Consider the following 53,790-nt stretch of genomic DNA (forward strand, 5'->3'; position numbering starts at 1 on the left):
GCCATTTCGAAAAAGCGAGTCTTTCCAACAAATGCGAAGGCACCGGATACTGACCGTTTCTCCTAAGGTAGGGCAGATAAGTTATTGGAATCATTGAAGTCAAAAAGATGTGTGAATCCGATAGCCCGTCAAGGGGGAGGGGAATGATATTTTCGTCGTTGCCGGGTCGAGCCCGCGGGTGACGATGGGGATGATTTGCGGCCTCGCCCCGCAGCGGCAATCGAGAAGGCCGCTACTCCTCCTCTTCCTCGGGCATTTCGGCGGCGAGGATGTCGACGATGGCGGCCGTCTTGCCGGCGAGCGGATGGCCGGAGCGGTCGACCACGGCGCCCTCGCCGGAAATCCACATGAAGGCCTGCTCGACCTCGGCCACCGTCGGGCCGAGCGCCAAGATCGCGGCCGCGGTGCCGTTGTCGATCTCGCCGATGATGTGGATGAGGTCGTCATGCGTCGCGGCGGCGCGCCGGTCTGCATCAGTGCGCGTGTCGGCCATGTCTCTTCCTCCCGTGCCCCGGCCCATAACAGCATGTGGCGGTTGCCTTTCGCGTTGACCTTGCTCAATTTCCCGGGGGCGGCGCCGGCGCGGCACAACCCCCCGCGCGGTCAGAAGGGCTTTTCGCCGAGAATGGTGACCCGCCGCATCAGCCGCCGCTCGGTGGGGCTGAAATCCGTGCGGGCGTGAAGCGCGCAGCGATTGTCCCACATCAAAAGGTCGCCGGGCCGCCACTTATGGGCGTAGACGAACTCCGGGCGCTCCTGATGCGCGAACAGCTCCTCCAACAGCGCGTCGCTTTCCGCCTCCGGCAGGCCCTCGATCCGGCGCGTCATCAATCGATTGATGTAAAGCGCCTTGCGCCCGGTCGCGGGATGGATGCGGACGACGGGATGGGCGTAAGCCGGCGCATCGGCGGAGAGGACGGCTCCGCGCTTGGTCGGGGCGGAGCCATAGTCGTAGACGTTGAGCGCCTTGCGCCCGGCGATGCGCGTCTTGACCGTTTCGCCGAGCGTCTCGTAGGCGAGATAGGCGTTCGCGAACAGCGTGTCGCCGCCCTTGGACGGAACCTCGATGGCGTAGAGCAGCGAGCCCGTCGCCGGCCGCTCCTGGTGGCACTGGTCGGAATGGAACTGCATCTCCCCGTCGGGCAGCGCGCCGATCGGCTTACCGTCCTCGCGGATGTTCGAGATCTGCATTACCGCCGGGTGGGTCTTGACGAATTGCGGCGTATGGATCCGCGACAACGGCCCGAACCGCTCGGCAAAGCGCACCTGGTCCTCCTCGCTCAGCTTCTGGCCGCGGAACAGGAGCACGAGGTGGCGGTGCCAGGCATCGAGGATCTGCTCGAAGACGCCGTCTGGGATCTCGGCGCTCAAGTCGACGCCGACGATTTCGGCCCCGAGCGCCGGCGACAGCGGCCGGGTCTCGACGCCGGCCGTCAGCGCCGCTTCGCTGGATGCGGGCGAGGATGGGCTCATCTCGGTTACTCCTCCGGGGTCCGGTCCTTCCCCCGAGCGGCTCCGGTCCGGATGGTCCCATAGGACCGGGAGGCCGTCCAGTCCCGCCGACGCGGGCCGGATGGACCAGCCCGCGCCGACGGTTCCCTAAGGCCGGAAGCCGGACTAGGCTGCGCCGCGCGGGAGAGGGAAGGGGCAGGACATGGCCATCGATTTTCACTGCAATCTGTTCACGCCGGAAGCGATCGAGAAGCACTGGTACGGCCAGCCGGAAATCGCGCGGCTGATCAAATGGTGGCGGATGGAGGAACGGGTCAAGGGCGTCGCGGTCGACGACTTCATTGCGATGATGGACGAGGCCGGCCTCGACAAGGCGCTGATCCCGGCCATCCGCATGATGTCGTATCAGAACAGGACCATGGTCTGGGACATCACCGAGGAGGAGGTCGCGGCCGCCATCGGCAAGCACCCGGACCGGCTGATCGGCCTTGCCGGCTTCAATCCGCTGAAGAAGCTGGAGGCGGTGCGCCAGGTCGAACGGGCGGTCAAGGAGCTGGGCTTCAAGGGCGTCTATATCCACACCTACGGCTACGGCATCCCCTTGAACCACCGGCTCTATTATCCGCTCTACGCCAAATGCGTGGAGCTTAACGTGCCGGTCTCCATGCAGGTCGGCCACTCGGCCGAGCACATGCCGAACGAGCTCGGCCGGCCGATCCACCTCGACATCGTCGCCCTCGACTTTCCCGAGCTGAAGCTCGTCGGCGCCCACACCGGATGGCCGTGGACCGAAGAGATGATGTCGCTCGCCTGGAAGCACGAGAACGTCTATATCGGCATCGACGCCCATCATCCGAAATATCTCGAGCCGGGCCTGGTGCAGTTCATGAAGACGCGGGGGCAGAACAAGGTGCTTTACGGAACCAATTACCCAGCGGTGCTGCACGCGGAATCGATCGCCTGCATCCGCAACGAATTGGGGCTGACGGAAAAGGTCGCCGAAAAGATCCTCCATTCGAACGCCGCCCGCGTCTATGGCCTCTGAGCGGAGCGGGAGGGGAAACAAATGGACGGTGACATTGTCGCGATCGCCGCCGCGCGCACGGCCTTGGGCAGCTTCGGCGGCTCGTTCCGGCAGACGCCGGTCTACGACCTCGGCGCCGCCGTCATCGAGGCGGTGCTTGAGCGGGCGGGCGTGCCGGGAGAAGAGATCGACCGGGTCATCCTCGGCCATTGCCGGCAAGCGGGCAACGGCCCCAACCCGGCGCGCACCGCCTCGGTCAAGGGCGGTATTCCGACCGCGGTGCCGGCGGTGACCGTCAACATGGCCTGCCCGTCGGCGATGAAGGCGGTGATGCTGGCCGGCCAGGAGATCGCGTCCGGCAACGTCCGCATCGTCCTTGCCGGCGGCATGGAATCGATGAGCACCATGCCGTATCTGCTCAAGGATGTGCGCTGGGAGGGCTTCAAGCTCGGCGACAAGACGCTGTCCGACGCGTGGAGCGACACCATCGATCCCTTGTGCGGCTTCGGCATGGGCATGACGGCCGAGAACCAGGTGCAGAAATACGGCATCTCGCGCGCCGCGCAGGACGAATTCGCGCTCGCCTCGCAGCAAAAGGCGGCGAAAGCCCAAGGCGAGGGACTGACCGAGGCCGAGATCGTTCCGGTCAAGCTACCGCCGACGCGGCGCAACCCCGGCGGCGCGACCGTGGCGCGGGACGAGACGATCAGGCCGGACACCAATCTCGAGCGTCTCAGCAAGCTGAAACCGGTGTTTCTTGCCGACGGCAGCGTGACGGCGGGCAATTCCTGCGCCATGGGCGACGGCGCCTGCGCCATCCTGTTGACGAGCCGCGGCAACGCCAAGGCGATGGGGCTTGCGCCCCTGTTTTCCATCGTCTCGGCGGCCGAGGCCGCGGTCGAGCCGGCGACCATGGGCGACGGGCCTGCGCGCTCGGTTCCCCTGGCGCTGGAGAAGGCCGGCATGAGCCTCGACGACATGGATTTCATCGAGATCAACGAGGCCTTCGCGGCCCAGATCATCGCCAACGAGCGGGCGCTCAAATGGGACCGCGGCAAGCTCAACCTTTATGGCGGCGCCATCGCCCTCGGCCATCCGACCGGCATTTCCGGCGCCCGCATCCTGATCACCCTCGACAATATATTGCGCCGGAACGACAAGGAACTCGGGGTCGCGGGGATCTGCGGCGGCGGCGGTGTCACCACCGCCATGGTTATCCGGCGCGAAGGGTGAAGGACGGCGAGGGCGCGATGGCGGGCGAGGTGCTGCTCGACAAGAGGGACGACCGGATCGCGGTCCTCTCCCTCAACCGGCCGCAGGCGCTCAACGCCATCGACATGGCCCTGATCCGGGCGCTGCGCGAGGCAGTGCGCGACGTCGAGGCCGACGATGCGATCGACCTTCTGATCATGACCGGCGCCGGCGCCAAGGCCTTCTCGGTCGGCGTCGATCTGAAGGAACGGCAGAAGCTCAGCGACAGGCAAGCGCACGCCTTCCGCATGGGCGAACTGTTTCCGATGTATCGCGAGCTCGAACAGAAGACGAAGCCCGCGATCGCGCTCGTCAGGGGCCATTGCCTCGGCGGCGGCTTCGAGATCGCCCTGTGCTGCGACATGATCCTGGCGACGCCGGATGCGACGTTCGCCCTGCCGGAGGTGAAATGGGGGCTGATACCGGCGGCCGGCGGCTGCCGCAAGCTGCCCAAGCTCATCGGCATGGCGCGCGCCAAGGAACTCATTCTCACCGCAAGGACCGTCACGGCGGCAGACGCCGAACGGCTCGGCATCGTCAACCGCGTCGTCGCGGCCAAGAATGGTATGCATGAGGCGCTAGAGCTTGCCCGCGCGGTCCTCGCCAACACGCAGGCCGCGGTGCGCGGCGCCAAGCGCTGCCTCGACCATGACTCAGACTGGGACGGCGAGAAGACCGCCCCATTCGACATTAAGATCGCCAATCTCTGCTTTGCCGCAACGGACCGCAATCAGGGCGTATCGAACTTCACCGCGCGCAAGCGGCCGCGGTCCCAGATCACATCAAATCGATCCAAAATCATAAAACGTGATCGATTCTAATAAGATAGAGCAGGATGCGGGCGGAAAACCGGTTCCCGCTTTTCCTCATCCCGGTCCAGAAGCGGATTCCGGGCACGGGCAGCCGGCAGGCCGGTAACCGACCTGACGCCGCGATCCTGGAAAACCGACCGGGGTTAGGATAGCTTCCCTCCCTTGGCGGATGGATGCGGAGGGATACGGGCTGGACTTGGTCCGGATGGCCGAGGGGAAGAGTTGCATGCATGTCGGGATAGCGGGCAAACCCAGCCATTCGACGCTCGAACGCATCCTATTGGCGGTCTTCGTCGTCCTGTTCGTCGCAAACTTCGCCCTCCACGACTCCCGCGGGCTGGCCGGTCACAGCGACACGTTCCACTATCTCATTCCGGCCGCCAATCTGGCCGAGGGGCACGGCTACACCTATTTCGGCACGCCGGAGCTGATCTTTCCGCCCGGCTACGGCCTTGCCGCCTTGCCGCTTCACCTGGCCGGGTTCGAACTGGTGCAGGCCGGCGTCATCGCCAATGTGGCCTTCCTGCTGCTCACCTGTCTCTTCGCCTACCTCATGTGCCGCTTTTACGTGTCCCGCACATTCGCCCTTCTGGCCCCACTGTTCCTGGTCTCGAACGCGTTCATCATGGGCGTCACGGCGGTCGGCGCGTCGACGGTCGCCTACATGGCCGCGATCAGCGGCGCCGGATATTTCGTTCTCAGATTCATCCGCCAGCCGAGACGCAATCCGCATAACCTCATCGTCGCCAGCGCCTTCGGCGGATGGGCCATGCTGACGCGCCCCGAAGGCATGGGGATCGCGGCGGCCCTGCTCGGTTTCCTGATTCTCGACCTCGCCATCAGGCAGCCCTCGCCGCGCCTTTCGCTCAAGTTCGCGGGCCAACTGGCACTATACGTCTTCGTGTACGTCGCGCCGCTGGCCGCCGTCTACGCGCCCTATGCGGGGTTTCTCTCGCGCCATGTCGGCGAATTCACCCTGACGACCAAGGCCGCCTCGAACGTCGTGGACGGCCAGGTGACGATGCAGGAAGGCGAGGACAATGAATTCCTGCGGCGGGACCTCTACCTCCTGAGCATTCAGACCGAGGCAGAGGCGCCGACCTTGGGATACGACCTCAGGGTGGCCGAGGTCGAGACCAGTCTGCGGGAAGACATTCCCAGGTTTTTGAAGAACCTGGCCGCTTACGCCAAATATCTGATCGGGGAAAACATCGCCGTGCTCGCCGCGGTGGTCCTGTTCGTTGCCGCCTGTGCGTGGCGCGACGGGTTCCGGAAACCGCCGATCAGGCTCGATCGGGTTTCCGACTTATGGGAGCCCATCGGATTTTGCCTGTTCATGCTGTCCCCTGTCATTCCGATGGCCTACTTCGTCTCCGGATCAAGGTTTTTCACGCCGCACAGCGCATTCGTGATCATCGGCGCCGTCGTGCTGCTCGGATGGACCTTCGCCGGCCGACCGGCCGCGGCGCAGAAGGCGGATTGGCGCGTCCTGACCTTCAGTGTCGCCCTGCCGCTGATCCTGCTCGACGGCTATTGGAACATTTCCATCTGGCGCCGCGCATCGGAGATTTACCCGCTGCAAAGGGCCTCGATCGCGCTCTCCGCGCTTGCCGCCGAGCGCCCGGTGAACGTGATCTCGCTCAGACGGCCGGCGGTGGCCATGTATTACGCGAACGGCCGTCGCGCCCCGTTCGCCGCCAAATCGGCTTGCGCTGCGCCGAGAAGCTCTCCTGACGATATCATCGACTACATGCAGACGAAGGGCCTCAGATACCTGCTGCTCGATCGGACCTATATGCCGACGCGGCCCGGGGTCTCGCCTCTTTGGACGTGCCCGCCGGACTCATGTCCGCCGGCTCTACGTCTCGTCTTGGAAGAGCGAGGCGTTTACAGGATCTTCGAGCTTTCTCCGATGGTTGCATCGTTGCCGGCGTCATCCGCAACGCTGTCCCCCGCGGCGGCGAGCCGTGGAAACATATTCACCGTGCCGTTCGAGGGAAAAGACTGCAGGTAGCTTTTCGCGGGTCTTGCTGCGGCATCGCGCAATACCGCCAAGAAGAAACCTGGCTTCGGGAAATCAAGGCCAACGGGCCGCCCGCCCGCAAGTCGGCGATGGGCGATGACGGCAAACCGGACTTGGGCAATGTCATATGAGTCACGGCCCTTATCGAAGCGAATTGACACCCGAAATCAGCCGGCGCACCCTAGGCGCCGGATCGATCCGTCGCATCCCGGACAAACAGGGGCCCATGCCCGAGCTGCCGGATTAAGGATAATCCAGCTTCTCGGTTTACTCCGCATAGCGGGGCAGCAATGTTGCCCCTTGTCTAAGTTGAGCTTGTGCCATATCTGGCTGCGCACCAACGTCTTTTGGCGCCTGGCCGCGATTGTTCCCGGACCGGCGCTTTAGGTGGAGGTAGTCTTGTGACCGTGCATAAACACGATCTCACTCGAACGTTCCGGCGTTTGCTTGCCGGCTCGATCGTCGCTTTTTCCGCCACCATGCTCGCAGCCGGGGTTTCGGCGCAAAGCCCCGCCGAGACGGCCGCGCCCGACCCCGTTGCGGGGGCGGCTCCTGCCGAGGCTTCTGCGGAGACTTCCGGAGAAACTGCCGGGGAGGCCGCTGGAGAGGCGGCGTGCTGGGCCGGGTCCGAGGCGGACGGAAACCCGAGCGCGAATGCGAACGGATACGTGCTGGGCATCGGCGATCTCCTCAGAATATCGCTCTACCAACGGCCCGATTTGTCCGGCGAGTTCCGGGTCCGGGAAGACGGCCGCATTTCCCTGCCGCTACTCGGGCTGATCCCGGTCGCGGGCAAGGATCTCGTCGAGACCGAGAAGGCCATTCACGCCAGCTTTCAAGCGATTGCCGGTCTCACCACGAGCCTCGGCCTGGAGGTCGTCGAACGGCGTCCTTTCTACGTCATCGGATTGGTCAACGCGCAGGGGCCCCACCCCTATACGCGGGGTTTGACCGTGCTGCGCGCCGTTGCGCTGAGCGGCGGGCTTTTCCGTCCCGGCCTGAATTTGGGCCCGTCCATCGATGTGTCGCGTGAGGCCGCGAGGCTTGGCGCCGCCGACGCCGAGCTCAAGAGGAATCTTGCCCGCCACGTCCGACTGCTGGCGGAACGCGAGGGCAAGGAGACGATCGAAGCGCCCGAAAAGCTCGTCGAACTGGAGTCGCCGGACCGGGTCCAGGAGCTCATGGCGGCGGAAAGGCGCCTGATGCGGGAACGCAACATCGCCTATCAAAAGGAGACCGAGGGACGCAAAGCCGGCGTGCGGCTCGCCAAGGAAGTGATCTCCTCACTGGAGGAGCAGCACAAGGCCATGCTGCAGCAGGTCGAGCTGGCGCGAAAAGAGCAGGCGATTTCGGAGGACCTGCTGAAAAAGGGTCTGAGCCGTCGCGGAGACCTGCTCACGCTGCAACGCGTCATGGCGAACCTGGAGGCGGGTGAGCGCGATACCGTCGCGCGCATCGCGCGGGCGAAGTTCGACCTCGTGACGGCCGAACGGGACCTGAGCCTGCTGGAGGTCAACCGTTCGCTGAATCTGGAGCAGGAAATCAACACCGTGGAAGCGCAGATTGCATCGAACGAACTGAGCATCCGCTATTCCAAACGGATCATCGAGAGCCTGACCAGCATTCCCGTAAACAATAGTTCGTCGATTCGATCGTCGACGATGAAATATGACATCGTTCGCAATATGGGCAAAAAGCAGAAGATCCTGGAGGCCACGGAGTCGACCCCGCTGTGCCCGGACGACGTGCTCCGCGTCATGCCTTCTCCGGAAGACTAGAGCGGTTTCCGGTCATAGGGGTCGGAGGATGAACCAAGTTCAGGGGGGACGGCACGGCTATGATGCCCCCGCGGTCGCTCTCTCTCATGCGGCGCCCAACCGATCGCAAGACCGCAAATCCTCTGTCGACAAAGCAGCGCGGCGCGCGGCCGGAGGAAACGGAACGGAATAACGATCGTTGCGCGCAAGCGGCTGTTTCGCGTGGCCGAAGGAAAAGAACGGACAAGGCATCAAGCGGAATGCGCAAGCCTGCCATTCGCGCTCTTTTACGGAGCACCCGATGACTGCACCCTCTCGACTGGATGACGTCCGCATCGGCGTCGTCGGCCTCGGCTATGTCGGATTGCCGATCGCCGTGTATATGGCGCGGCGGTTTCCGGTCATCGGATTCGACGTCAAGGCGAAACGCATCGAGGAGCTGGCACGCGGCTTCGACCGCACGCACGAGGTCACGGCAGAGGAATTCGCCGCCGCCCGGGATCTGAGCTTTACCGCCGACCCCGACGGTCTCAAGCAGTGCAACTTCTATATCGTCTCGGTACCGACGCCGATCGACCAGGCCAAACGGCCCGACCTGACCGCTCTCCAGCGCGCCAGCGAGGCGGTCGGCCGCACGCTCCGCTGCGGCGATATCGTCGTTTACGAGTCAACCGTCTATCCGGGCGCCACGGAGGAGGTGTGCGTCCCGATCCTGGAGAGCGCCTCTGGCCTGAAGTTCAACACCGACTTTTTCGCCGGCTATTCGCCGGAGCGCATCAACCCCGGCGATATGGAGCACCGGCTGCCGGATATCGTCAAGATCACGTCCGGGTCGACGCCGGGAGCGGCCGACCTGGTGGATGCCGTCTATTCCGAGATCATCACCGCCGGCACCTACAGGGCAAGCTCGATCCGGGTCGCAGAAGCGGCCAAGGTGATCGAGAACATTCAGCGCGACGTCAATATCGCGCTCGTCAATGAATTGGCGATGCTGTTCAAGAAGCTGGGCCTGGAGTCGCGGGAGGTGCTGCAGGCCGCAGGCACCAAGTGGAACTTCCACAAATATTCGCCCGGTCTCGTCGGCGGCCACTGCATCGGCGTCGATCCCTACTATCTGACGTTCAAGGCCGAATCGATCAGCTTCCACCCCGACATCATTCTCGCCGGAAGACGCATTAACGACGGCATGGCGTCCTTCGTCGCCGCCGACATCGTGAAGACGATGCTGCAGCGCAAGCTCGACGTCAGCAATGCGCGCGTGCTGGTCATGGGCTTTAGCTTCAAGGAGAATTGCCCCGACCTGCGCAATACCAAAGTCGCCGACCTCGTCTATTGGCTCCAGGACGCCGCCATAGAGACGCAAGTCTACGATCCGCTGGCCGATCCGTCGGAGGCCCGCGAGGAGTACGGGATCCAGGTGCTGAACGAGCTTCCCGCCGGCCCGTTCGACGTTCTCGTGTTCGCCGTCAATCACGACAACATCCGAAACGGCGACCGGGCGGAAATCGCCAAGTTGCTCAAGCCAAACGGCCTTATCTACGATATCAAGGGCGTGCTCCCCTTGAACGAGAGCCATAGAAGGCTGTGACCAGGGCCGTTTCGCATGCATAGTCTCGCAACAGGCGTTGCCGGCTTTATCGGCTGCAAGACGCGCAAGGGGCGGCGGGACCGCGGGCCCGATGTGCCGGGCCCCGGCCATATGAGGCGCTGTTGCGATCGCCGCCCGCGGCGGGCGCGGAACAACGTCCCGCAGACCGATGCGGATGCCGTCGCGGCGGCAGACGGCGGCAAGCGCTCCGCGGCATGGTTCCGCGACGAGTACGGTGTATAGCGATGGCGCCCGAGGACGGTGGAAGCATGAGAGCGCAGGCGCAGTCCCTCGTTAAATACACGCTGTTCAATGCCCCGTGGACGCTGATCGCGTCGCTGTCGTCGGGGCTGTCCAACTACATCATCATTCTCGTGCTGTCCGGCGCCTTCGGTTTGGCCGCCGGAGGCCAGTTCAGGCTGTTTCTTTCGATCATGGGCGTGCTCAGCATCTTCACGCTGACCGACACCGGAAAGATTGTCGTCAAGTATCTGGTGCTGGGCGATGCGGGCGTCGTGCGGCCGCTGCTGTTCAACCGGATGCGCTGGGCGCTGGCGGGGATCGTCGCCGGCGCGGTGTGGGCCGCCATATTCTACGATCGCGGCAACGAGCTGTGGCTGCCGGTGCTGGCCGGCGCCCTGCTGCTGCCGCTGACCTACCCCACCGACATGTACGCGCAGATCAACCAGGCGCGCAAGCAATTCTCCCTCAACGCGCTGTACAGCGTGACCAAATACGGCACCCTGGTGGTGCTCGCGCTCGTCGCGACCCGGGTCGGGATGTCGGTCGCCGTATTCCTGATCGCCTATTCGATCGCCATCGCCAGCTATCACATTTTCTACCTGACGCGGCATCCGGAAACCTTCGAGCAGGCCAACCCGAACGCGCGCACCTATATCCGCGAAGGCATTCAGCTCAGCGGCAGCGGCCTGTTTCCGCTGTTGATGGAGAGCGCCGACAAGTTCCTGATTTCCTACTTCTTCGGCCTCGAGGCGCTCGGCCTTTACGCCATCGGCGTGTCGACCGGGCGGCTGTTTCTGCACCTGGTCAAGCCGACGCTGGCGATCTACTTCCCGATCCTGGTCACGCGGCGGCCCGACGCACGGCTGCTGCTCGTTTCCCTCATCGTGCTGACCGGCATCGGCATCGTCGCCGCGCTGCTCATGGAATGGTACTTCACGTACGTCCTCGCCGCCAAGTATATGGACGCCTATCCGCTCGCCGCCGTTGTCGTCGCCGGCCTCGGCGTCTATGCTGTCGGCGTCATCATTCAATATTCATCGATTTATTATAAGCACTCCACCGTCATCATCCCCGCCATCGTCAATGTCACGACCGCGATCCTCGTTGTCTCCTATCTGTTCGTTTCGGTCCTTCAAGGCGGTGAATATGCCCTCCTGCTTTGTGCCGCGTCGTACCCGCTCCGCGACTTCCTCATTATGACGACCACCACGCTGCTCTCGAAAAGAGTTGGGGTCCATGAGAAGACTGATCTTGTTCATTGATCTCGGAGGTTCGTTTGGACAAGGCGAACGATTTGGTCTTCTTCTGAGGAATATGGTCCAATACGAGAAATTCCTCGAAAGCGGCAGTTTCGACGAAGTCTACTACTTCACCTACGACGACCGCGACCAGGACAAGCTTGCTGAACTCAAGCGCAACAAGGGCGTACCGGAGAACATCCGGGCCTTGACGCCGCCGCGCTTTCTGCGCTCGCGCCGCGGCGCGGTCATCTACTCCATCATCGGTCCCATCCTGCACTATCGCGTGATCTCGCAGGCGACGGCGCTCAGGACGCAGCAGGTGAGCGGTGCCTGGGCCGGGTTGATCGCGAAGCTGATCACCGGAAAACCGCTGCTGTTCAGGCTCGGCTATCCGCTTTCGATCCGGTTCAAGACCGAGGGCCGGAAAGTCAAGTACGTCATGGCGCTGGCCATAGAGAGGCTGCTCGTCCGCTTTGCCGACCATGTGGCGGTGACCTCGCGCGCCATGCAGACCTATTACGCCGGCTCCGGGAAAAGCGAGAAGGTCACCGTGCTGCCGAGCTATGTCGATGTGACCGGATTTACGCCCATCACCGACTACGCCGCCGACAAGCCGCTCCTGTTCGTCGGCCGGCTGAACGAGGTGAAGAACATCGCCAACCTCATTCTCGCTTGCGGCCGTCTCGGCGTACCCCTCGACATCTATGGTTTCGGACCGCTCGAAGAAGAATTGAAGGCGACGGCGCGGGCCTGCCGAGCGACGGTCAGCTTCAAGGGCGTCGTGCCCAACAGCGAGCTGATGCGCGCCCACCACGACCACACGATATTCGTGCTGTGCTCGACCCGCGAAGGCATGCCCAAGGCGCTGATCGAGGCCATGGCGTCGGGCCTGATCTGCGTGGTGACGCGGACGGATGGCGCGCTTGAACTGATCGAGGACGGGGTCACCGGCCATCATATCGACGGCTTCGACGCCGACGCGATCGAGCGCAAGCTGCGCGAGGTGCTGGCCTCCATCGATCCGGAAATCGGCCGCAGAGCCAGCGCCTTCGTGCGCAAGAACAATTCGCTCGAGCACGCGGTCGAGCTCGAACTCAAGATCTTCGACAAGATCATCCGGGACCGCCGGCAGCCCGCACCCGCGACGCTCAAACAGCCCTGATGGCGAGAGTGAATCATGGCTAGGCGCTTCAGCGGGCCCACTCCACGGGTCGGACACCTTAGACCGCTCTATGAAGGCAAGAACGAATGAGCGTCGCTGTGATCCCCTACCGGCAGATTCTCAGTCTCTACCACCGGTCGAAATTCTATCTCGATCTGCCGATGGTTTACCAAATCCTGCAGTTTCGCGAGGTCCGCAAGCGCTTCTATACCGAACTGTGGCAGACGGCGGCGCGCAATGTCGGAGCCGACTTCGAGCATTGGAAGTTCGGCTATTTCCGCCTCCGCCGCGATGGGTTGACGACCGTCGTCCAGCAATCCCGCGTGATGCTGGATGATCAGCTCACCTTGAACATCATGGGCAACAAGATTCTGACCTATGAGCTGATGCGCGAGAAGGGCGCCAAGGTGCCGGACTCCTGCGCCTACACGCTGAGCTCGCTCGAAGATGCGAAGGCCTTCATGGCCCGGCAGAACGGGCCGGTGGTGGTCAAGCCGGCGAGCGGCACCGGCGGCGGACGCGGCGTTTCGACCGGCATCACCAGCCTCGCCGCCCTCAAGAAGGCCTCGCGTCTTGCGGCGCGCTCCAGCGAGCACTTGCTCGTCGAGGAGCAGATCGAGGGCGACTCATACCGCCTGCTTTATCTGGACGGACAATTCATCGACGCGATCCGCCGCGATCCGCCCACCGTCACCGGCGATGGACGGCACACGATCCGGCAGCTCATCAAGGAGGAGAACAAGCGGCGCCTCAAGGGGCAACCGTTCACCGCCATGAACCCGCTGCTGCTCGACCGCGACTGCCGCAACAAGCTCAGGGCGCAAGACTTGCGGCCGGGCAGCCGGCCGGCGGAAGGCGAAGTCATCGTTGTCAAGCAGGCGATCAACGCCAACGCCGCGCGCGAGAACCACACCGTCAAGGATCAGGTCCACCCCGATCTGATCGAAGCCGGCGCCGATCTCGTCAAGGCGCTGGGGGTGCGCTTTGCCGGGCTCGACTGGATGTGCTCGGACATCTCGCTGCCATTGTCTAACAGCGACGGACGATTCAACGAGGTCAATACGACGCCGGGAATTCATCATCATTATTTGGTGGCCGAGCCCGACAATGCGACTCCAGTCGCCGAACGCCTGCTCGAGCACATGTTCACGACGCGCCAGGGCGTCATGGCGCTGTGATCGTGTGATGGGGCTGGATATTTCGACGCCGGTTCTGCTCCTGGGAGGTCGGGAGAACTCGCTCGCCGTGGCGCGGCACCTGGGCGGCCTCGGGATCGCGGTGCGCGTCAGCGGTACGGCCAGCTGCATGGCGATGCGATCGCGCTATTGCCGGCAGAGCTTCCCGGTTCCGCGCGGCCGGCCGACGGGCGAATATTGGCAGGAGCTGTTGCTCTCGCCCGGCCATGGCGGTCTACACGGACATATCGTCTTTGCATGCAATGACGAGGCGATTGAGTTCATGGCGGGCCACCGGCAGGAGCTGGAGCGCCATTACCTTCTCGACGATTTCGTGCCCGACCTTCAGCGCGCCATGCTCGACAAGATGCGCACGCTGGAGCTTGGCCGCGCCGCCGGCGTGCCGGTGCCCAATTTCTGGAAAACCGAGCGCGGCGCGGACATCGAATGGATGCGCGACGAGGTGGCGTTTCCCGTCATGGTGAAGCCCATCCTGTCGCACAAATTCTCGCGCGTCTTCGGCCGCAAGCTGTTCATCATCGAGGACAGTTTCGAGGAGCTTGCCGAAAAGGTGCGCCTCGCCCACGAGCACGGGCTCGACGTCATGGTCGTCGAGATGATCCCCGGTCCCGACGACCTGACGAGCAGCTACTTTTCCTACCTCGACCGGTCCGGCCGGCATCTCTACCATTTCACCAAGCGCGTCCTGCGCCGCCATCCCGTCAATCGGGGCGGCGCCAGCTACCACATCACCGAGTGGCTGCCGGAGACGGCGGAGCTCGGACGCAAGTTCCTGCAAGGCATCCGGTTTCACGGGATCGCCAATGTCGAATTCAAGCGCGACCCGCGCGACGGCCTATTGAAGGTGATCGAGGTCAACGCCCGCTACACCGCCCCGCACAGGCTGATCGTCAATGTCGGCGCGCCGATCGACCTGATCATATACTGCCATCTGACCGGCCAGCGCGGGCCGCAATTCGAGCAGTACGAGCAATTCAGACGGCTTTGGTATCCGCCGCGCGACTTTCGCGCCTTTCTGCAGCTCCGCGCGCGGGGAGAGCTGACCTTCGCGGGATGGCTGCGCAGCGTTCTCCACCGCCGGACGGACCTGCCGTTCTGGAGCGTGAGCGATCCTATGCCGTCGCTTGCGCTCGCGATTTCCACACTGCGCAGAATCAAGGGGATGACCGATGGATAACGATCGCGTCGCCGCAGACGCTCTGAGGTCCTACGTACAGGACATCATGCGCGCGCACGGCGCCGACGAAGAGCAGGTTCTCTGCGTATCGGAAAACATGATCTGGAATAATCTCGTCAACCGCCGCAACTACGGCGTCCGGCGGTTGCCGATCCAAATGAAGCGGTTGCGGCTCGGCCTCCTGCGCGCGCCCTGCCACCCGACATTCGAGCCCGCGTCACCCTCCATGGAGCGGCTCGACGGCGACGCCGGCTTCGGCCAGTACGTCGCCGAACTCGGCATGCGGCGGGCCATCGCCCTGGCGCGCGAAGCAGGCGTCGGCATCGTAGCCGTGCGCAACAGCAACTACTTCGGAACCGGCGCTTATATGGTGCATCTGGCCGCTGCGGCCGGCATGGCCGGCATCGTGATGAGCAATGCCTTCCCCAAGGTCGTCCCGCATGGCGGCATCAAGCCGGTATTCGGCACCAACCCCCTCGCCTTTGGGGTGCCGCGCCGCGATGGCAAGAGCCTGCTCTTCGACATGGCCACCGCCGCGCTTGCGGGCTCCAAGGTACGCGATCATCTGCGCACCGGCAAACCGCTGCCCGAAGGCCTTGCAATCAACACCGAAGGCAAGCCGATCACCGACCCTGCCCGGGTCGGCGAAGGGGCGCTGCTGCCGCTTGGCGGGGCCAAGGGATATGGCCTGGCGCTGATGGTCGAAATCCTGAGCGGCGTCATCACCGGAGCTGGCGTATCGTTCGGCGTCGCCTCGATGTTCGGCGATTTCACCCGCAGCGCCGACATCGGCCATTTCCTGATGGCGCTCGACATATCGCGCTTGATGCCGCTTGCGACCTATTTCGAGCGCCTGGACCAGCTCGAGCAGATCCTGGCGGATTCAGCGCCCGACGGGCAGGTGCGGCTGCCCGGCATGGTGCGCTGGCAATACTACGGCGACTATTTGGCAAACGGCATCCCGTTGGACCGGCAGGCGCGCAGCGATCTTGAGGAGCTTTCCAGCCCCTATGCCATTGCGACGCCCTGGTGAAGTCGCGAAAACGGCTTCAACGGAACAATGCCATGGGACGATCGAAAACGAGGTAGCCGTCAACAATCGAACCGGCACGTGGCGGCGCGCAACGTCAGTAGCAAATGCTCGGAGCGGAAATCCAGCCAGTGTTCGCCTTGCTCACGATAGTTCGACGACGATCATCGGCCTCTTGCCCGGCATGCCGGACGATGCGCTCTTTTGCGCCAGGGTCCGTTCACCTGCTCCCAAGGCGTCACGGCGCCGTGACGACGTGATGGGGCTGGACACGTCGACGCCGGTTCTGCTCCTCGGCGGGCAGGAGAATGCGCTCGCCGTGGCGCGCCACCTGGGCAGCCACGGCATCGCGGTGCGCGTCAGCGGTACGGCAAGCTGCATGGCGATGCGATCGCGCTATTGCCGACAGAGCTTCCCCGTTCCGCCCGGCCGGTCGGCGGACACGTATTGGAATGAGCTGCTGCTGCCGCCCGGCAATGGCAGTCTGCACGGACATATCGTCTTTGCATGCAATGACGAGGCGATCGAGTTCATGGCCGATCATCATCGGGAGCTCGAGGAGCACTATCTGCTCGACGATTCCGTGCCGGAAATCCAGCACGCCATGCTCGACAAGATGCGCACGCTGGAGCTCGCCCGCGCCGCCGGAGTGCCGGTGCCCAATTTCTGGAAGATTCGGAGCATCGCCGATGCCGAGCGGCTGCGCGGCGAGGTGGTCTTCCCGGTCATGGTGAAGCCCATCCTGTCGCACAAGTTCTTCCGCGTCTTCGGCCGCAAGCTTTTCATCATCGAGGACAGCTTCGACGAGCTCGTCCAAAAGGTGCGCCTGGCCCACGAGCACGGCATGGCGGTCATGGTCGTCGAGATGATCCCCGGCCCCGACGACCTGACGAGCAGCTACTACACCTATATCGACGGGTCCGGGCGGACCCTGTTGCATCTCACCAAGCGGGTTGTGCGCCGCCACCCCGTCAATCGGGGCGGCGCCTGCTACCACATCACCGAGTGGCTACCGGAGACGGCGGAGCTCGGGCGCAAGTTCTTCGAGGGCATCCGGTTCCGAGGGCTCGGCATCATCGAATTCAAGCGCGATCCGCGCGACGGACAATTGAAGGTTATCGAGGTCAACCCTCGCTTCACGGCCCCGCACAGGCTGATCGTCAATGTGGGCGCGCCGATCGACCTGATCATATATTGCCATCTGACCGGCCAGCCCCGGCCGCAATTCGACCAGTACGAGCAATTCAGAAGGATGCTGTATCCGCTTCACGATTTTCTCGCCTTCAGGCAGCTCCGCGCGCGGGGCGAGCTGAGCTTCCTGGGTTGGCTGCGCAGCATCCTGCATCGCAGAACGGATTTTCCCGTCTGGAGCCTGAGCGATCCCATGCCGGCGATCGTGCATACGGTCCAGCTCCTGCGGCGCATCAAAGAGGCAACCGACGGCAATTAAATGCCTCGACGCAGGCGCTGCGAAATCCTATGCACGCGGCATGGCGCGCGGACAGGGCGGCGACGCGGGTCCGGTCTCTTGCGGCCGCAAGGCATGACTTGGGGCAGGCGGCATAAGGAGAAGGCCCAATGCCACCGGTAGCCGATGAACGGCCTGAAGGCGAGACGCGCGGCCGGCCGATGCGCGTCGGGCTCCTGCTCGAAGGCGGCCGCGTCGCCGGCTGGCAGCGCGCCTTCGTCGACCGCCTCAAGGACGATCCTGGCGTTTCGCTGGCGCTGGTCATTGCCGCGCCGCAAGGGCCGACTGGCCGGCCCGCGCACGCAATCTGGTCTTCGATCGATGCGGCGGAGCGCGCCCTTGCCCGCCGCCTGTTCGGCCGCAGCCGGGTGCGCGGCGACATCTCGATGGAGATGTTGGACAACAAGCCGGTGGGCGCCCAAAGCCTGGCCGCGCTCGCCGGGCTGCCGACGGTGACGTGGGCGGAAGGGGCGGACCGCGCCGCCGACGAGAAGGCCGCCGCAGCGATCAGGGCGGCCTCACTCGATGTCATTCTCGACCTTGGCTGCGCGCTTTCAAGCGCCGAACCGGGAGACATGGCGCGGCACGGGGTCTGGACCTTGTGCACAGAGCACGGCGGCTATGACGAGGTCACACCCTTCGGGTTCTGGGAGTTCTACCGCAACGAACCGATCTGCACCGTCCGGCTCGTGGCGTCTTCCAACGACGCACCCGACGCCCTTACCGTCGCAAGCGGCAGCTACTGCATCTTCCGCTGGTCGTGGAACCTGAACGCCATGCTGCTCAGCCACAAGGTGGCCTGGCTACTTGCCGATACGCTGAAGCAAGTGAGCAAGACCCGGCCAAGCGCCGGGCGCGGGCCGCGAGTGCCCGAGGCAGGCCGGGGGCGCCCGCAAAAAACCGTTCCTGGCGTCCTCCAGGCGCTGACGGCGCCGATCCTCAACGGCGGCCGCGTCGTCCTTGAGGCCATGCGCAGGATGGTGTTCGAGGACCGATGGCGGGTGTTGCTGGTCGAGGCAACGCCGCAGGGCCCCGCGTCCACTTCTCCCATGGTCATCGATCCGCCCCCGCACAGCTACTGGGCGGACCCGTTTCTCGTCCGGCGCGACGGCAAGTGCTACATCTTCTTCGAAGAGTATCTCTACGCGAAGCGCCGCGGCGTCATTTCCTACATCGAGGTCAGCAATCCCGCCGCCGCGCCGCGGGCGGTGGCGCCGCCCGTGCACAGGGTGCTGGACGAGCCGCACCACCTCTCCTACCCGTTCCTGTTCAGCCTTGACGGCTCGCTTTACATGGTCCCGGAGACGAGCCGGAACCGGACCATCGAGCTTTGGAAATGCGTCGAGTTCCCCGGCGTCTGGCGCAAAGAAAAGAACATCATGGAGAATCTGAGCGCCGTCGATACGAGCCTGCTCAACTGGAACGGCAAATGGTGGCTGTTCACCAACATGGACCGCAGCGGATTTGCCGACCATCGCAACGAATTGCACGTATTCCACAGCGAACATCCGATCGACGGACCCTGGCTGCCGCACGCCCGCAACCCGGTCATCGTCGATGCGCGCCGGGCACGCATGGCGGGCGGCTTCCTGACCGCGCCCGACGGCCGTCCGGTCCGCTGCTGCCAGGTGCAGGGCAAGAAATACGGCGAGTCGGTTGCCTTCAGCATGATCGAGGAGCTGTCGGAAACGGCCTATGCCGAGACGCCCATCGACGACTTCGCCCATGTCTCGAGCGAGCCCTCGGCGCGGCACCACCACATCGCCTATGCCGACGGGCTGATCGTCGCCGACGAATGCCGGGACACGTTCAAGCTCGGCCGCATCCTCAAATTGTCGTAAGCCCGGGTTGCGCTCGACCCGGCATGAATTTTCGTGACCGTCCCTTCTCCGCGGAGCGGCGCAAGCGCCGCATCAGTAATACAAGCAATCCATGCCGATCACGTACTTCGAATGGCGAAGGTATTGCAGATTAAGCTTCTGAACATAAGAAGCCGCTTCCTCCTCCAACTCAACCGGAAACTTCACTTCCAAAACGCCGGCGACGGGTGACCGTATTTTCAAGGCCATATGGGCGGGGTCGGAAAATTGTATATTGGTGTCGATCGTGAAGCGGATATTGCGTGAAGTCGTAAAATATTTGCGATCGTATCTGATATACAACATCGACAACGGCCTTTTATTCAAGGCACCTTTAAATATCCTGTCGACCTCGTCGGAGCACACGCCAAGAGGATTATTCAAAACATCAGCAACATCCCGTCCGTTGTCGATCTTCAGCACATGCTTCCAGGTCACGCGCACGTTTTTCTCTTTTATCTCCAGTGCCGAAACATTGCGATTTTCGCCATACCAGCGCAGGCGCACTTTCTGCCTCGGCGTCGTCCCCGCGACATTGTCAAAATAGTCCTGCTGATTGAGGCTGTCTCTGTAAACGGAATGGATCGTGCGCTGCGGATATGGACGCACCAGGGATGGCACGGCCGCGACCAGATTGCGCTCAACCAGGCTGAGCGCCCCATGGCGTAACGGAAACTTGAACTCAATTCGTTTGATAGCGTTCAAGGAGCATGTCCTCAAGGCTCGGCAGGTGAGATGTGCGCTCCTGATTGGGCGGCATGTCTTTCCCGTCGATCACGACACGGCTGCCTTCTTCGCGCGTGTACAGCGACGCGGCCTCCGCGATTTGCGAGCCCTTCACGGTGATCGTCGCCGGGCCATATTCCGCCTTCTTGATGTAAGCGGAATAAACCTCCTGCCTTATGTCCTCGAAGCTGGCGTTCTCGACGAGAGCGTCGGACTTGTCCTTCGCGACCACTCCCAACTGCGCGTCGGATACGGTGATGTTTCTGATTTCCGCGGATGATTCTTCGCCGACCGAAACGCCCTTATCGCCGATTTTCCGGAAGCTGCCGCCGTCTATTTCCAGCTTGCTTCCGGAAACGTCGACGGCATCGTTGCCGGTTGACTCAAAATCGGTGTCCCGTATCACCACCGTGCTGAAGTCCCCGTCGAAAGCATCAAAGGCGCTGTTCTTGAATGTGCTGCGCTCGATCATCGTCCGCGGGCTGTCGATCACGTTGAGCGCATCCTCGCACTGAAGATCGTCGTAGACGACGTCGCGGATCACCGCCTCGCCCTTGTAGACCGTCACGCAGCCGGTCAGGCCGCGAAAATCCTGCCGGTTGTGCAACGGAACCGATTGATCGCCGGTGACATCCACATGTTCCATGTGCAGCCGCCCCTTGTATACGAGCAGCCCGCCCCAATATTCCCGGCCATATTCATCCTTGTGAGATTCCACCGAGACCCGCACGCGCTCGGCAGCGGTGCCGCGGATATCCAGATCTCCCTCCACCCGAAGCAACCCGCCGCGGCGCATGCGGATTTCGGCGCCGCGGTCGATCACGAGCCTCCAGCTCTCCGGAACGACGATTTCGCTCTCCAGTTCGATCGGCGCACCATTGGTGAACACGACGCGCTTGCCGGCGTCATCAACGCGCACGCCGGGCGCGCCCGCCAGGACGATGTGGGCGTATTGCGGTCGAACATCCTTGCCCGGCGCATAGCTTTTCTCGGCCTCGATCGTTTTGCTCTGCCCGTCAAACATGTAGGCCAGCTCGACGCCGTCCTTCTTGGAATAATATTCCACACCCTGCACCGGCAGAACGACCGTTTCCCCGGGGCCAAGCGTGCGCGGGGCCGGTACGGAAGACCGATTGCTTTTGGTCTGGAAATCCAGCGAAGTCAGCGTCACCTGCCGGTCGGCGATGTTGGTGATCTCTACCGCGCTGCGGCCGTCGGCGAAGGGAATCCAATAAGCCAGCAATTGCTTGAAAGGTTGCCCGAGGTTCAGCTCCACGCTGCCGGCCGCGGTCATGTCTCCGGCGATATACCGACGAACGCTCTGTTCGAAAATGTCCAGGTTCTTTAACAGGCTGTCGAAGGGTATTTGGCAGGGAGATCCCCACCGCATGCAGGCTTTTTCCGCATCGGTTTCGCCGTAAAGTTTGCCGTCGATGCGCGCGTAATCGGCGATCTTTTTGGCATAATCAGACAGTCCCCTTCTGAACGCGGTGTCGGAGTAGCGTTGCCTGAGTTTCTCGATCGACGCAAACACCGCCTCGCGGAATTCGGGAACCTCCATTAGGGACGCATCCATGAACTGGATCTTGAAATAGCCGGGGAGCAAACGGGCGTCGGGATCGAACAAGACGGGGAAGAGCCGGCGTTCCAGAGGGGAATAGTGGAAACGGCGATTGTAGAAATTGAGCCCATGACTGCTGCCCCAGGCAGCCATCAGGACGAGAAAATCCGCCATCTGCGACGTGTCAAATGCCCGCTCCGCAGGAATATTTCCGGCGACGTACCCCCGAAGCAGCGAAACGGCGTTTTCCGCATGCCATTCCTGGGTCACGTTTCGCTCCCTGCCGGAACGGGCAAAGACCTTGATCCCGTAATGGTGGAGATTGAGATCCTTATTGGCGTGACTTACGTACCAACGCTGGTCCCAAAGATAGTCCTCGTTAAACGCGATGATGGGCGCCTCCCGGAGCCTTTGCGCCTCCACCATTTCCTTCAGGAAATGCTCCTCCATCATCATGATGCCGACATCCGCATTGTTGATGCGAACCCTCACGGGCTGCGTGCGCGGCGTCAAAATACCCAGCTCGCGGGCTTCTTTCTGCAACGCAAAGTGATAGATGCCGTTCCTGGTAACGGGGTGCTGAATTGAGAAGACCTCGGCGCCCAGGAAGCGGACGCTGCTTCTTGACTCGATTCTGAAGGACCATTTCAGAGGATCGACGACATGGTCCACCCCGTCTCCCTTCAGGCGCAGCTTTATCTTGCTCCATCCCGTTTCATGGGGGCTACTTAGATACAGTTTCCCGGGCACCCACTTGTCATCAGTGTGGCGGATCTGGCCGGCGGAAACTGCCTGTTGACGCAGACTGGTGATTTTGTCCGCGGCGGCGCCGGAAATCTGTATATCCAGCGCAGGAAGGCCCGTGCTCTCCGCCTCTCTGGAATAGGTCACGGCGTTCATCGAATACGTGGCCTGGACCACAAGGGAGCTGAGCTCGACCCCCAGATTGCCGATCACGAGGTTTGAGAGCCTGTATCCAAGCTGGAAAACGGAATCCGGAACAAGTGAATGGATTTGTGCTTTTATGGCAACGGCCGTCGGGTCTTTGTTCTTGTGCAGATAGGCAAGGAATGTACCCGCCACGCTCCCGCTCAAGACGAAGAAGGCAATTACGACCGCAACCCAGGGCCGCTTTCGAATGTGCTCACGCAACGACATGGCTGTTGTTGAAGAATGTTACGGTTGCATTATGGTCTCTTGAACTTAATGCACTTGTGAATTTTTCCATCGCAGCGGGAGATGCTTCGGAAACCTTGAAAACATAAGTTCCCCCGCCACTGTTGCCGGAGAGGCGCTGAACGTCCGCCCCCATTCCGTTGGCAAACAATGCTTGCTGGACATCCGACAAGGTCACGGCATTCTGATCCGATACCGTGACCTCCAGAAGCATGTTCCGATCCGCGGCCAGCCGCCGGCCCCGAACGCGGCTGTGGACAAACGCGACCAGACAAACGACGACCATGAAAATAATCGTCAGAAAATGCTGCCCCGCTCCAAGCCCCAGACCGACGGCGATCGCCACGAATATGTACATCAGCTCTGACGGATCCTTGATGGGTGTGCGAAACCTCACAATCGACAGGGCTCCGACCAGGCCCAAAGACAGCGCCAAGGATGCTTTGATGATGGAGATGACAAGTACCATGGTCGGGATAAGTATCAGGAATATACCCAAATATTGCCGGACATTAATAAAGCCAGTCGCAGTCTTATATATGGTATAATACCATACCAATGCCAAAACAATTGCGAGCGCAAATGAATATGACACTGATAAGATTGAGGTGTTTATTAAGAACAATTACGCCCCCCCAACATTACGGTTTCCATCCATTACGGAATTTCTGTTGAATTTAGGATGGACACCTTCCAAAACCTCCAGCATGAATTTGGGGCACTGTACAACGGGATATTCGATCCCGATACGTTCATGATCTGGCGTCTAATTGTCCCGCCGTCGATCGAAACCCTTGGATCGCTGTCGATGTCGGCAGATATTCGGATATTCTACTTTTTTAGAAAATTGTCAATCTGCCGACCACGCTCTTCAATCCGTGTTCCTCCATCACTTCCAATCTTGGTAAATCGGGGGCGAGGTGGGGCGGGAACGAAGTCCAGGCGAAATTCGTAACGGGCGGCGGGTGCCGCGGAATGTCTTGGCTCGGGAGGAAAATGATGAGCCGCCCGGCGACCCGACATATCGCGTGTCGAAGCGAGGCGATCCGGTCTCCGGCCTAATGCCGCGCGCGTCGTTCAGCCCTCTGGCCGCCTCGAATGAGCAAATTCCGGCCGGCATCCTCTTCGGAGAGCGCCCGGGCATCGTACCGGTCGACGAAGTCCTCGAACGCATTGCGCAGCTCTTCGACGGTGCGGTAGGTGCGGCCCTGAACGACCGTTTCCTTGAGCGTGCGATCAAATCTCTCGAAGACGTCGTCGGCCGCGGGCTGTTCGATGAAGGCGTAGGACGGGGCGATGCCCCACAGGCCAATCTGTTTCATGAAGTCGTCGGAGAGATACTGGGAGCCGTGACCGATCCGCAGCACCAGCCCCCGGGCGACGCCCGGCGCCGTCGAGCCGCACAGCCTCGTGATCGCCGCAGAAACCGGCTCGAGAGCGGCAAAGCGGTCGCCGCGCTTGCCGACGTACCACCCGATGCATTCGCCGGTCGCATGTTCGACGGCGGTAAAGATCCAGGCCCAGCCCTCTGCCGCCGTGAAGATGCGGATGCCGCCCGTGCTCCACATGACACGGGCAGGATGGGGGGCAATCCCGTTCTGATGCGTAATTCCGTCCACGGGAAGGGGGCGATCCGGAGACAGAAGATCGTTCTCCCGCATCACCCGAAGCACCCGCCGCGGGGAAACGCGGATGCCGCGACAGACCCGCAGCCGGGCCCAGACATCGCGATGTCCGTCGCCCTCGCGGGGAAATTCCTCAAGATCGGCCTTGATCGCCGTCAGCAAGGCTGCGTCCGGGATCGATGGCTTCGGCCATTGCGGCACGGCGGGCGCAACTCCGAGAGCGGCGGGATGCCAGGACGGCCCAAGAGACAGGGCCGGCGCAAGCCCGCCCGTGGCCGGTTGCCGGGGCGGCACGGAGTAGGCCGGAGAACGGCCCCGGGCCGTTTGTTCGGCGTAGACATAGAGAAATACCGCGAAACCGAACCAGAAATAATACTCGCCGACGAACACGCCGGCATTGTGGAAGAAGGCGTTCACGAAATAAGCGGTGAAGGCAAAGAAAGCCGCGACAAATTTCTTGGGCTTGATATAGGCCGCAAATGCAATGATCGTGACTCCGTATATCCCAAAATTCAAAAAGAAATTCAGAAATGCATTGTGAATTGCGAGCCTGAACACGCCTTCCGCTTTGCCGAAATCGGAAAGGTCCTCCCAATAGAGCCAAGCGTAATCGGTCGGATCAAATCCCCAGCCAAAGCCGAACGGGTGGTCCATTGCCAAGTGAGAACCGAAAGTCCACAGCACCCATCGGCCGATCGCCGAGGCATCGTCCAGGTTCGCGACCCGGGAATCCGTCGCGTCCAGATAGAGCAGGCCGACGGTCCCCAACGCGGCAAGCGCGACCAGCCACATGAAGGAACCGAGCCGAAGCCTCGTGACGCTAAAAAGGACTTCATGAACGAATATGGCGAGCAGCAGCGACCGCGTTCCGTTGGCGGCGGACATGCCCATCATGGCCAGGACCAGGACCCCGTACAGGGGCGGCGACATCAGCTTCCGGCGATACAACAGGTTCGTGATGATGTAGGCGGTCGCTATGTGATAGGAGAAGATGATCGGCGTCAGCGACAGGCCCATGGGCCGCGTCCGATCGACCACCGCCTCCTCGATCTGGCTGGGCGACCCCTGAAATCTGCCCAGCCACGCCCGAAGCTGCCATGCCGGCGCGAAATCGACAAATTGCAAAAGCGCCACGGCGCCTGTCGCCACTCCTGCACCGATTATTACCCATGCCGTGAACTTAAGACCGGCCAGACGCAATATTGCGCAAGTACAGATGAAGATCAACAAGGGCTGAAGTATATTGCTTAGAAGGCTTTCCACAATTGTTCCCAGACCGCGTCCATTTGCAATGGTAAGAAAGCTGCCCAGGATCGCGATGCCGGCAAAAACCGTGATTGTAAGAAAATGAGTCCTGATTACATTCATAACTGTTTTATTATACAATACGTACAGCAAAAAAACAAAACACAACAATAACACCGTTCTTATTGGTACACCAATGGACAGTTTTATAAAACCTGTGTACAAAACGATCAATAATACGAACAATAATTGTATATAAACTCGCATAATATTATGTGACCCCGCTTTGATAGGCAGGTTCGCGGCTTAGTTCAGCTGCATTCCTTTGCATGGTCATGCCGCTGACTTTCTTGCGGTCGCTTCGATTCGACCCGTTGCCGTCACCGGGGGGCCGGCTCGGGCAGGCGATCGGTTGCCGCTCCCATTGGCTCCTCCGACAGGGCACAAGTCTTGCCCGCATGCGACCTCCTGGATCGTTCGGCTTGCCTGCACCGCCTCCCGCGCAAGCTTGCTCTTGAGATCGGAATCAAATCGACGGCACTTTGCCATCACGCATTCCTCCGTCAATGGACGGAACACATTACACCCCGCTTGCCGGGCCTTATTAATCCCCTCCGAACAGCGCCTCTTCCAGCTCCGCTGCACTTTCCGAGCATTCCGGTGTCTGACCTCCTCCAACCTGTAAATGACGAAGGCACAGCCACGCCTCGATTCGGGTCTTCTCGGTCGTGCCGGCAATCGCAAATGGTTTGTCGGGAATGACGGCAGGGGCTTGCGCGGTGACCGAGACGCCCAGATAGCCGCCAACCTGGGCGGGGTCGTCGATGATGGCGCCGACGGCGTAGCGGACAAAAGCGACGATGCGGGAGTCGATCGGCTGGCGTTCGGCCGGGCGCGATCCGGCGTGGCGGTCCACCCAGTTCCATACCTCGGATGCCGGCATGACGGTCCAGGTGCGCGACTCAACGGGCGGGGCGGTGGCGAGTTGGGCGGTCTTCGGATATGGGACGGCGTCGTCGCGGGTGCTGCCGCTGCAGCAATGATTGTCGTTTTCGAACACTAGCGCGCCCTGATAGTTTTTGGCGAAATCGCCCTGCCATTGCAGCGCCGTCATCTCACGCCTGGAATTCGGCCCCCGCTTGACGACATTGCCGATGATGGTAGCCCGTGTTCCGCCAGCCCCTTTGTAAATGTGAATAGCCGAGCCGCCTGGATTATAGACATAATTGTTGGCTACGAACGTGCTCGTACGAGCACCCATCACCGGGTTGCGAAAGTTGTTGCTGACGAACAGATTGCCCACCACTTCGACGGACTTGACGTCTTGGCCGATCAGAATGCCCATCGAATGCCCGCCTTTTTCGTGGCCGGCACGGTCGAGAGCCTCGGCGATGATCGAATTGCGTATGGTGATGCCGAACACCGTCTCCCCCCACAGACCGATATTCTCGTCGATCGCCCAGCTGACGCTGATATTCTCGAGGCGGATGTCTCGGGTCTCATAACGACAATCGGTGCAGGGTCCGATGCTGATCCCATCGGCATTGTCCGGTACCGGGTCCTGCCGGCCGGGCCGCACCGAAATATGCTGCACGACCACGTCGTGCGTGGCGATGCGCAGCTTGTCACCGCGCAACAGGATGCCCGGCGAAGGCGCCGTCTGGCCCGCGACCGTCACGAACGGATGGCCGATCCGCAAATAGCTCTCGAGCTCGATCGTGCCGCCGACGTCGAAGACGATGATGCGGGGGCTTGAACCCGCAAGCGCCGCGCGCAACGTGCCTTCCCCGTGATCGGCCAGGCTCGTCACGTGAATTATTTTCGTTCCATTGACAAGTCCGCCACGGGTCATCGTTCCGGCCACACCGGCAATGTCGGCGGCCGGTTGTTCCGCCTGGGCGGCCGCTCCGTCCTCGACGGCAGGCCCTGCGGCCGGTAGTTCCACCTGGGCCGGTTTCTCCTCAACGACAGGCCCTGGGGCCTGTTGCCCGCTGGCGGACGTCTGAAACAGCAAGCCCCCGACCATGCAGATCAATGCAACGGCGCGCATCTCGTTGCCGAACATGCGGCGAGGATATCGAGCCTTGACCCGTTCAAACATGCCGTTTGATCCAGCTGGCGCGAACGCGGTCCGCGCCTGATTTGCCTCGATCCGGCCGTCGATCACAATACCCGCGCGCATGTCGTGGTTCTCCCGCATCAGGCCCTCCCTCGCGCAAGTCCGAACGACGGGAATTTAGGCCACCGCGCGCCAAAACTCCATACGCCGGCCCCGCAGCCCGTGGACGGGCACGCGTTCGCCGGCAATTGCGGGAGATCCACATCGGTTCCAGCAGACGATCGGGTCATATGGAATCCTTTGACCGGCGAATCGACGGGCGAACGCTGTTTCCCGACGCGAAAGACGGGATCACCGAACGGTAAACGTTTTCGGTTTGCCTGAACACCTCTCTCCAATCGACGAATTTCGCCTTGTCGACAATGAAGGCCTCCGGGTCCCGCAACGCGAGATTGATCTTCGAACGAAGCGCGTCGGCGTCGGCGACGGGAAAATAGGAGCCGCCGTTCAACGGCATTTCCCGATTCGCCGGAATGTCGCTCGCGATAACGGGTCTTTCATAGGAGATTGCTTCCAGGATCGCGTTCGACAGCCCCTCATGGTGCGAGCAGTTCACATACACCGCGCAGTTGCTGTAAAGGGCGGACAGCAGCCGCCGGTCGATCCTGCCCAGAAACCGGATGCGGTCATTGCCCATCGCAAACAGATGATCCGCATAGCCGCTCTCGTCGGCGCCGCCCGCGACCACGAGGCCAACCGCCGGGTCGGTCATATCTTCCACCGCCCGGACGAGCGTCTCGTAATCCTTGTCGACCGTAAGGCGCCCGACCGCCAGCACATAGGGCGCATCACCCAGATTGAGACCGGACCAGAAGGCGCGGGCTTCCTCGGACACGGACGCGCTGTCGATGCCATTCGGCACGACCGTGATATGCCGGAGCCCATATCTCTCCTTAAGCATGGTCGCATATTTTCGTGATACGGCGATGACATGGTCGGCATATCTGATTTGCCGCTCGCAGAGCCGGAAACCGAGCCTTCCGAGAAGCCCCCATTTCGCGTATTCGTGATCCGCCGAACCGTAGCGGACCACCACCTTGAGGCCGGCAAGCTTATACAGGACGAGAAAGATTGCCGAATTCAATCCCTGGAGATGAACCAGCTTCGGTCTGGCCCAGGCGGCGTAGCAGAAACAGAGAAAGTGGTAGATCAATTTTTCCGTTTGTGCGAACCGAACCGTATAAATCCCTCTCAGGCGCACGCCCTTATATTCTTTATTTTTTATGAATTTTCTCACCCCAAGCAACGTGACCGAGTAACCGTGCTGCGCAAACTGCGGAAACGTCATTTCCGCATGTTTTTCGGCGCCCCCCTCCACGTCGGGGATTCCTCTCGGTCCTATGACGATGATGTCCGACATTCCCCACACAACCATTTTCTTGCCGCAGGACCAAGATCGGCATTGTCATAAACTTAACAAAGGCGCGTTGCGGTTAGAAGGGCCGCACGGACCGGCTGGCGCGGCGGCATCGGTGGTCCGCCGGCCGGCATGGGCGCGCCAAGACACGCGGCGACGGGCGGGTGGGCCGTGGCCACCCGTGTGGCGCCGACCGGTGCTCGAGGCCTCCGCCGCAGGCGTTGCATCCTTAACTCTGCTGAAGGGAATCGACCGACAACGGTGAACCGGTTGTTGACAGGCCGGTGCCAAGGTCATTATTTACCGGCATTTGTAAATTGATTTGGATATTGTGGTCGCAAATTGCAGGGTGCATTTCCTCGTCCGGCTGACAGAAGGGCGAAGATGCGTGGCGACCTGGGCAGTGAGCCGGCTCTTTGCCGAATTGGGGTAAATCCGACAAGAGCGATAGAGATCGTGCCCTGTTTCCTGCAATCGCGTTGGAGTGGGCTTTACTGGATCCCGGCTGCAGCACAAGGCAAATGCTCCACCCTGTTGTGCAAACGGTGGATGCAGTAGCATGGGCGAACCGCCGGCGCCCGATGGCCGCGGTGAGGCTGTTGAAAAACAGAACATATCATGTGGCAAAAGTCGCAAGAAGAAACAAAAATGGCCAGTGATTCCCAATTGCAGGAAGTCCCTCTTGCCACTCCTGGTGGAGACAATGGCGAATCCCTAGATTTGCAGCGTTTCTATACCTCGATATATCGGGGGAGATACATTATTGGTTCCATCGTGTTTATCTCCCTGTCGGTCCTGGCCTTGTATTACTTGATTTCATCCGAGAAATATCAGGCAACCGCACAAATTCTCATCGACATTCAAAAACCGCAACTTGTAAACCAGGACCTGGCCATGACCGGCCTCGACATGACGCGTCAAATGATTGGGCCGGTGACCGACAGCCAGGTGGAAATTCTTCAATCGACGCGCCTTGCCGAGCTTGTGATCCGCTCGACCGGGCTTCAGAACGATCCGGCTTATTCGGGCGGCAGCTTGAATCCCCTCAGCAGGCTGTTCGGCGGCCGGACCAGCTTTTTCAGCTCTCTGTGGGGAGGCTCCCCAAAGGCCGAGACACCCCCTTCGGACGCGGCGGCAGGCGATGCGCCGAGCGGCGAAGACGGGGCGGCGGAAACGGTCAAGGGCGATCCGCAAAGTGCCGAGGAAATGAAGTCGCCGGCTGAGACGGCCAAGGGCGACACGCAAAGCGGCGAAGAAGGCGCGGCGCCGGCTGAGACGGCCAAGGGCGACACGCAAAGCGGCGAAGAAGGCGCGGCGCCGGCAGAGACGGCCAAGGGCGACACGCAAAGCGGCGAAGAAGGCGCGGCGCCGGAAGGTGCGGTAGAGGATCCGATCCCGACGGCCGTCATCGACAAGTTCCTGTATAACCTCAACGTCAACCGGAAGGGTCTGACGCTCGTCCTGCTGGTGCGCTTTACCGACTCCGACCCGGTGCGTGCGGCAGTGCTGGCGAATGCCGTCGCTGAAGCCTACCTGGAGGATCAACGCGAGGAGCGGGTGCAAGTTACGCGGCAGATGAGCCGGCAAGTGCAAAGGCGCATGACCGACCTGCGCGATCAAGTGCTTGCCGCCCAGCGCCGCGTCGAAGAATTTCGCGAGGCCAACAATCTCCATATCGTCGGCGGTCTGACGGTCAGCGAGCGCGAGATCGCCGAAACGGTGACCCAGCTCATCGTGGCGCGAAACGAAGCGGCCAACAAACGCACCGCCCTGCAGCAGATGGAGATCGTTGCCGCCGACCCGAGCGCCGTCATGAGCATCAGCCCGGTCCTGGAATCTCCCGTCGTCAGGGACCTGCGGCGTCAGGCTGCGGAAGTCTCGCGCAAACTCGCCACCGTGATCACCCAATTCGGCGAGAACGACAATCAGGCCATTACGGCACGCGCCGAATTGCGCGACGTGCGCAACGAGATCGGGCTGGAAATCCAGCGTATTCTGCAGAGCGCCCGCAATGACTACGAAATCGCAAAGAGCCGCGTCGAATTCTTCGAACAGGACTTGAAACGGCTGATGAAGCAGTTCGCCGAGACAAATCGGCTGCTGATCAAGCTTTCCGAGCTCGAACGCGAGGCGAATGTGACCCGGGATGTCTATATCTCTCTGCTTTCGCGCCAGAAGGAAACGAATGTGCGGGCGGGCATTCTCTATCCGGACGCGCGGATTTTCGACTATGCCTCCGTGCCGCGCCATCCCGCCGGCCCCAGAAAGATAATCGTATTGGGTCTGACCCTGTTCGGAAGTCTCGCCATAGGGCTGTCGCTGGTGATTCTGCGGGACCACATTGTCTCGGTGATGCGCAGGACGCCGCAAGTTTCGGCCGACGCGGAGGAGATCGCTCCGTATCCGGGATGGCGAAGACGATCAGCTTAGCGCGGTCCGACTTTCATCGAATATTGCGGCTTGGCCTGTCGCGCGCCTGATATCGCTCGGGCGATCCTCGTTGGAGGGATTCCCGGCCATTTTGGGCCATTTGCCGGGGGAACCGCTCTAGCCCCGCCAAGGCTTGCGAGGAATGATGGCTCACTCGCAAAAGGCGCCGCGCCGGCGGGCTGCGAGGTCGAGGTGAAAATGGTCCCTGTGTGCGTCGTTGGCCTCGGGCCCGAGGACGGTGCCGAACAGGCCGCAGGCATCCTTGTGCACCCGGCGCAAGAATTCCCGTTCCGGCGTGGGACCCGGATCAGGCAGCAGGGGCGGCGTTGCCAGGCTGCGCGCCGCCGTCGCCATCTTGGCCTCTTTCCTTAACGGCGGCAGCGGGACCGGTCCGACCCGGAGCGAGCGTTTTCCTTCGTTGCCGGTATCTCTCGCGGCCTGAGGCGGCGTTTCTTCCGTCTCTTGCGATGTTGCTTGCGCGCGCTCGGCGGCCTCCTGCACCAACTCGGCGACACGCCGAGCGGCCTCGATCTCGCGTTCGGTCAACCCCCAATTCTTCAGCGGTTCCACATGCCTTCCGTCCTCGGTGACGAAGCCGGCGATATCCAGCGCATTGGCGAAGGCGTGCTCGCTCAGCGGTGCCTGGTCGGCGTCGTTGCGATTGCGGCAGGAATAAGAGGTGGCGTTGCGAAGGCGCACAATGGGTGAACCCAGCATGCGGCGGGCCACCGGCTGAACCGCAGTCTTTATCCACTGATCGAGCGCCAGCACCATGTCGCAATTGAGCGTCGCCGCCGGAGCGATCTCAACGCCCGGATCTTTGCCGAGCCGCAGGAGCTTGAGCGGGGCCGCACTTCCGCAGCGCCCAGCCCTGATCGGCGCTAGCGCCTCGACCTCGGCGACAATCGGACCGAGACGGTCCACGCAGGCCCGCAGCGCGTCCATGACCTCGGCTTCGGACCACTGATCTTTGATGACGTCTTTGCTCTCCCCCACTGCGGTCTCCGCGCCGTCTCGGCCGGCCTCGGCCGGCGGCACCGCGGGCTCCCCACCTTGCGGCCGCGGGCTCATCGGCTCGCCGCTTTGCGGCCGCGGGCTCATCGGCGGCAACGGCACAGCGACGGGCACTGCTTCGGCGTTTGCCGCTCCACCTTCCGTCGCCGCATCCGGCGCAACGGAGGTTTCGGCCTTCGGCATCGGCTGTATCGGCGGCAAGGGCACCGGTGTTGAGGGTCGGTGTCGAGGCTTCGGCTTTTGCCGGGGCTGAAAAAGCTCCAGAAATTCACGGAACTGGCCGGCCGCCGGCGGCGGCGGCAACAGCACAAGCATGGCGGCGACCGCGGCAAGGAGATGTCGCTGCATGATGAGACTTTCCCGCTCTGGTCGACATGGTCGACCGGCAAGCCCTCCAGCCCATGGGTGCCGAGATTGTTAGTAAAGACCGCGAATGAGGCGCTACGCAACCTGAATGATTGAAGGGGTCTCAAAGGCCGGCCGATCACCGCTCATCGGGCACGCGCCGCGCACGCCTGTCGCCGTTCAATATTTGGCCACTGCCTTGGGCGGACCCTCGATCAGGAACGAGCTGAAATAGACGATGGGCTTGCCGTCGCCGATCGCACAGGACGATGCCCAACGGACCCCGTAGGTCTTGTTCTTCGGCGACGAGGGCGGATAGGCGTGATAGCCGCCCTCGTTGGCCAGGAATATCGCCTTGAAAAAGGTTTTCAGGCCGAAGATCACCAAGCTCGCAGGGTCGAAAATCACGTCTATCAAGCCCAGTACCTCAGGACCAAGAACGTCCCAGTCGCTGACGGGGTTCGTCGGATCGATATGCTTGAACCGGACCCAGGTAATCCTGACGTCCTCGGGGTAGGGCGCGTCGGGCTCGGCGAAGAAGTCGTCGAAACCCTCCTGGTTCGTCTGCTCCTTGCTGCCCAGCGCCCAGTCGCACTTCGGCACGTGGACGATGATCATTGCCGTGTCGTCGTCGGTCCTTTGGGCCTCCTTCTGCACCTTCTTCTCAAGCCAGCGGTAACCGGACACCCATTTGCTGTCCATCTCCGGACCGAAGGCGACCGGCTCCAGTTTGGCCCGTCCGAGGGAAGTCTGAAGGTCGATCCACGCCGGACGCAGCGCGAAATAGCCGCTGATCGGCACGTTCTCCACGCGGAGATGGATCTCCGTATCGGTCCACGTATCCACCTCAAGGCCGACGCGCGGCAGACCGGGTATGGGCTCAGAACCCAGACCGAGTTCGATCGTCCCGTCCGTTCTCTTGCCGAAGCGCCTGCCGTGAATGGCGACGGTACCACCCGGTTCGAGCCACGGCTTCTTGTCGAGGCCGCAGGGCGTTGTCCAGGAATAATACGGCGTCGGCCTGGGCCAATAGACATAGTCGTGGCTTCCGGGAAGCTGCGACCAGATTTCTGTGCCCACGGGGCAGCAGCAGCCGATGGTGCCGCGATTGGTCGTGGCCGAAGTGATGACCGGAAAACTGCCGCCTTCGAGCAGCACCGCGACCTGCGCCATTGCGCCGTTGGAACGCACCACCGAAACGACCGCATCGCGCGTGCCGCCCATCTTTTCTCCGGGCAGCACCGACGGCACCCTGACGACGACGAAGGTGTCGGCCCAGCCGTCGGACCATGACCCGTGCAGGGGCTCAAACTCGATATTGTGCTGGCGCTTGCCTTCCGCGAGCTCGCCGCTGCCGCTGCTGTAGCTGAGATAGGCCCGCCCCGGCTCGGTGCCGAAGCCGGATCCCTGGATGATCACATACATGTCCGGCTGCAGCGCCTCCGCCTGCGGGAAGTAGAACAATGTCACGATCCTGGGCGGCTCGTAGACCCCCTCCGCCAGAGGTTTCTTCAACGGCCCTGCCGTCTCCAGCTCCTTGATCTTCTGGTTCACGGACTGGGCGATCGCCTGTTCCTGTATCAGCTCGCGGGTCGATTCCGGCTTGGGGAGCACCGCTTTGAGGTCTTTCGGCCGTTCTCCGTAGCGCCGCAGCCGGGCCTTCTTAAGCGCCTCGGTCAGCCGATCCATGTCTCGGCCGATGCGCTGCAGGGCGGTGTTCGCCCAGCTGTTGATGTCGCCAGCCCAGGTCGGCGCGCGCGGCTGCGTCGGCGGGACCTGTGGGGTGGGCAGGCCGGGCCTCGGCACGATCGCTATATCCGGGATGACCTTGAACAGGGGCTGCTTCGCCGCCGGCGGCGGGGTCGGCGCGCCGGGTTTCGGCACGATGGCCGCATCGGGGATCATCTTGAACGGGGGCTGCTTGCCGGTTGCCGCCGCCGAACGACACTTGTCAAGCTGATCGCTGCGCCACTTGGTCCAGGCGCTGGCGCTGGCCGAATTGCGCCCCTGCGCGCACCAGTCATAATGATAGCTGAAACTGGCGTTCCATTGCGGGCCGGCGAAGCCGCAGGCGGCCTCCATACTGAGTCTATGGGCCGCGATCGCTTCGCGGGCGTACCGATCGCAGAGCACCGCGACGGCCTGGCTCGGCTGGAGGCTCGGCCTGGGCAAGATCGCCGTCTCGGGAATGACCTGGAATTTGGGCTGCGCCGGGGGCTGCGGCTGGGCTTGCGGCTGCGGTTGGACCTGGGGCGCGGGCGGAACAATGGCCCTTGGGATCATTTGCAACTGCGGCTGCCTGGCGATCTCAGGCTGGGTTACCGTTTTCGGCGGCGTCGCCAGCTGGGGCAGCATGCGAAACAGCGTCGGCGGAACCGCGGCGGCGCGGCACTGGTTGATCTTATTGCGCCGCCAATCGTTCCAGGCATTGGCGCTGGCGGAATTGCGCCCCTGCATGCACCAATCGTAGTGATACCGGTAATCGCTGTTCCACTCGGGCCCCGTCAGCCCGCATTTGTTGGCGAGGTTGTCATTGTTGAGAGAAACGGCGGTCGTCGCATAAGGATCGCAGATGGCGTGGTTCGGCGTTTGTGCCTCCGCGGCCTGGGCAAAGCACAACGCGACGACGGTGCCAACGATCAGCTTGTGAGATGTTGCGAAATACATGGCATGCCCCGCATGGTCAATGTGGGCTTCCCGTTTCGTCGCATCAGTTAATCATGAACAGCGGCAGGCGCGATGACCTCGGTCAAAAAAACCCAAAAGACGCAACCGGGGGCTTTGACCGCAAGCGGGGCGAGACCGGCGGTGCGGGTTCGGGCCCGCTCGGCGGGCGGCGGGAAGGCACTTAGCCGCGCCGTCAATTCAGTCTTGCTGGTAGGTGTACGCAGCCCCTCCCCGGCGCGCACCGAAGACGCGATCGCGACCGCAACCCTATGATTTCACGCGGGGCTAAAAGTCGAACAAACAGTCGTCAAGCGGCTGCGGCAAAACCTTCCTGGGCCTGCCAGTCGGCAAGAGTCTCCATGCTCAGGCCGAGGCGGCCATAGTCGACCCGGAAGTAACCATCGGCTCCCGTGATGACGGCCTCCGGCGCAACCTCCAGAACCTCCTGGGCCATGACCCCGACCATCTCCATATCGCTCCACAGATAGCGGAACCGGTAAAGTGTCAGCCCGAATTGCGTGCGGCCGATGGGATGGATGTCACGCTTCAGACGGATGTCGGACGCCGGTGCGGCCCCCGAGCCGGCGGCGACCGCCGCCGTCACATCGCTGAGGACCGATCCCTTCGTCAGGGTCGGCTTGTGATACGGCTTCAAATCCTTGCCGTCGGTCCGTGTCGAAGGCCGAATGTCCTTGTTTCCCATGGGTCACCCCCCGATGGCCGCCAGCAGGCGCCATTATTCATAGGACCAAAAAAAATCCTACCACGCGGGTAGCGCAGCGACAACCGAGCAAAACTGCTTCAAATGGCTTGGCGATCGCGGCAATTGATCGGCCGCGGCGGTTGCTCCTAATGTCGGCACGAGAGCGGCGCCGCGCCGCAGGCGCATATGGGCGTTCGGGTTCTGCGGCCAAGGGAGAACGACGGTGGTTTCGGAATTGCCATACCCGGTGCGGTTTCGTACGCGCTCGGCAAAGCTCAGGATACCGCCCCGGCTGATACGCCGTGCCGATCTCCAGTACCTGACGCTGATGGGGCTGTATCGCCTGACCACGGCCCTGCTGCCGCCAGACCGCTGGGCTGCGGTCGCCGATGTGATGCATCGACTAAGACGCGGCCTCAGAAAGCGCCGCGTGATGCAGCTGCGCCAGCGATTTCGAGCGGTTTACGGCCATGATGTCGGGCCCGACACGATCCGCTCCTGGCATCGCGACCGCGAGAACAGGAGGGAACGCCGGAGGCTGTACGTCGTCGCGGAGCGCTGGTCCGACCGCTGGCGCCCGAACATCCGCCTTGAGGGCGTCGACGGCGTCGCCGCCGCTTTGGCGCAAGGAAAAGGCGTCATCCTCTGGTTCGACGATTTCATCGATCACAACGTTGTCGCCAAGAGGGGGCTGTACGAGGCCGGCTACCGCATCCATTATTTGAGCAGCGTCCTCCACGGCGATTCCATCAGCGCCTTCGGGCGGCGATATCTCAATCCCATTCAGACCGCCGTGGAATCCCGCTATGTGCAGGAACGCCTGTTGCTGAACAACACCGACGCCGGCAGCGGCAACGAGCTCGCCTGCACGCGGCGCATGGTGGCCATCCTTCGGGAAAACGGAATTGTCGGGATCGCCAACATCCTGACCTCCGGCTCGCGGGTGATGGAGATCCCGTTCGGCGCCTCGGCGCGGCTCGCCATGCCGACCGGGCCGGTCAACCTCGCCTTACAGAGGGGAGCCGCCCTGTTTCCGGTAGCCACGATCGAAACGGAGCCCTTGGCGAGCTATTCCGTGATCATCGGCCCACGGCTGGTGCCGGACCCGGCCAAAGGCAAGGACGCGGCACTCGCGGAAGCCGCCATGCAATATGCGGAACGGCTTCTGCCGCTGGTCAAGGCGCATCCGGACCAATGGATGGGATGGCGGCGCAACAGCTTTTCGCTGTGACGCTTGCTCGCTTGAGAGCGCTCGGAGTTTGCTCTATTTAAGCCAGGGAAGCGGAGCGGGAGAGTAACGTCGCGGACGATCCTTCGTCCTCGACGCATCCGACTTTCTCCGACGGGGGGAATGGGTGTGATGAGTACAGATTCGACGGCCTTGCCTGACGGCATGGCAACGGTGTTCGCGCTGGCGCCCCATGCCTCGTTTCAATTGCTGGAGGATGGCGCCGTCATTCTCGATGGCGAAAGCGGCCAGCTCTATTCATGCAACGAAGTGACGGGCGCGTTTCTGAGCCGGATCGACGGGCGCCTGAGCCTTGATGAAATCGCTTCGGAAATTTTCGCGGCCTATGACGTGGACGCGCAAACGGCGCGCGATGACCTGATGGAGATTGCCGGCAAGCTGCATGCCGAAAAGCTCATCCTGACCGTATGAGAAAAGAATTCGCTATGGACGGCCTGCTGAAGAGATTGAGGTTCAGAACCGAGCTTTGGATCAGGGCCCGCTTGCTTCCCCTGCAAATCCGCGACCGCAGCCTGAGTGCGATTCTGCGCAGCGCCGAGCCAACCGCAACCGCGGCCTACAAGGGCCTGGAAGCCGGCTACATCGTCCGCCGGGTCAGGAAATCGCTGCGAAAGCCGATCCAGATGCGCGACAGACGCTGTCTGCGCGAGGGGCTTCTCGCCTATCGCTTTCTTCGCCAGGCCGGCTTTCCGGCCGAACTGGTTTTCGCCGTCGACAAGCGCAACATTCACGGCCCCGATCCGAAGGCCCATTGCTGGGTCCGCCTTGACGGCGCGGCGATCCTCAACCCTCCGGAGCCGGACATGACGACCGTGCTGTGCCATCCGAGCGGCGCCGGCCCCGCACCACTCGCCGACCCGTCGCCGTCGCAAGCCTGACAGGGCATGGCCGAAGCCTATTACAGCCTCGCCGGCCCGGTCCTGAAGGTCGCCTCCGACTCCGCGCAATTGCTGGACCGCATCGATCGCCATCTACGCGCGCTAAGGCTTGCGGCCGGCGCTCCGGAAACCTTCAGGCTTTCGTTGCGCCACGGCACGCCCGGCGATCTTCCGCCGGTGGCCAAGATCTATTATCGCGGCGAAATCGCCGGCGAAGGGTCCTGCATATTCGGCGAAGACGAGACGGCGCGTTATTTCCTGATGCCGGACCGTATCTCGTTCGTATTGGATTCCCTGGGCGATGCGGGCTGTCTTACGGTCGAAAGCGGCGAAGAGGCGCGCCTGAGCGGGACCGCATTCTTTCATGCGCTCGACGCGGCCCTCGTCGCCGGCGGTCAGACCCTGATCCACGCCGCCGCCGCGACGCTGCCGGACCGCCGATCCGCGATCCTGATTTTCGCGCCCAGCGGCACCGGCAAGACCACCGCCTCGCTGGCGCTTCTGCGCGGCGGCTATGGCGTGTTCTCGGACGATACCGCCGTGATCCGGAAGGATGGCGGACATCACCAGGTCTGGGGCGTTCCGCGCGCCTTCAAGGTGCACCGCCAGACCGCCGGTCTGTTCCCGTGGCTCAACGGGTACCTGACCGGAACATGGGACGCGCATGACGAACAGCCCTTGTCGATGGACAGCGCCGCCAAGCTTGGCCGCATCGAAGGCGCGCAACCTTGCAAGGTCGCGGCCGTGATCCGCCTGAACGGACGCGGCGGCGGCGAACACGCGCTGAGACGGCTGTCGAAGAACGAGGCCCTGGTGTCGCTGAGCGCCGACAATCTGCGCACCGGGGCCGGCGGAATGCCGCAATTCATGCAATCCAGATTCGGGGTCCTGGCGGGCCTTATTCAGGAAGCGGCGACATTCGAGCTGACGACCGGCGACGATATGGAGGGGCTGGGCGCGTATCTCGGCGACCGGATCGCCGCTTAGCCTTCCGCCCTTGCCGGGCGGCGCACCGGGCGGCGAATGAGCTGACGGACGATCTTCCGCCGCCAGGACACGCGCCGCCCCGCAGCGCTCTGCGCCGCCAGTACGACCGACGGCGCGACGAGAAGCGTTTCGAGCCGGTTCGCGCGCGGCATCAGCCTTTCGGCAAGCTCCATGCATCGGACCTCGGAGAAGACCCGTCCGGCCACGCGCAGGGCGACGGCGACGGCCCGCAAACAACCGGATTGCGCGCCGACCTGCAACAGCCGCGCTTCATCGACGGGCCCCGCCCGGCCGCGAGCCGCCTGCATGACGTCGACCAGGGGCTGGAGCCGGTCAAAGTGATCGCCGGCCGCCGCGTGAACGCCGGCAACGAGTAACAGCGCCGCTGCGTCGGCCGCATCGCCGCCGCCCGCCATGCGGCATTGCGCCAGGTCGAGGGAGAGGCTCCGGCGCATCGTCGGAGAATGGACGAGGCCCTCATGCAGCTCGATCATGATCGAGGAGTCGGCGGGAAGAACCCACTTATGTTCGCCATAGACATCGCTGTCCCGGCCCTCGATCCGCAACGGCTCAAATCCCAGCTCCCGCATCACCGCCCCAGTCGCCTTGACGGCAGATCGGTCGACGAGAATGTCGATATCGGTATAGGAGCGGTCCGAGCGGCGCGGGTAGAGCAGCGACGCAAAGACCGGACCCTTGACGGTAGCCGCATCCAACCCGGCCGCGGTCAGCGCGGCCATCGCCTTTTCGGCGTATCCATAAAGACGAAGCGACTGACCGACGACGATGTGCAGCCTTTCTTCGGCCGCTTGGATCGCTCCGGCATAGGGGCCAAAATCTGTCGCCCGTCCCCCTGGGCGCCCCCCGACGGCCTTCAGGCGCGACTTCACGGCGCGAAAAACGGCGGGCAGGACGCCGTGCGCCTGGGCCGCCAAGAACAGGGCCTCGACCCGATCTCCCGTCAGCCGGGGCAGCGGCCGGGCGTCGGATGCTTCGGGATCGGCAAGGCACCGCAGGCAGCCGGCGGCATCCTCATCCAGGACCGAATGCGAATAGTGTCTCGGCACGCCCCTTTTCCCGCCCCACCCCGCATTCCGTGCGGTCGATAGGGGGTTCTCGCCTCCGCAAATAACCCTAGCCAGTCGGGGCACCGGTGGCAATTTGAAACGGAACGGCGCGAGGCATTGGCCAAACGGCGCAAATCCGGCCATGGGCGCGAAATCGCTTCGTCCCCTGCATCAATTCGGAAGGAAACAGCCCTTGGGCCTATTCAAGCGGGCAAATTCGAATAACATGGCAAGCGGGCCACCACTGCGGTGGCCCATGTCGAATATGCGCCGGCCAGATGAGGGGACCGACATGAAGGCAAGCAGCAGCAACGGGCGGGGCGAACCGCGGATCGAGGCGCTGAGGGACCTGCGCGCCACCATCGCCTTTCTGCAACAGGAAGGCGACATCATCGAAACCGACGCGCCGGTCAATCCGGACCTCGAGATCACCGGCATCCAGAAGCATCTGGACGGGTCTTGTCCGCTGCTGTTCACCAATGTCGTCGGCAAGCCCAATCACCGCGTGATCACCAACCTGTTCGCCGATTACGACATCATGCACAAGCTATACGGCTGGCGCGACGGCCGCGAGCGGACGGTCGAGATCGCCCGCGCGCTGCGTAATCCGCTGCCGCCGGTGGAGGTCGAACAGAGCAAGGCGCCGGTTCAGGAACACGTGGTCGAACGGCCGAACGACGTCAACGACTATATCGTTCCGATCCGCCACACCGACCACGAGCCGGAACTGACGGTCGGCTCCGGCCAGAGGCTCTTGACCGGCGACTATTTCGAAGGCGGAACCGACGTCGGCTACAACCGCTGCAACTTCCGCTGGGGCAATGTCGGCACGTTTCAGATCGCGCCGGGGTCGCACGCCTGGCAGACGATGATGAAGCATTACCGCGACGACGAGCCGATCCCGCTGACGCTCAATTTCGGCATCCCTTACGGCCCCAACATGATGGCCGGCGCCGGCTTCGACTATGTGGTGCTGCCGCAGGGCTGCGACGAACTCGGCGTCGCCGGGCGGCTGCAGAACGAGCCGGTGCGCATGGTCAAGGCGCGCACGGTCGACGCGATGGCGCTCGCCGACGCAGAGATCGTGCTCGAAGGCCATCTGATGCCGCGCGACCGCCGCTACGAGACCGCCGAGGCGGAGGCGGCCGGCATCCAAGGCCGCTTCCACTTCCATCCTGAATGGGCCGGATATATGGGCAAGGCCTATAAGGCACCGACCTTCCACGTTACCGGCGTCACCATGCGCGACCCGGCCTCGCGGCCGATCGTGTTTCCGCTCGGCGTCCACACGCTCGACTGCCATACGATCGAATCGACGGTGCGCGAGGCGACGATCTACGAGCTCTGCGAACGCCTGCAGCCGGGCATCGTCCAGGACGTCAACATCCCCTACTGCATGTGCGACTGGGGCGGCGCCATCATCCAGGTCAAGAAGCGCAACAGGATCGAGGAAGGCTGGCAGCGCAATTTCCTGGCCGCGATCCTCTCCTGCTCGCAAGGGTCACGCCTGGCGATCGCGGTGTCCGAGGACACCGACATCTACGACATGGACGACATCATGTGGTGCCTGACCACCCGGGTGAACCCGCAGACCGATATCCTGAACCCGCACCCCGGCGCGGTCGGCCAGACCTTCATGCCGGCCGAGCGCATGACCGCGGGCGACAAGCAGTGGACCGCGGCCAACACCGTGTTCGAAGGCGGCATGGGAATCGACGCCACCGTGCCCTATGGTTATGAGAACGATTTCCTGCGCCCGCTCTATCCCGTCGATCAGGTGAGCCTCGACAAGTTCCTCAAACCCGATCAGATCGCCAAGGCCAAGGGCTATATGGTCGGCAAGCCCTGGGTCCACTCGCTCGCCCGCACCGGGCGCTGACGCCCGGCGTCCCGACCGCGGCGCGTTGCGTTCGGCCACGCCGGGCATCGAATCCGTCGCTTCCGGCATCGATTGCGCACTTTCCATCGGGCCTTCATACAAGGCCCCGCCCAGCCGTTTCTCCGCCTCCTGCGTCAAGTGAACCGCTTCGTCGCAAGCGGCATGCATGGACCCGGAGGGCGCCTCTGCCCGTGCATGAGGTAACCCCACGGCCAATGCCCCGAGCTATATCGAACCGACCGCGCCACTGCTTCCCACCTTGCTTGTCTTTCGTCCTCTCCTTTACACGGCCTTCAACAGATGAATTTCCCTCTTGCCCGAATGTTGAATGCAGTCGACGCCGATCGTCAGTTTAGACGTCCTGACGGGCCGTTTCTGGCATACTATTCGACCCGTTTATCCACTTTCTCTTGGCAAAGTTTCAATTTTTGGCATTTTCAACCGGTGTGTCCATGAACAGACCTTGGTGACCCGGAGACAAGCGCAGAAAGGTCGCGAGGCATCGGGGGCGTTTTCCTTCCGGGTCACCTCAAGTGCTCGCTGGAATAACGCCTCATTCCTGCCTTCTCCCGCGCAAGGGGGCGGGAGAACGGTATCAAGCCCCACCGCCCTCCCAACGGGAAAAAACCTGATCGTATCCCGCTCTTGGTCAGCGGGTTTGCGGGCACCAGGTGGCCGCCAGCACCCTGCGGTCGAGCTTGCCGCGCGCGTTTTTCGGCAGCGCGTCGACGAAGCAGACGTCCTTCGGCGTCTTGAAGGGCGCGAGATACCGGCCGCAATGGGCGATGACGTCCTCGGCCTTGAGGCGGCTGCCCGGCCGCGCGACCACATAGGCGATCACCTCCTCGCCATAGATCCTGTCGGGAATGCCGACGCTCGCCCCTTCGATGATGTCGGGGTGACGGCTCAGAATATCGTCGATTTCGAGCGGCGAGATATTGACGCCGCCGCGGATGATCAGGTCCTTCAGCCGGCCGACGATGGTGACGTGGCCGTCCTCGTCGAGAACGCCGAGATCGCCGGTGCGGTGACCGGACTCGGGCAGTCTCTGGATGCTTCCGTCGGACTTCAGATAGCCGTGGCTCAATTGCGGGCCGGAAACGGTGATTTCGCCCGGCCGCCCCTGCGGCACCTCGTTGCCTTCCGGATCGAGGAGCCGCAGGGTCTGGTGCTTCAGGGGCGGGCCGACGGTGCCGATCTTGCGTCTTGAGCCGCGGTGGCTGAACATCAGGCCGGCTTCGCTGCAGCCGCAGGACTGGCACACCCGCATGCCGTACCGGCCCTCGAATTCGCGCCACTGCTCGGGCAGCATCGGCGCCGAACTGGTCATCAGGAAGCGCAGATCGGGCAGGTCCGCGCCGCTGATGTCGACCGTCTCGTTCATCAGCATGTTCAGGATCGTCGGGACGGCGACGGCGATGGTGACGCGATAGGTCTTGGCCCATTCGAAATAGCGGCTGCGCGAGAACTTCTTCGCCATGTGGACGGTGGCGCCGGCGACGAGCGGCGCGCCGAGGGTCATGTTCTGGGCCGACAGCCAGGTATAGGACCGGCAATCGAGCATACGGTCGTCTTCGCCGAGCTCGACGCAATCGGCGATGGCGTCGAAATTGGCCCAGACGCTCAAATGCGATTGCAGAACGCCCTTGGGCTTCGCCTCGGTGCCGGAGGTATAGAAGATGACGGCGATGTCTTCGGGCCGGCAGACCTCTTCCAGCTCGACATCGCCGGAATAGTCCTCGATGGCGCCGAAGAAACCGGTGGAAGCGCCTTCGGGATTCCAGGCGCCGATCTCCATCCAGTCGACGCCCGCCGACGGATCGCGCAGGCCCTCGAGCCCGAGACCGTCCTGGATCAGCACCAGCTTCGGTGCGACCACCGCGATGATCTCGGCAAGATTGTCGCGGTTCATTTCCACATTGGCGGTGGCGATGGTGGCGCCAAAGCGCTGCACGCCGAGGAAGATCTCAAAAAACTCCACCGAGTTCTCAGACAGCATCAAGACCCTGTCATTCGCCTTAAGGCCGCGGTCGCGAAAATACTGCGCCATCCGGTTGCCGAGACGAAACAGGTCGCCGTAGGAGAGGCGCTTGTCCTGGTCGATGGAATAAACGTAGGTCTTGTCCGGGCTGCGCGAGGCCTGCTCCGCGATGACGGCCCGAAGCGGCCTGTATGTGTCCCCGGTTTTCGCCATGGGGCGAAGCTATCACGCGCGAAAATGCCCTTCAATCGAGCGCGCCGGCCCTTGCTGGAGCTGCCCGGTCAGGGCTTGGCGCCAGAGGTGTGTCTTGTCCATTGCGGCGGGTTTGACGCCTTGATGCGGCGCGCCTCCTTGACGAGCTCCTTGATCGCGCCGGTGACCGGCAGGGCAAGCCCCGCCTCGTCGGCGATCTGGCCGACGATCTGCATGTCCTTCAGCGCCCAGGTGAAGCTGATCTGGTCCCAGTCCTGCAGGGCCTGCGACTTGGCGGAACTGATCATCAGCGCGTCGCGTAAGGACGGCAGGTCCATGCCTGTCGCTTCGGCGATGCGGCCGGCTTCGATCAGGGCAATGCTGTTGATCCACAACAGGAGGTTGTTCAACGCCTTGCCGACCTGGCCCTGGCCGATGTCGCCCAAATGGGCGATGTCAGAGCAGAAGGTCGAAAAAATTGGCCGGCTGCGCTCTACCACCTCCGTCTTGCCGCCCAACAGAGCGAGCAGTTCGCCGGCATCGGCATAACATCGCGCGCGGCAGATCGGTGCATCGAGCACGTCGACGCCGTTCGCCTCGGCGGTCTCGCCGATCCGCTTGATGGTATTCGGCGCCACCGTCGAGGAGACGGCAATGAGCGAACCGGGCACGAGCGTCCCAAGCACCCCATTTTCTCCGAGCACCACCTCATTGACCTCAGAATCGTAACCGACGCCGACGATCACATAGTCGACATTGCGCCCCAGCTCGGCTGGGGTCGCGAAGATTGCCGCCCCCATGTCGCGGGCCTTGTCGAGACTGGCCTGATCGATGTCGCAAGCGCTGACGGGATAGCCGTGATTGATGAGATGCTTGGCCATGGCGAGCCCCATCCGGCCGACGCCGATAACTCCGACCCGTTCCTTGCCGTTGTCTTGATCGGCCATCTTGCTCCTCCGGCTTGCCCGGTTTCCTGGCGCCATAATCTCGCGGGACGGCTTCCTCGTTAAGATATCCCCGCCCGAGACCGCAAGCCCGGGACGTGGCCGCAAGCCGCCGGAAATCGGAGCCTCGGCTTTATCAGATACGTCCTTCTTCCACCGCATGGCACGCGACGCGGCCGTCATCAGTCTTGATCATCGCCGGCTTTTCGACCCGGCAGCGCTCGTTGGCGAACATGCAGCGCGGGTGGAACACGCAGCCGCTCGGAGGATCGAACGGCGACGGCAGCTCGCCTTCGAGGCGGATCCGCTCGCCGCGATGCGTCGGGTCTGCGACCGGCGTCGCCGACAGAAGCGCGCGCGTATAGGGATGGCGCGGGCGCTCGAAAATCTCCTTGACCGGCGCAAGTTCGACCATCCTTCCGAGATACATGACCAGGACGTCGTGGGCGACATGGCGCACGACCGACAGGTCGTGGCTGATGAAGACATAGGTCAGGCCGAAGGTTTCCTGGAGATCGCGCAGCAGATTGAGAATCTGTGCCTGGATCGACACGTCGAGCGCCGAGACCGGCTCGTCGAGGACGAGGATCTTCGGCTCCAGCATCAGCGCGCGGGCAATCGCGATGCGCTGGCGCTGGCCGCCCGAGAACATATGCGGGTAGCGGCCATAATGCTCCGGTTTGAGGCCGACATTCTTGAGCATGGCGAGCGCCTTGCGGCGGCGTTCGGCAGAGCGCATCGGCGTGTTGATGACAAGCGGCTCCTCCAGGATCGTGCCGACCTTGTGGCGCGGATTGAGGGAGCCGTAGGGGTCCTGAAACACGATCTGAACCGTTGCGCGCAGCCGCTTCCGGGTCTCCCTGCGGGAGGCGCGCACGTCGAGCCCGTCGATGCGAAGAACGCCGGCGGTCGCCGGCTCGATCATGGTGAGCAGACGGCCAAGCGTGGACTTTCCGCAACCGGATTCCCCGACGACCCCCAGCGTGCGCCCGGCCTCGACCGTGAAGGTCGCCTCGGCGACGGCCTTCAGTATGGCCGGCGGGGCAAACAGGCCGCGGCGCAGCTCATAGGTCCGCTCAAGACCATCTGCCGAGATGATCGGGGTCATGCGGCAGCCTGCCCAAGGGGATAATGACAAAGCGCTTCGCCGAGCTCCGCCCCCTGGCGCGGCGGCTCGACGCTGCGGCACAGATCGTCGGCCCGCGGGCATCTCGGATTGAACAGGCAGCCCGAGGGACGTTCGCCCTGCCCCGGCACGACACCCGGAATGGCGACCAGCCGGTCGCCGGCCGCCCGCTCCGGCAGCGCCGCCAGCAGCAGCCCGGTATAGGGATGGAAGGGCGATGCGAAGAGCCCCATCACCGACTGCTTTTCGACCTGCTGGCCCGCATATTGGACGACGACCCGCTCGGCGGTCTCCGCCACCACGCCCATATCGTGGGTGATGAGCAGGAGCGCCATGCCGGTCTCGCTGCGCAGCTCCAGGAGCAGATCGAGGATCTGCGCCTGAATGGTCACGTCGAGCGCCGTGGTCGGCTCGTCGGCAATGAGCAGCTTCGGGCGGCAGGCGATCGCCATGGCGATCATGACGCGCTGGCTCATGCCACCGGAAAGCTGGTGCGGAAAGGCCGAAAGCCGGCGCTCGGGCTCGGGAATGCCGACAAGCCGCATGAGCCCGACGGCGCGTTCCCGGCGGGCCGCATGCCCCAGCCCCAGATGGGTGCTCAGCACCTCGCCGATCTGAAACCCGACGGTGAAGCAGGGGTTGAGGCTGGCGACCGGCTCCTGGAAGATCATCGTCATGTCCTTGCCGATGACCTTTCGCCGCTCGCGGCTCGTCAAGGCAGCGAGGTCCCGGCCCTCGAAGGCGAGCCGGTCGGCGACAATCGTCGCGGTCTTCGGCAACAACCCCATCACCGCCAGCATGGCGACCGACTTTCCCGATCCGGATTCGCCGACGATGGCGACCACCTCGCGCGGATTGACGTCGAGGTCCATGCCCTCGACCGCCAAGAGCGGACCGGCAGCGGTATCGAAGGTGACGGTGAGGTTGCGGATTTCGAGCAGCGCCATTCGTTTGGAAATCCTATCCAAATGCCCTATATTGTTTTATCGGAGTGTTGCGCCATGTCTGCAGACCCTAAGCCAGCGCCTCTACCGTCCCCGAGGCCAATCTCGGGGCCTACCGGGCCGAAGCCGAGTTATTGATGTTTGCTCGATAGCCTCGATCGCTTCGTCAGCGAGTGCGAGCGCGTAAACACCCATTGCAAGGTAGTCCTGGTACATTTCCGCTTTTCGGGGCGCTTCGAGTGTCAGATAGCGTTCGCTTCGCAAATCCTCTGCAAATTCCGTGAGTGTCGCAATTTGCCGGTAGTAGTACACAACCGGGTCGATGATCTCGATCGGCAAGATATGGATTTCTCCAACAATGGCATCAAATACGAAGGAAGGCGCCTCACGTGGAACGAACGGCGTGAAGGTCGCGCCGGATTCGGAAGGGCGAGCAAATCTTTCTGCAATATCTCCGCGGTCGGCCGCCTCTTTGAATTGCAGCAGAGTATGCCTCTGACATCTGATTTCCGCTCGCAGCGCCGTTCGAATATCCTGTATCCGCTCTCGCCTCCGAAGCGCCTCAAGGATCCGCACGGCGCTGTTTGACAGGATTACGCCCAGGACTAGGCCAAGAACCCCTATAAACGCTGGCTCCATCCTCAGCTCCTCTTCAGCTTCGGGTCGAGCGCGTCGCGCAGCCCGTCGCCGACCAGATTGATGGCGAGAACGGTGATCAGGATGGCCAGCCCCGGAAAGGTGACCACCCACCAGGCCCGCAGAATGAATTCCCGGGCCTCGGCGAGCATGGTGCCCCATTCCGGAGCCGGCGGCTGCGCTCCCATGCCCAGAAATCCCAGAGCGGCGGCGTCGAGGATGGCGTTGGAGAAGGAAAGCGTTGCCTGAACGATCAGCGGCGCCAGGCAATTAGGCAGGATGGTCACCAGCATGAGCCGCAGCGGTCCGGCGCCGGCCACCCTGGCTGAGACGACATATTCGCGGGTCTTCTCGCTCATCACTGCCGCGCGCGTCAGCCGGACGAAATGCGGCTGCAGGACGATGGCGATCGCGATCATCGCATTGAGAAGGCCGGGGCCCAGGATGGCGACCAGCACCAGCGCCAGGAGTAGCGAGGGAAATGCGAGGATGACGTCCATCACGCGCATGATGAATGTGTCGAACCAGCCTCCGACGTAGCCCGCGATCAGGCCGATCACCACGCCCCCCGTCAGGGCGATGACGACGACGACGAGGCCGATGAACAGCGAGAAGCGGGCGCCATGGATGAGCCGGGACAGCAGATCCCTGCCGACCGCGTCCGTGCCGAGCAGAAACCTGAGCTGTCCCCCGCTCTCCCAGATCGGCGGCGTCAGCAGCGCGTCGCGGTATTGCTGGTTGGGATCGTGCGGGGCAATGAACGAGGCGAGCAGTGCGACGATCACCAGGGCGACGAAGACATACAAGCCAATCACCGCGCCGCGGTTCTCGCTGAAATAGTGCCAGAATTCCAGCAGCATCTGGCGCGTGGCGTTGCGCGCCTCGGCCTCGATTTCGCTCTTTACCGCCAAGTCAGCCATGACGCCCTCAAACGTACCGGATGCGCGGGTTGATGAGCCCGTAGAGGACGTCGACAATCAGATTAACCACCATGATGACGCCGGCGATCAGCAACAGGCCGCCCTGCACCGCCGGATAGTCGCGGCGGAAGATCGAATCGACCATCCATTTGCCGATCCCCGGCCAGGAGAAGATCGTCTCCGTCAGGATGGCGCCGGCCAGCAATACGCCGACCTGAAGCCCGATGGTCGTGACCACCGGGATCAGCGCGTTGCGCAACGCGTGCAGCCCGATGACGCGGGCCGGCGACAGCCCCTTGGCGCGGGCCGTGCGGACGTAATCCTCGCCCAGCACCTCCAGCATCGCCGATCGGGTCTGGCGGGCGATCACCGCAAGCGGGATCGTCGCCAGCACGATCGAGGGCAGGATAAGGTGGCTCAGTGCCGAGGCGAAGGCGCCCTTCTGACCGGATAGCAGTGAATCGATCAGCATGAAGTCGGTCACCGAGGGAAAGAAATAGATGAGCGAAATGCGGCCCGAAACCGGCGTCCAATGCAGGATGCCCGAAAACAGAATGATCAACAGGAGGCCCCACCAGAAGATCGGCATGGAATAGCCGATGAGCGCCGCGCCCATCATGGTCTGATCGAGAATCGAACCGCGGCGAACGGCGGCCAGCATGCCGGCGGGGATGCCGATGAAAACGGCAATGAATATGGCGAAGACGGACAGCTCGATCGTTGCCGGAAAAAGCGTCAAGAACTCGTCGAGAACCGGCCGCTTGGTGGCGATCGAATTTCCGAGATCTCCGTGCAGAAGGTCCCCCAGATAGGCGAGATATTGCTCCCAGATCGGCCGGTCGAAGCCGAACAGCTTCAATTGCACCGCGTGACGTTCCGGCGTCAGGCTCCGTTCGCCGGCCATCAGCAGCACCGGATCGCCCGGCAGGATGCGGATGAAACCGAATGCGACGATGGTGATGCCGAGAAAGGTCGGGATGAGGAACCCGATCCGCTTCAGAAGGAATCGTATCATCCGACTACCTTCGGCACGGGCTGGAAGCCGGGGCGGCCTGGCGACCGCCCCGGCGTCTGGCAAAAGGCCTATTCGGCGATGTCAACGCCCTCGAACGCATGGGACCCAAGCGGGTCCATATGGTACCCGGTGACCTTCTTGGACATCGGCATGTAGACGATCGAGTGGGCGATCGTCGCCCAGGGCGCTTCACGCTTGAACACGGCCTGGGCCTGTTCATAAAGCTTGGCGCGCTCGGCCTGATCGGAGATGACCTTCGCCTTCTGGATCAGGTCGTCGAAATCCTTGTTGCACCACTGGGCGCGGTTGGCGCCGCCGACCGCGTCGCAGCCCAGCAGCACGGCAAGGAAATTGTCCGGATCGCCGTTGTCCCCGGTCCAGCCGAGGAGCACCGCGCCGTCGCGATCTTCGGCCTTGGACAGGTTCAAATACTCGCCCCACTCGTAGGAGACGACTTCGGCGGCCACGCCGACCTTGCCGAAATCGGCCTGGATGAGCTCGGCCATGCGGCGCGCATTCGGGTTATACGGACGCTGTACGGGCATCGCCCAGACTTTCATCTTCAGGCCGGCGGCGCCGGCTTCATCGAGCATCTTCTTGGCGGCGTCGGGATCGTAGGGATCGTCCTCGATCGCCTCATTGTAGCTCCACATGGTCGGCGGTATCGGATTCTTGGCGATCCTGCCGGCGCCCTGGAAGACCGCGTCCAGGATCGCCTGCTTGTTGATCGCCATGTTGAGCGCCTTGCGCACGTTCGCATTGTCGAAGGGCGCGACCTTGGTGTTGTAGGCGAGATAGCCGACATTGAGGCCTTCCTGTTCCATTACGTCCAGGTTCGGATCGGCCTTCAAATTGGCAATGTCCGCCGGATTCGGATAGGGCGCGACCTGGCACTCGCCAGCCTTCAGTTTCTGCTGGCGAACCGCGGCGTCCGTCGTGATCGCGAAGACGAGGTCATCGATGGCTTGCTTGCCCCGCCAATAGTCCTCATGCGCCTTGTAGCGGATGACCGCGTCCTTTTGATAGTCGACGAACTTGAACGGACCGGTGCCGACCGGCTGCTGGTTGAGCATCTCCTTCCGTCCGTCGGCTTCGAGCTTGGCCGCATATTCGGCCGACATGATCGAGGCGAAGTCCATCGCCAGGTTGGCCACCATCGGGGCTTCCGGGCGCGTGAGAACGAACTTCACCGTATAGTCGTCGACCTTGACGATCTCCTTGAGGAGGTCGGGCATCGACATGCCGTCGAAATATTCCCAGGCGATGCCGGCGGTGTACTGGTACCAGGGGTGGTCCTTCTTGCGCTGCCGCTCGAAGGTGAAGATGACGTCGTCGGCATTGAAGTCGCGTGTCGGCGTAAAGAAGTCCGTGGTGTGGAACTTGACGCCCTGTCTGAGATGGAAGGTGTATTCCAGGCCGTCTTCGGTGACCTCCCAGCTTTCCGCCAGGCCCGGCCGCGTTTCCGAGGTTCCGGGTACGAACTCGACGAGACGGTTGTAGATGGGCTTCGACGAAGCATCAAACGTCGTCCCGGCCGTAAACGGTGCCGGATCGAAACCTTCCGGCGAGCCTTCGGAGCAATAGACCAAGGTCTTCGCCGAGGCGGCGCCGGCCAAAGCCACCGCCAATGTGGCCACCGCAATCCCTAATCCCATCCGTTTCATGGTGCGATATCCTCCGTGTTCGGCGTCCTCGCGACGCCGGATTGCAGATCCGGGACTTCCGTCACTTGGACGCTTTCCCCTCCCCTTCGGCGCGGCGCCTTTCGCGGCACTTCTTGACTTCCACGAAGGTGCACGTCGTCGATTTAGGCGAACTCTACTCCATAACGCGAACGCCATGAAGCACTGAAGGAGGCAACGGATTCAGCGCCTGTCACTCTTTGGTGAAGGCCATCGCCCTAGCCGTCAGGCCGTTTCACAGGCCCATGATGATGGACCGATCCGCCGTGGATCGGTTGCAGGGCATTTCCGCGGCCTCCTGCGACCCGACCGGTGACATCAGCAATTGGGGCGCCATTCGGCCGGTTAGAGCGCGCCTGAAGCACGGCAGCCAGACCCCCCAGCGGAGGCGCAGAAAGGAGTGGCCGATTTCGACTCCTCGCACGGGGCAAAATGTAATTTGATATCAATATGTTAATAGCTGGCGGAGGGAGAGACAGGCATTCAAGGCGGAGTTCCGCGGGTTCGTTGCCCGAATAGGCGCGGACCCACAGAAGGACGCTGGGTCCGTCGTTGGGCATATGCGCCGTCATCCGCGGAGAGAGGGCCGATGTGTTCCGCACACGGCAGAGCTCGCTCGACGCCCATTTGCCCTTCCTCGACGAGCAATGGGCTGCGGGCTGCCGCAATGGGGCTGAGCTCTGGCGGCGACCGAAGGCCAGAGGTTATCGAGGGTCCTTGCGCGTTGTCAGCGAATGGGCGACGCGGCGGCGCGCCGAGCAGGCCTCACTGCGGCAACTGCAGAAGGTGCCATCCGCCAGAACGATCGCGCGGCTGATGACGACCGCCCGCGATCACCTAAGCAAGGCCGACACCGTGACCATAGCCGCCATCGAAACGGAGGTGCCCGTGCTCGTCGAGGCCCGCAGCCTGATCGACAGGTTCCATTCCATGATCCGCGGGAAGACCGTCGCCGATCTCGATCCGTGGATCGCGGACGCCAGAACAAACCTCATCGCGTCCTTCGCCAGCGGCATCACCAGGGACAAGGCCGCCGTATGCGCTGCAATCACGGAGCCGTGGTCAAACGGTCAGACCGAGGGACAGATCACGAAGCTCAAGCTGGTGAAGCGACAGATGTACGGGAGAGGCAAGCTCGATCTGCTGCAGGCAAGGCTGCTCGGCGCAGCATGAATTGGCCAATCATCATCGAAAGTGCGTCAGAGCCACGCTTTCGTGCTGATCCACAGCCGGCATTCATTACTGGGCGCCGATCGCCGAACTCTACAAACTCGATCTGACCGTGGTCAGCGAGAAAGTCGATGCGCAATTCGCGTCCATGACGGTGGATTGGGACGGCAGGATTCGCATGGACCCGTCGTCGTACGCAATGCAACGACTGATCGGGTTGAAAGACGCCTACGACGTCGCATTCGCCTGCGATACCGACCACGACCGCCACGGCATCGTCACCCGCAGCAGCGGATTGATGCCTCCAAATCATTTCCTGTCGGTGTTGATCGACTACCTGTTCCAGCATCGGCCGCAGTGGAGCAGACATGCTGCAATCGGCAAGACCGTAGTCAGCACGGCGATGATCAACCGCGTGGCCAATCGGCTCGACCGCCGGTTGTACGAAGTACCGGTTGGCTTCAAATGGTTTTCAGCCGGCCTCAATGACGGTTCACTGGGTTTCGGTGGCGAAGAGAGTGCGGGCGCATCGCTGCTGCGCCGCGACGGCTCGGTGTGGACGACCGACAAGGATGGCCTGGTCCCGGCGCTGCTGTCAGCCGAGCTCACCGCGCGTCAGGGCAGGGATCCGGGCGAACTGTATGCAAAGCTGGCCCGAGAGCTCGGTGAGCCGGTTTCCGACCGCGTCGAAGCAGCTGCCACTCCTGAGCAGAAGGCCAGGCTGGCTAAGAGCCCGTTTGAGAATGGGGATTGAACGAACCCGCTGGCGCGGGAGTGGCGTGAGCGGTTAGGGGAAGGCGTCCTGTCTGCGAGGATTGCGGTTGTTGAAGCCCAATCCAAAAGACAGGAGCACCCCCGATGGCTGATCT

Annotated in this window: 40 protein-coding genes and 2 pseudogenes; 22 read left to right on the forward strand and 20 right to left on the reverse strand. The window is 62.7% G+C overall.

Annotated elements, in window-relative coordinates; translation table 11 throughout:
• Positions 1-232: 232 nt before the first annotated feature.
• Complete coding sequence (locus tag Q8P46_11535; protein ID MDP2620786.1) at positions 233-493, reverse strand: hypothetical protein; 261 nt, start codon at positions 491-493, stop codon at positions 233-235.
• Between the two features lie 110 nt (positions 494-603).
• Positions 604-1,473, reverse strand: coding sequence for a TauD/TfdA family dioxygenase (locus tag Q8P46_11540; protein ID MDP2620787.1), 870 nt, complete (start codon positions 1,471-1,473; stop codon positions 604-606).
• Positions 1,474-1,654: 181 nt separating this feature from the next.
• Between Q8P46_11540 and Q8P46_11545 the strand changes: the two genes are divergently transcribed.
• The 13 genes from Q8P46_11545 to Q8P46_11605 all read left to right on the forward strand — a co-directional run bounded on the left by Q8P46_11545 (position 1,655) and on the right by Q8P46_11605 (position 19,265).
• A complete protein-coding gene (locus Q8P46_11545; GenBank protein ID MDP2620788.1) occupies positions 1,655-2,497 on the forward strand; it encodes an amidohydrolase family protein in 843 nt (280 codons plus the stop codon).
• Positions 2,498-2,518: 21 nt separating this feature from the next.
• Positions 2,519-3,709: a thiolase family protein gene (locus Q8P46_11550; protein MDP2620789.1), complete on the forward strand. Its 1,191-nt coding sequence runs from the start codon at positions 2,519-2,521 to the stop codon at positions 3,707-3,709.
• A complete protein-coding gene (locus Q8P46_11555; protein MDP2620790.1) occupies positions 3,706-4,548 on the forward strand; it encodes an enoyl-CoA hydratase/isomerase family protein in 843 nt (280 codons plus the stop codon). The genes Q8P46_11550 and Q8P46_11555 overlap by 4 nt, the downstream gene beginning before the upstream one ends.
• Before the next feature lie 217 nt (positions 4,549-4,765).
• Entirely contained in the window at positions 4,766-6,553 is a 1,788-nt protein-coding gene (locus tag Q8P46_11560) for a glycosyltransferase family 39 protein (protein MDP2620791.1), read from the forward strand.
• A gap of 410 nt (positions 6,554-6,963) precedes the next feature.
• Positions 6,964-8,340: a polysaccharide biosynthesis/export family protein gene (locus Q8P46_11565; protein ID MDP2620792.1), complete on the forward strand. Its 1,377-nt coding sequence runs from the start codon at positions 6,964-6,966 to the stop codon at positions 8,338-8,340.
• A gap of 280 nt (positions 8,341-8,620) precedes the next feature.
• Positions 8,621-9,907, forward strand: coding sequence for a nucleotide sugar dehydrogenase (locus Q8P46_11570; protein MDP2620793.1), 1,287 nt, complete (start codon positions 8,621-8,623; stop codon positions 9,905-9,907).
• A gap of 269 nt (positions 9,908-10,176) precedes the next feature.
• Positions 10,177-11,412: an oligosaccharide flippase family protein gene (locus Q8P46_11575; GenBank protein MDP2620794.1), complete on the forward strand. Its 1,236-nt coding sequence runs from the start codon at positions 10,177-10,179 to the stop codon at positions 11,410-11,412.
• A 52-nt stretch (positions 11,413-11,464) separates the two neighbouring features.
• Positions 11,465-12,553 (forward strand): glycosyltransferase family 4 protein, encoded by a 1,089-nt coding sequence (locus Q8P46_11580; GenBank protein ID MDP2620795.1) that lies wholly within the window; start codon positions 11,465-11,467, stop codon positions 12,551-12,553.
• A gap of 86 nt (positions 12,554-12,639) precedes the next feature.
• On the forward strand, positions 12,640-13,731 hold the full coding sequence (locus tag Q8P46_11585; GenBank protein ID MDP2620796.1) for a hypothetical protein: 1,092 nt from the start codon (positions 12,640-12,642) through the stop codon (positions 13,729-13,731).
• A 7-nt stretch (positions 13,732-13,738) separates the two neighbouring features.
• Positions 13,739-14,926 carry a hypothetical protein gene (locus Q8P46_11590; protein MDP2620797.1) on the forward strand — a complete coding sequence of 396 codons (1,188 nt, stop codon included), beginning with the start codon at positions 13,739-13,741 and terminating at the stop codon, positions 14,924-14,926.
• A complete protein-coding gene (locus tag Q8P46_11595; protein ID MDP2620798.1) occupies positions 14,919-15,959 on the forward strand; it encodes an Ldh family oxidoreductase in 1,041 nt (346 codons plus the stop codon). Before Q8P46_11590 ends, Q8P46_11595 begins: the two co-directional genes overlap by 8 nt.
• 256 nt (positions 15,960-16,215) lie before the next feature.
• A complete protein-coding gene (locus Q8P46_11600) occupies positions 16,216-17,406 on the forward strand; it encodes a hypothetical protein (GenBank protein ID MDP2620799.1) in 1,191 nt (396 codons plus the stop codon).
• Positions 17,407-17,534: 128 nt separating this feature from the next.
• Complete coding sequence (locus tag Q8P46_11605) at positions 17,535-19,265, forward strand: hypothetical protein (protein ID MDP2620800.1); 1,731 nt, start codon at positions 17,535-17,537, stop codon at positions 19,263-19,265.
• A 72-nt stretch (positions 19,266-19,337) separates the two neighbouring features.
• Here Q8P46_11605 and Q8P46_11610 read toward each other — a convergent pair whose 3' ends face one another.
• The 6 genes from Q8P46_11610 to Q8P46_11635 all read right to left on the reverse strand — a co-directional run bounded on the left by Q8P46_11610 (position 19,338) and on the right by Q8P46_11635 (position 29,095).
• On the reverse strand, positions 19,338-19,988 hold the full coding sequence (locus Q8P46_11610; GenBank protein MDP2620801.1) for a VTC domain-containing protein: 651 nt from the start codon (positions 19,986-19,988) through the stop codon (positions 19,338-19,340).
• Positions 19,966-22,653, reverse strand: coding sequence for a hypothetical protein (locus Q8P46_11615; GenBank protein ID MDP2620802.1), 2,688 nt, complete (start codon positions 22,651-22,653; stop codon positions 19,966-19,968). Before Q8P46_11615 ends, Q8P46_11610 begins: the two co-directional genes overlap by 23 nt.
• A 61-nt stretch (positions 22,654-22,714) precedes the next feature.
• Positions 22,715-23,341, reverse strand: a complete 627-nt coding sequence (locus Q8P46_11620) for a DUF4956 domain-containing protein (protein ID MDP2620803.1) — start codon at positions 23,339-23,341, stop codon at positions 22,715-22,717.
• A gap of 463 nt (positions 23,342-23,804) precedes the next feature.
• On the reverse strand, positions 23,805-25,787 hold the full coding sequence (locus Q8P46_11625; GenBank protein ID MDP2620804.1) for an O-antigen ligase family protein: 1,983 nt from the start codon (positions 25,785-25,787) through the stop codon (positions 23,805-23,807).
• Positions 25,788-26,220: 433 nt separating this feature from the next.
• Positions 26,221-27,816: a hypothetical protein gene (locus tag Q8P46_11630; GenBank protein MDP2620805.1), complete on the reverse strand. Its 1,596-nt coding sequence runs from the start codon at positions 27,814-27,816 to the stop codon at positions 26,221-26,223.
• A gap of 145 nt (positions 27,817-27,961) precedes the next feature.
• The gene (locus Q8P46_11635) at positions 27,962-29,095 is read right to left on the reverse strand and encodes a glycosyltransferase family 4 protein (GenBank protein ID MDP2620806.1); all 1,134 of its coding nucleotides are present in this window, start codon (positions 29,093-29,095) and stop codon (positions 27,962-27,964) included.
• Between the two features lie 645 nt (positions 29,096-29,740).
• On the opposite strand from Q8P46_11635, the gene Q8P46_11640 reads away from it, so the two are divergent.
• Positions 29,741-31,522 carry a GNVR domain-containing protein gene (locus tag Q8P46_11640; GenBank protein ID MDP2620807.1) on the forward strand — a complete coding sequence of 594 codons (1,782 nt, stop codon included), beginning with the start codon at positions 29,741-29,743 and terminating at the stop codon, positions 31,520-31,522.
• Positions 31,523-31,672: 150 nt separating this feature from the next.
• Here the strand turns inward: Q8P46_11640 and Q8P46_11645 are convergent, their stop codons facing one another.
• On the reverse strand, positions 31,673-32,719 hold the full coding sequence (locus tag Q8P46_11645) for an extensin family protein (GenBank protein ID MDP2620808.1): 1,047 nt from the start codon (positions 32,717-32,719) through the stop codon (positions 31,673-31,675).
• Positions 32,720-32,776: 57 nt separating this feature from the next.
• On the opposite strand from Q8P46_11645, the gene Q8P46_11650 reads away from it, so the two are divergent.
• On the forward strand, positions 32,777-32,998 hold the full coding sequence (locus Q8P46_11650) for a hypothetical protein (protein ID MDP2620809.1): 222 nt from the start codon (positions 32,777-32,779) through the stop codon (positions 32,996-32,998).
• 63 nt (positions 32,999-33,061) lie between these two features.
• Here Q8P46_11650 and Q8P46_11655 read toward each other — a convergent pair whose 3' ends face one another.
• Together Q8P46_11655 and Q8P46_11660 are read right to left on the reverse strand one after the other, a co-directional pair.
• A complete protein-coding gene (locus Q8P46_11655) occupies positions 33,062-35,548 on the reverse strand; it encodes a hypothetical protein (GenBank protein ID MDP2620810.1) in 2,487 nt (828 codons plus the stop codon).
• A gap of 307 nt (positions 35,549-35,855) precedes the next feature.
• The gene (locus Q8P46_11660) at positions 35,856-36,251 is read right to left on the reverse strand and encodes a tail fiber domain-containing protein (protein ID MDP2620811.1); all 396 of its coding nucleotides are present in this window, start codon (positions 36,249-36,251) and stop codon (positions 35,856-35,858) included.
• Between the two features lie 223 nt (positions 36,252-36,474).
• Between Q8P46_11660 and Q8P46_11665 the strand changes: the two genes are divergently transcribed.
• From Q8P46_11665 to Q8P46_11680, 4 genes are all read left to right on the forward strand, one after another.
• Complete coding sequence (locus Q8P46_11665; protein ID MDP2620812.1) at positions 36,475-37,482, forward strand: hypothetical protein; 1,008 nt, start codon at positions 36,475-36,477, stop codon at positions 37,480-37,482.
• Between the two features lie 129 nt (positions 37,483-37,611).
• Positions 37,612-37,911, forward strand: a complete 300-nt coding sequence (locus Q8P46_11670; GenBank protein MDP2620813.1) for a PqqD family protein — start codon at positions 37,612-37,614, stop codon at positions 37,909-37,911.
• 14 nt (positions 37,912-37,925) lie between these two features.
• Positions 37,926-38,378: a lasso peptide biosynthesis B2 protein gene (locus Q8P46_11675; protein ID MDP2620814.1), complete on the forward strand. Its 453-nt coding sequence runs from the start codon at positions 37,926-37,928 to the stop codon at positions 38,376-38,378.
• 6 nt (positions 38,379-38,384) lie between these two features.
• On the forward strand, positions 38,385-39,365 hold the full coding sequence (locus Q8P46_11680; protein MDP2620815.1) for a hypothetical protein: 981 nt from the start codon (positions 38,385-38,387) through the stop codon (positions 39,363-39,365).
• Here the strand turns inward: Q8P46_11680 and Q8P46_11685 are convergent.
• Complete coding sequence (locus Q8P46_11685) at positions 39,362-40,432, reverse strand: nucleotidyltransferase family protein (protein ID MDP2620816.1); 1,071 nt, start codon at positions 40,430-40,432, stop codon at positions 39,362-39,364. The two genes, Q8P46_11680 and Q8P46_11685, sit on opposite strands and share 4 nt — an antisense overlap.
• Before the next feature lie 292 nt (positions 40,433-40,724).
• On the opposite strand from Q8P46_11685, the gene Q8P46_11690 reads away from it, so the two are divergent.
• Positions 40,725-42,311, forward strand: coding sequence for a UbiD family decarboxylase (locus Q8P46_11690; GenBank protein ID MDP2620817.1), 1,587 nt, complete (start codon positions 40,725-40,727; stop codon positions 42,309-42,311).
• A gap of 649 nt (positions 42,312-42,960) precedes the next feature.
• Here Q8P46_11690 and Q8P46_11695 read toward each other — a convergent pair.
• The 8 genes from Q8P46_11695 to Q8P46_11730 all read right to left on the reverse strand — a co-directional run bounded on the left by Q8P46_11695 (position 42,961) and on the right by Q8P46_11730 (position 51,733).
• Positions 42,961-44,505 carry a class I adenylate-forming enzyme family protein gene (locus Q8P46_11695; protein ID MDP2620818.1) on the reverse strand — a complete coding sequence of 515 codons (1,545 nt, stop codon included), beginning with the start codon at positions 44,503-44,505 and terminating at the stop codon, positions 42,961-42,963.
• 68 nt (positions 44,506-44,573) lie between these two features.
• Complete coding sequence (locus Q8P46_11700; protein MDP2620819.1) at positions 44,574-45,431, reverse strand: NAD(P)-dependent oxidoreductase; 858 nt, start codon at positions 45,429-45,431, stop codon at positions 44,574-44,576.
• Positions 45,432-45,564: 133 nt separating this feature from the next.
• A complete protein-coding gene (locus tag Q8P46_11705) occupies positions 45,565-46,536 on the reverse strand; it encodes a dipeptide ABC transporter ATP-binding protein (protein ID MDP2620820.1) in 972 nt (323 codons plus the stop codon).
• The gene (locus Q8P46_11710; GenBank protein ID MDP2620821.1) at positions 46,533-47,501 is read right to left on the reverse strand and encodes an ABC transporter ATP-binding protein; all 969 of its coding nucleotides are present in this window, start codon (positions 47,499-47,501) and stop codon (positions 46,533-46,535) included. Before Q8P46_11710 ends, Q8P46_11705 begins: the two co-directional genes overlap by 4 nt.
• 81 nt (positions 47,502-47,582) lie before the next feature.
• Positions 47,583-48,137 (reverse strand): hypothetical protein, encoded by a 555-nt coding sequence (locus Q8P46_11715; protein ID MDP2620822.1) that lies wholly within the window; start codon positions 48,135-48,137, stop codon positions 47,583-47,585.
• 2 nt (positions 48,138-48,139) lie between these two features.
• Positions 48,140-49,054, reverse strand: coding sequence for an ABC transporter permease subunit (locus tag Q8P46_11720; GenBank protein ID MDP2620823.1), 915 nt, complete (start codon positions 49,052-49,054; stop codon positions 48,140-48,142).
• Positions 49,055-49,061: 7 nt separating this feature from the next.
• On the reverse strand, positions 49,062-50,069 hold the full coding sequence (locus Q8P46_11725) for an ABC transporter permease subunit (GenBank protein ID MDP2620824.1): 1,008 nt from the start codon (positions 50,067-50,069) through the stop codon (positions 49,062-49,064).
• A 68-nt stretch (positions 50,070-50,137) separates the two neighbouring features.
• Positions 50,138-51,733, reverse strand: coding sequence for an ABC transporter substrate-binding protein (locus tag Q8P46_11730; GenBank protein MDP2620825.1), 1,596 nt, complete (start codon positions 51,731-51,733; stop codon positions 50,138-50,140).
• Between the two features lie 585 nt (positions 51,734-52,318).
• Between Q8P46_11730 and Q8P46_11735 the strand changes: the two are divergent.
• Positions 52,319-52,924, forward strand: a pseudogene (locus Q8P46_11735) (transposase).
• A 55-nt stretch (positions 52,925-52,979) separates the two neighbouring features.
• Positions 52,980-53,639, forward strand: a pseudogene (locus Q8P46_11740) (alpha-D-glucose phosphate-specific phosphoglucomutase).
• The last annotated feature ends 151 nt before the right edge of the window (positions 53,640-53,790 follow it).

It is taken from the genome of Hyphomicrobiales bacterium, from assembly GCA_030688605.1.
Taxonomy (GTDB): domain Bacteria; phylum Pseudomonadota; class Alphaproteobacteria; order Rhizobiales; family NORP267; genus JAUYJB01.

Excerpts from the sequence above, each read along its gene's own strand:
- Q8P46_11535 (MDP2620786.1), bottom strand. The coding sequence starts at position 493 with ATGGCCGACACGCGCACTGATGCAGACCGGCGCGCCGCCGCGACGCAT.
- Q8P46_11540 (MDP2620787.1), bottom strand. The coding sequence starts at position 1,473 with ATGAGCCCATCCTCGCCCGCATCCAGCGAAGCGGCGCTGACGGCCGGC.
- Q8P46_11545 (MDP2620788.1), top strand. The coding sequence starts at position 1,655 with ATGGCCATCGATTTTCACTGCAATCTGTTCACGCCGGAAGCGATCGAG.
- Q8P46_11550 (MDP2620789.1), top strand. The coding sequence starts at position 2,519 with ATGGACGGTGACATTGTCGCGATCGCCGCCGCGCGCACGGCCTTGGGC.
- Q8P46_11560 (MDP2620791.1), top strand. The coding sequence starts at position 4,766 with ATGCATGTCGGGATAGCGGGCAAACCCAGCCATTCGACGCTCGAACGC.
- Q8P46_11570 (MDP2620793.1), top strand. The coding sequence starts at position 8,621 with ATGACTGCACCCTCTCGACTGGATGACGTCCGCATCGGCGTCGTCGGC.
- Q8P46_11575 (MDP2620794.1), top strand. The coding sequence starts at position 10,177 with ATGAGAGCGCAGGCGCAGTCCCTCGTTAAATACACGCTGTTCAATGCC.
- Q8P46_11580 (MDP2620795.1), top strand. The coding sequence starts at position 11,465 with ATGGTCCAATACGAGAAATTCCTCGAAAGCGGCAGTTTCGACGAAGTC.
- Q8P46_11585 (MDP2620796.1), top strand. The coding sequence starts at position 12,640 with ATGAGCGTCGCTGTGATCCCCTACCGGCAGATTCTCAGTCTCTACCAC.
- Q8P46_11590 (MDP2620797.1), top strand. The coding sequence starts at position 13,739 with ATGGGGCTGGATATTTCGACGCCGGTTCTGCTCCTGGGAGGTCGGGAG.
- Q8P46_11595 (MDP2620798.1), top strand. The coding sequence starts at position 14,919 with ATGGATAACGATCGCGTCGCCGCAGACGCTCTGAGGTCCTACGTACAG.
- Q8P46_11600 (MDP2620799.1), top strand. The coding sequence starts at position 16,216 with ATGGGGCTGGACACGTCGACGCCGGTTCTGCTCCTCGGCGGGCAGGAG.
- Q8P46_11605 (MDP2620800.1), top strand. The coding sequence starts at position 17,535 with ATGCCACCGGTAGCCGATGAACGGCCTGAAGGCGAGACGCGCGGCCGG.
- Q8P46_11630 (MDP2620805.1), bottom strand. The coding sequence starts at position 27,816 with ATGCGGGAGAACCACGACATGCGCGCGGGTATTGTGATCGACGGCCGG.
- Q8P46_11635 (MDP2620806.1), bottom strand. The coding sequence starts at position 29,095 with ATGTCGGACATCATCGTCATAGGACCGAGAGGAATCCCCGACGTGGAG.
- Q8P46_11640 (MDP2620807.1), top strand. The coding sequence starts at position 29,741 with ATGGCCAGTGATTCCCAATTGCAGGAAGTCCCTCTTGCCACTCCTGGT.
- Q8P46_11645 (MDP2620808.1), bottom strand. The coding sequence starts at position 32,719 with ATGCCGAAGGCCGAAACCTCCGTTGCGCCGGATGCGGCGACGGAAGGT.
- Q8P46_11655 (MDP2620810.1), bottom strand. The coding sequence starts at position 35,548 with ATGTATTTCGCAACATCTCACAAGCTGATCGTTGGCACCGTCGTCGCG.
- Q8P46_11660 (MDP2620811.1), bottom strand. The coding sequence starts at position 36,251 with ATGGGAAACAAGGACATTCGGCCTTCGACACGGACCGACGGCAAGGAT.
- Q8P46_11670 (MDP2620813.1), top strand. The coding sequence starts at position 37,612 with ATGAGTACAGATTCGACGGCCTTGCCTGACGGCATGGCAACGGTGTTC.
- Q8P46_11675 (MDP2620814.1), top strand. The coding sequence starts at position 37,926 with ATGGACGGCCTGCTGAAGAGATTGAGGTTCAGAACCGAGCTTTGGATC.
- Q8P46_11680 (MDP2620815.1), top strand. The coding sequence starts at position 38,385 with ATGGCCGAAGCCTATTACAGCCTCGCCGGCCCGGTCCTGAAGGTCGCC.
- Q8P46_11690 (MDP2620817.1), top strand. The coding sequence starts at position 40,725 with ATGAAGGCAAGCAGCAGCAACGGGCGGGGCGAACCGCGGATCGAGGCG.
- Q8P46_11695 (MDP2620818.1), bottom strand. The coding sequence starts at position 44,505 with ATGGCGAAAACCGGGGACACATACAGGCCGCTTCGGGCCGTCATCGCG.
- Q8P46_11700 (MDP2620819.1), bottom strand. The coding sequence starts at position 45,431 with ATGGCCGATCAAGACAACGGCAAGGAACGGGTCGGAGTTATCGGCGTC.
- Q8P46_11705 (MDP2620820.1), bottom strand. The coding sequence starts at position 46,536 with ATGACCCCGATCATCTCGGCAGATGGTCTTGAGCGGACCTATGAGCTG.
- Q8P46_11710 (MDP2620821.1), bottom strand. The coding sequence starts at position 47,501 with ATGGCGCTGCTCGAAATCCGCAACCTCACCGTCACCTTCGATACCGCT.
- Q8P46_11715 (MDP2620822.1), bottom strand. The coding sequence starts at position 48,137 with ATGGAGCCAGCGTTTATAGGGGTTCTTGGCCTAGTCCTGGGCGTAATC.
- Q8P46_11720 (MDP2620823.1), bottom strand. The coding sequence starts at position 49,054 with ATGGCTGACTTGGCGGTAAAGAGCGAAATCGAGGCCGAGGCGCGCAAC.
- Q8P46_11725 (MDP2620824.1), bottom strand. The coding sequence starts at position 50,069 with ATGATACGATTCCTTCTGAAGCGGATCGGGTTCCTCATCCCGACCTTT.
- Q8P46_11730 (MDP2620825.1), bottom strand. The coding sequence starts at position 51,733 with ATGAAACGGATGGGATTAGGGATTGCGGTGGCCACATTGGCGGTGGCT.